Source organism: Parafrankia sp. EUN1f (genome assembly GCF_000177675.1).
GTDB lineage: Bacteria > Actinomycetota > Actinomycetes > Frankiales > Frankiaceae > Parafrankia.
The window spans coordinates 1-42,398 of sequence record NZ_ADGX01000074.1 but is presented as its reverse complement, the minus strand read 5'-3'; the positions used below and the strand labels follow the sequence as shown (position 1 = coordinate 42,398).

Genomic DNA, 42,398 nt, shown 5'->3' with positions numbered 1-42,398 from the left:
CCAAGTCCCCCCTCTCCCGCTACCACGCCCGGCCCGCCGGAGACGACCGGCCACTGGTCACCACCAGCATCGCGACCGTGACCACCGAGATCCACCCCCCAGCCACCCCCGCCACACCCGCGGCCAGCCACCGCAACCGGACACCACCCCGGCAAGCCACCCCGGCGCTCACCCGGCCCGCCGTGCCACCACCGGACACCGACCCGACAGCACCGGACCAGCCATCCCACCGCCCGGCACCCACCGCGACCGACGTCCTGGACCTCCTGCGCGGCGATCCTCACCGCGCCTGGCACAGCCGGGACATCGCCCGGATCCTCCACGTCACGAACATCAACAGCTTCCGCACCCGGATGTCGCAGTGGGCCCGCCAGGGGCTCCTCCACAAGACCGACCGAGCGACCTACACCCTGACCTCAACACCCTTGACAGCAACCGAGATCACTTAACTACGCGGCCTTGGATCTTGCCCCGGCAGCAACGACACGCCCGACCGCGCCTCGGAGCCAAGCCCCGAAGAGTCGGGGATATCAGTCGCTCCGATCTTGCGCGTCAGCAACAGCAGCCCGGTGGGGCCGGCGCCCGTAGCGGCGCGTGTCGGGCCCCGGATCGGGCTCCGACGTCCGACACACGCCGCGTCAGGCTCAGGCTGCCGGGTAAGGCAGGTTCTTGACCGTGTAGCAGTTGGTGTTCATATCACCACTTTGCGTCAACCAGCCGCCCTTGCCGCCGTTGGCGCTGTCCTGCCAACGGGCCACATTGAGGCAGTTCTTCGACTCGGCCGGCGGCTGCTGGTCCTTGACGAAGTCACGGGCGGTGAGCAGGCCGTTGCCCGTGTACGGCTCGTTGCGGTTCATGTACGTCTCGACACACTCGCGGGTCAGGTTCGCCCCGCACGACGCCATCGCGTCGGTCAGCCACTGCGCGGAGGCGTAGCCCTCGAGCATCCACTGGTTCATCGTCGCGGCGCGGTCCGGCTCGTACGTCGTGATGGCGTCCTGGAACGCCTTGACCGCCGGGATCGAGGCGTCCGAGAAGGTCGCCGACTGGGTCGTCGCGTAGACGAGGTTGCGGCACTGCGGCGCGCTCGAGTAGAGCGTGCCCACCGAGCTCGACATGCCCTGCGCGGTGGTCACCTTCGCCTTCAGCGGGACGCCCTGGCGCTCCATCGACTCGCAGAGCTTGGCGTTGCCGGTGTCCTCCATCGCGTCGAACACGATCTGGACGCCCTGCTGCTTCATGTGCTGCGCGACCGAGTCCCAGTTGGGCGCGGCGAGGTTGATCGGCTCCTCGACCACCTTGTAGCCTTCGGCCCGCAGCCCGTTGGCGATCTTCGTCGCGTACCGCTCGGACTGGGCGATGCTGTAGTAGACCACCGCCGCCGTGGTCGCGCCGAGCTTCTCCTTGTACCAGCGGTACTCCTCGGTGCCGCCGTACAGGTTGCCGTCGAAGCCGGGCCGGCGGCCGTCCCGCGGGTAGTCGCTGCCGTAGATCGAGTACAGGTGCGGGTACTGGTCGTACTGGACGCCCACCGGCTGGCCGCCGATGTCCGGCACGCCCTCGGAGTTGATGTACTGGCCGCCGGCGTAGTCGAAGGCCGTCACACCGGCGAGGGCGAACACCTTCTCGTCGTCGACCAGCTTGTGCGCGCAGGCGACGTTGTCGTCGCCGGTGCTCTTGTCGTCGCACGACACCAGGGTCACCTTGCGCCCGTTGACGCCGCCCTTGGCGTTGAGCGCCTTGAAATAGGCGCGTGCGCCGTAGAGGGAGGCCGAGAACGTCTCCGGCCCCAGACCACCGCTCATGCCGGTGATGTTGCCGATCTTGATCTCGGTGGGCGTCACACCGGTGTCGGACGCGGTGTTGGCCGAAGCAGCACCGGTCTGCGTACCTTCGCCGGACGGAGCCGAGTCACCCGCGCGGCTGCCGCAGGCGACGAGCGCCAGGGAGGACAGCACGACCCCGGCGACGAGCGCTCTCGCTCGCATGAATTGCACTCCTCTGATAGGTCGGCGGCGCTCACACGCCACCAGCTCTGCGCGGGCCTCGCCGGTCAGGCTACCGACAGCGACGACGCTGTCGGCAACAGGACCGCTACCTGCCGTCAGGCTCGTCCAGCGCCCCGCACGAACAACCGACGCCACCACGTACGACGAACCGGCGGAGCAGCCGGGCCACCGGCATCCTCCACACTCACGCCAGCGGCGAGAACCTCATCACTGATCGGGGGCTCCGCGACCACGACCGCGGGTTCCGCCACCGGTTCCCGATCGTCACCCGCACTCGTGCCCAGGGCCAGCTCACCGTCTACGGCATCGCCGTTACCCGTGTCACCGTCGGCATCAGCGGCCCCGCCCGATGACAGCGCGTCACCGAAGGGTTCGGTCGACGCGGGCGGCGGAACCGGCGCGGGGGCGGCCTCCGGGACGGGGGCGCCGCGGCCCGCGGCCGTGGTGGTGGCCGTGATCGCCGCGACCGTCTCGTCGATCGCCGCGATCACCTGCCCGAGTGCCAGAACCGCGTCCACACCCTGCGGTGTCTCCCCGCCGGTGGCCCCATCCCGGGCGAGCGCCGCCTGGGAGACCGCCTCGATGGAGGGCGCCACGGCCGCCTCGACTGCGGCGACGAGCGCGTTCGAGGCCGCCGCCGCCTCGCTGACCGGCACCTCGTCAACCGGCACCTCGTCAACCGGCACCTCGTCAACCGGCACCTCGTCAACCGGCACCTGATCGACCGGGACCGAGTCCTCGACGAGCGCGACGCTCTCGACGGGCACGACGTCCTCGGACGCCACCTCGTCGACCGGGACCACGTCCTCGACAGACACGGCCTCCTCGACCAGCGCCACGCTCTCGACCAGCGCCACCTCCTCAACAGGCGCCACGTCCTCAACAGGCGCCACGCTCTCGACCGGCTCGAGCACCTCGACGGGCTCCGCTGCCGCCTCGTCGGCGAGAGACTCCTCGGACACACGCGCGCTCGGGACGGTGACCTGCGGCGAGGCCGGCTCCGTGCCAGTCGCCGGCTCGGGTTGAGCCAAGGGCGGGTCACTGGCCTGCGCTGCTACCGGTAGCGCCTCGAAGGGCTCCGCCGACACCGCTGTCTGCGCCGCGCCCACCGACACGGGCGCGCTTACGGCCACCACGTCCGGCTCGGCCACCACAATGTCCGGCTCGGCCACGACGTCCGGCTCGGCCACCACGACGTCCGGCTCCGCGGTCGGCGTCACCAACAGCCGGTTGACGATCAGGCCGCCGGGACCGGGGCCCCGGTCCAGCTTGCCCTGCGCCGCCAGACGCCGGCATGCCTGGTTCACCGTTGCACGATTCGCGCTGATCGCCGCGGCCAGCGAGCCGTCATCCAGTCCGTCGGGAATCAGCGCGAGCTGCTCGAGAATCCGGTCAGCAACAGTAGCCACATTTGGGGACGCTATACGTTATCCCCGCTCCTTCCCGCATCGGGGGTGCGTAAGACCAGCGGTACTGCGTGGGTGGCCCGGTTAGCCCGGTCGGTCCCGGGAACGCCCATGGTCGGGACCGGCCAGCGCACCACGGGTCCGAAGCACCAGCGGTCTGGCCGTCTACAAGCGTTCACGCCGCATCAGCTCGGCCGTTCGCACCAACAGGAGGCAGCGATGACATGGCCCGCCTCGGACATCCAGCCAGACCTCGACGTCCTTGACCTGGACAGCAACTCACCGCTGGAACGCGCCGAGATCACCGACAGCGACGACCTCGGGTCGACCGACGCGGGTCTCGACCCGCTCGACGACAGCTGGGATCCGCCGGACACTCCGAGCGGACTGGTTCGCAATCCGATCACGCCGCGGGAAGAGCGTTCGTCGTCCTTTGATCGTCAGCTTGCCGCCGAGGTCCCCGACCCCGATCCGTACGCCGAGTCGGAAAGCGGCGATGCCGGCGGTGACGACAGCGATTTCTTCGCCGAAGGTTCGTCGAACATCGCGGCGTTCGACGACGCGAACTCGGACCAGGTTGTCGAGAGCAGTGACGGTGCCCACCGCCGCCACCGACCAGCCGATGACGAGGCGTGGCGGCGTACTGCCGAAGAGGAAGCACTTCACCTCGACCCGCGTTCCTGACCGTTCCTGAGTGTTCCCGGCCCGGCCCCGCGTTCCCGGCCCGTTCATAACCGCCCGCCCAACGGGAATCCATCCACAGCCGATCCGCGCGGCGCGGCCGAAGGGCCGGCCGAACCCGCCGACGACCGGGGTGAGACTGTCGTTTTCACCCGGTACGCACCAGGCTGGACCGGGCAGCTGGGGGTGGGCATGGCGGAGGGCGGCCGTCGCACCGGCCAGGTTGATCTGATCGGGCTGAGCCTGCGTTTCGGGGGCAGGACCGCGCTTGACGACGTCAGCCTGACGATCAACGCCGGTGAGTACTTCTGTCTTCAGGGGCCACCCGGCAGCGGCAAGACATCCGTGCTGCGACTGGTCACCGGGGCGGACCAGCCGTCGGCCGGCCGGGTCCTGCTCGACGGCGAGGATCTGACCTGCAGACCCACCTACCGACGCGCCGTCAGTGCGATCTTCGGCGGCTACACGCTGTTCCCTTTCCTGGATGTCGCCGCGAATGTCGCGTTCGGGCTGCGGCACGCCCACGGCCCGGCCGGTCCCGGCCGCGCCGAGACGTCAGCGCGGGTGCGCTCCGCGCTCGCGGCCGTCCAGATGTCGGAGTACGCGCGGCGACGCCCGCCGCAGCTTTCCGGGGAGCAGCAGCAGCGGGTGGCCTTGGCCCGTGCGCTGGTGGTCCGGCCGCGGATCCTGCTGCTCGACGACCCCCTCCAGGCCATGGACGAACGGTTGCGGCCAGCGCTCCGGGAGGACCTGCGGGCCGTGCAGCGCCAGGTCGGGCTGACCGTCGTGCACACCACCGTCGACCGTGACGAGGCACTGGCCCTCGCCGACCGGGTCGCCGTATTACGCGACGGACGGATCGTGCGGGTCGGTACGGCACCCGAGGTGCACGCGGAGCCCACGGCGGCCTGACCGGCCGCGGTTAGGCCGTACGGGCGGATAGGCCGTACGGGCGGATAGGCCGTACGGGCGGATAGGCCGTACGGGCGGATAGGCCGTACGGCGGATCAGCTGTGCGGCGGCCGGCCGGGCAGATCCACCGTTCCGCCGGCCTCGGACCTCCGCCGGTGCGCGAGCGCGGCGAAGATCTCCAGCGCGACCCGGTGCGCGCTGTTCACCGTCGTGTCCGCGTGGTCGTACGGCGGCGAGACCTCGACGATGTCCGCGGCGACGACAGGGGCGTCGAGCGCGATCTGCCGCACGGCCCGCAGCAGATCGGCCGGGGTCATGCCGCCCGGTTCGGGGGTTCCGGTGCCAGGCGCGAATCCCGGGTCGAGCACGTCGATGTCGACGGAGAGGTAGAGCGCGCGGCAGCCGTCGACCGCCTGCGCGATCGCCTCGGCGATGACCTCACGACTGCCGCGTTCCCAGATCTCGTGCATCAGATGCCAGCGCATCCCCTGCTCACGCATCCAGGCGAAGACGTCCGGGGGCGGCCAGTACCCGCGCAGCCCCACCTGGACGAAGTTCCGCCCGCGCACCGCACCGGACTCGATCAGCCGCCGCATCGGCGTCCCGTGCGAGGCCAGGTTCCCGTCGATGATGTCCGCGGTGTCGGCGTGCGCGTCGAAGTGCAGCAGCCCGACCTCGCCCCAGCCGACGGCCTCGGCCACCCCGCTCGCGGCGGGCCAGGTGATCGAATGGTCACCGCCGATGATCACCGGACGGATGCCGAGCCGGGCGATGTCACCGACCTTGGCCCGGATGTTGCGGTGTGAGGCCTCGGTCAGGCCGTGCGGGCAGTGCGCGTCACCGGCGTCGACGACGTCGAGCCAGTCGAAGATCTCGATCCCGAGATCGAGATGGTAGGTGCCCGGGTTGTAGGCCTGTGCGCGCAGCGCCCGCGGCCCGAACCGGGCACCGGGCCGGTGCGTCGTGGCGATGTCGAACGGCGCGCCGACGACCGCGACGTCGGGACGGCGCGCCCGCAGCTCGTCGAGGCCGGGCATCCAGGGTCGGTCCGCGAAGGTGGCGAGGCCGGCGTACCCCGGCGCGTCCGGCCCGGGGTCGTCCGCCGAAGCGCCCGCAGACGCGCCCGCACCCGCATAGGGCGGCACCGGCGACGGCGACGGTTCCGGGCCCTGCGTCATGAGTACCGCCCCATTCCCCGCCACTGTCCGCCATCAGAGCATCACTCAATACCAGTCTGCGCCTTCACCCGCCACGGCACGCGGCCGTCGGGTCACCCGGCGGGCGCGGAGGGTGCGGCCGGGCGGAGCCCGAGCACGTAACAGGCGATCGCGGCCGTCGCGGCGACGTTGAGGGAGTCGACACCGTGGGCCATCGGAATCCGCGCCCGACGGGTCGCCGTGGCCAGCACCTGGTCGGTGAGCCCGCTGCCCTCCGTCCCCAGCAGCACCGCGACCCGGTCGTCCGGTGCCGCCCAGGCCGCCGTCAGCTCCTGCGCGTCGGGGGCCGGCGTCAGCGCCACCACCTCGAAACCCGCCGTGCGCAGCAGGGACAACGCTGCGGGCCACGGTTCGAGGCGGGCATAGGGGACGGCGAAGACCTCGCCCATCGACACCCGCACCGACCGCCGGTACAGCGGATCGGCGCACCGCGGGCTCAGCAGGACGGCGTCCATGCCCAGGCCCGCGGCCGACCTGAAGATCGCGCCGAGGTTGGTGTGACTGACCAGGTCCTCGCAGACGAGCACCCGGCGCGCGGTGCTGAGCAGGTGCGCGGGATCGAGCGGCTCCCGGCGGCACATCGACGCCAGCGCCCCGCGATGGACCTCGAACCCGGTGATCGCCGCCAGCACCGCCGGCCCCGCCAAGTACACCGGCGGTGCCGGCCGGTCGGGGGACGGTCGGGCCCAGAAGCTCGCCGGGACGCCCGGCAGCCGCGCCGGTGACACCAGCGCCGAACGTGGCTGGTAGCCGGCGCGCAGCGCCCGCTCGATCACCCGCTCGCCCTCGGCGATGAACAGACCCTGCTCGGGTTCCCGGCGCCGGCGCAGCGCGACGTCGGTCAGCGCCACGTAGTCCGAAACGCGCGGGTCGGCCGGGTCGTCGATGACGACGATCTGCCCGTCACCCTCCGCCGTCATGAGTTCCTCATCCACCCGCCACCGCCCGACCGTCATGTCCGCGAAACCCCGGACCTGCAGAATCAGCGCTCATGAGCACACCCGGCCCCGCCAGCACGAGCCCCACCGACACCAGCGCCGCACCCGGGGACCGCCCCACGGCCGATCTTCTGGTGATCGGTGCGGAGCTCGTCGCGACGGTGGACGCCGAGCGGCGCGAGATCCACGGCGGCTGGGTGGCGATCACCGACGGGCTCGTCAGCGCGATCGGCGGACCCGAGCAGACACCGCCCGCCGCGGCCCGCACGCTGCGCGCCGACGGCTGCCTGGTGACGCCAGGCCTGGTGAACACACATCATCACATCTACCAGAACCTCACCCGCTCCTTCGCGCCAGCGCTCGGCGGCACCCTGTTCAACTGGTTGAAGACGCTCTATCCGCTGTGGTCCCGGCTGGATGAGGAGGCCGTCCACACGTCGGCGTACGTGGGGCTGACCGAGCTCGCGCTGGGCGGCTGCACGACGACGACCGACCACCTGTACGTCCACCCGCGCGGCGGCGGCGACCTCATCACGGCGGAGATCGCGGCCGCGCAGCAGCTGGGAATGCGCTTCCATCCGACCCGCGGGTCGATGTCGCTGTCGGTGAAGGACGGCGGGCTTCCGCCGGACTCGGTCGTCCAGGAGCCCGACGAGATCCTGGACGACTCCGCCCGGCTCGTCGCCAAGCACCACGACCCGTCGCACGGGGCGATGGTGCGGATCGCGCTCGCACCGTGCTCTCCCTTCTCGGTGAGCCCGGAGCTGATGACGGCGACCGCGGAGCTGGCCGAGAAGCTCGACGTCCGCCTGCACACCCATCTGGCCGAGGATCCCGAGGAGGACGACTACTGCCTGGCCGTCTTCGGGCGGCGGCCGATCGACCAGTTCGCCGAGGTCGGCTGGGGCAGTGACCGCGCCTGGGTCGCCCACTGCATCTGCCCGAACCCCGAGGAGATCGAGCGCCTCGGGGCCTGGGGCACCGGGGTGGCCCACTGCCCGAGCAGCAACATGATCCTCGGCGGCGGGCTCGCCCCGGTCGCCGAGATGCGCGCGGCCGGCGTCCCCGTCGGGCTGGGCTGTGACGGCTCGTCGTCGGCCGACTCGGCCTCGCTCTGGCTCGAGGCGCGCACAGCGATGCTGCTCGGCCGGCTGCGCCAGGGAGCCGGCGCGATGTCCGCCCGCGACGCCCTGGAGATGGCGACCCGGGGCGGGGCGGCCTGCCTCGGGCGCGCCGGGGAGATCGGCCTCCTCGCCGTCGGCTCGGTGGGCGATCTGGTCGTCTGGCCGCTGGACGGAATCGCCTACGCCGGAGCCCTTTCCGATCCGATCGACGCCTGGCTGCGCTGCGGGCCCACGGCTGCCCGGCACACGGTCGTGGCCGGGCGCACGGTGGTCGAGAACGGCCTGCCAGTGGACTCCGATCTGCCCGAGATGCTCAGCCGTCACCGCCGCATCGCAGAGGGCATTCAGGCGGCGTTCGAGAATGCAGGGTAGCCGTTACTCCGTACACAGCCCATCAGCACACCGATCCGGCCCCTGAACATGGCTGGTTGCACCCGCTTCGGCGCAGTATCCTGGCAGGGAGCTTGCACTTCCGGACCAACAGCTCGCGTTCGGCGCTCGGCCTGACTGTTAGGGCATCAATGCCGTCACGACCCTCGGCCGCGGCACGAATCGCGTTCCAGGCAGCCGCCGTCGGCGCCACCCGCCGAATCCCCCGATCGGCGCCGAACGCGCCGGCGGCGGCGTTGTTCACGCCGCGCGCTCCGGCCGCTCGGCCCCCAGGTCACTCGGCCACGCCAGGTCACCTCCGCACGCCGGGTCACCTCCGCACGCCAGGTCACTCGGCACGCCAGGTCGCTCGGCACGCCAGACTTCGGCCGACGCGGCACACCTGCCTCGCCGCGCGCCACGCCACGCAGCCGGCAGCCGGCAGCCGGCAGCCATCGACGAGCTAACGAGGTTTCCCACGGTGCAGGCCCGTCCCCAGATCCGACCCGACGGTGCGGCCGTGCCGACGCTGTCAGCCGACACCACCGCGGCGCTCACCGCGACGCTGGGCCGTCTCGACGCCGAGCTGGCGGCCCGCTACCCGGGCGATCCGGGCACCCGTCAGCCGGTGCACACCTGCTACGTCCCGGCCGACCGGGTTCATCCGGACATCGTCGGGGAATGGGGCCGCGTGGCCCGCGAAGCGCTCACCCGGCACGCACCGGATCCCGAAACGCTCGCGCTGGTCACCCTCGGCGGGTCCGCGGCGGCCATCGCCGCGGACGTGTACGCGCATGTCAGCCGCACCCTTGCAGCAGAACCGGTCCAGGACCTCAGAGTCGACCTGGAGGACGGCTACGGCATCCGCGCCGACAGCGCCGAGGACGCGGACGCCGTAGCCGCCGCCAGGGCGCTGCGGTCGGCGGCCGCCGCCGGCACGCTGCCCACCTGCTACGGCCTGCGCCCCAAATCGCTCGACGCGGCCGTACGGGCCCGGGGGCTGCGCAGCCTCGACCTCTTCCTCACCACCCTGGCCGGGGACGACGGACCGCCACCCGGCCTGGTGGTGACGTTGCCCAAGGTCAGCGCGCCGGAGCAGGTGGTGGTCTTCTGCGACGTCCTGACGTCCCTGGAACGCCAGCTCGGTATCGGGCCCGTCGCGCTGGAGATCCAGGTCGAGACGCCGGCCGCGGTGCTGAGCCTGCCCGCGCTGGTCGCCGCCGCACCCGGCCGGCTCACCGGGCTGCACGTGGGCACCTACGACTACTCCGCGGCGCTCGGCATCTCCGCGGCCGACCAGGCCAGCGATCATCCGGCCGTGGAGCTGGCCACCGCGCTGATGCAGCTCGCGGCGGCGGGCACCGGCGTCCGGGTCGCCGACGGCTCCTCCAACCTGCTGCCCGTCGGGGCGGCAGCGGACGTCCACGCCGGCTGGCGCCGCCACGGCGAGCTGGTCCGCCGGGCCTGGTCACGAGGTCTCTACCAGAGCTGGGACCTGCACCCGGCGCAGCTCGTCAGCCGGCACGCCGCGGTCGCGGGCTGCCTGCTGCGCGGGCTCCCCGACGCACTGCGCCGGCTCGCGGACTACGCCGCCGCACGCGCCTCGGGCTCCGTCGCCGACGAACCCGCGACGGCACGGGCCCTGGCCGGCCACGTGCTGCGCGCGCTCGACGCGAACCTGCTGGACGACACGCGGCTGCGCACAGCCGGCCTGGACCGCGCGACGGTCTCCCGGCTGGGCGGGCGACCGTCACCGGCCCAGCCAGGCTGATCCGCAGGCCCGGACCCGAGCCCGGGCCGCGCCGGCCCGGCCCGCGCCACGGGCTCACGAGCGCCCGCCACCCGAGCCCGCGAGCGCCGCGATCAGCTGCCGCGGTAGGTGGTGTATCCGAAGGGCGCGAGCAGCAGCGGGACATGGACGTGCTCGGCCGCGTCCTCGATGACGAACGCGATCGCGACCTCGGGGTGGAAGGCCGAGTGCCCGGCGGTGTCGAACAGCAGCCGCCAGGTGCCGGCGCCGTCCGCCGGCAGCTGCGCCACCCGCCCGTCGCCGTCCGTGACGGCCTGCGCGACCGGGCGCCAACCCTTCACCTCACCGTCGAGGGTCAGCACGGCCCGTTCGAGACGGACCGGAACCCCGGCGGCCGGTTTCCCGACGCCGGTGTCCAGCACATGGGTCGACAAGCTCACAGGCACCGCCTTCTCCGGCCGCCGCGAAGCTGGCGCTGGGCGGCGGCCATCTCGTCACGTCGCCCGAACCGGGCGACGGCGGTCACTCGCCGGTGATCAGGTGGCGCAGGCGCAGCGCCGTGATCTCGGCTTGCTGACCGGCCGCCACGCGAAGCTCGGCGTCGGGCTCGTTGGCCATCCTCTCGCGAAGCAGGTCCAGCATCTCCTGGGCGCCACGCCCGGCGGCCCGAACCAGGAAGACGAACCCGAACCGATCCTCGTAGGCGGCGTTGCCCTCCGCGAGCGCGCGGCGGACCTCGTCACTCGCCTGGTCGAGCGCGGCCTGCTCACGCCGGGGGGCGTCGATCGTGACGATGGTGGCCCGGGACGACGTGGGCGGCGTCGGCGCGGGTGCCGGGCGCTCCCCGATCCGGGGGTGCGCGGTGAACGCCTCGAGCCAGGCCGAGTCGGGCAGCGACCACCACTCCTGCTCGGCGGCGGGCAACAGCGCCGCGAGGGTGCCGAAGGGCCGGCGGGCCACCACGGCGTCCGCCCAGTCCTCGGAGCCGCAGCAGGCCAGGAGCTCCTCCCTGGCCGCCGCGGGTGCCAGCGAGTCGAACCAGCGCATGGCCAGCCCCTCGCGACCCGCCGCCGTCGGGTTGCCGAGCAGCCGCAGCCGCGCCAGCCCGCCGTCCGGGATCGCGTCGACCCGGATGTGGGTGGCCTCGGCCGGTACCTCGAGGTCGAAAAGGTGCCGGGTGTTCGGCTGGACCCTGGTCCGGGGCATCAGCGGGCGCCACTCGGGGACCGCCGCCAGGCCCGCCGCGGCCACCTCGCCGTCCCCCGCCTCCGGGGCGTTCGCCGCCCACAGGGCCACCGCGCGGGGCGCGTTGCCGCGGAAGTGCCGGGTGTCGACCTCGGCCCGCACCACCGTGCCCTCGGTGGCCAGCCGCACCACCGCCCAGTCGTGCCCCTCGCCGCGCCGGCGCCGGGTCTCCCAGCCCTCGCCCATGGCCCGGGCTTCGCCGGAGGCGTTCAGGTTGTGGCGGTCGCCGTAGTGCATGTCGCTGGCGGCGACCACGACACCGCCCAGGTAGGCGGCGGCGAGATCCGAGGTCACCCGGTCGAGCAGCCGCGGGTCGGGCACGACCACGCCGTGCACCCGCAGGCGGGCCACCCCACCGTCCGGGTGGATGGTCAGCCGCAGGTGGCTGATCCGGAACCGCGCCTCCTCCGGCACGGCCAGGACGTTGACCGCGTCGGCCGACACCGGCGTACGGCCCACGAGCGGCACCCAGGTGACCGAGTCCTCCGCGACCTCCTCGGCCGACGGGTAGCCGGCCAGCGTCGCGCCGTGCAGCTCGACCGCCTCCGGAGCGTTGCCGGTGAAGTGGGTCGTGTCGACGGTCACGGCGTGCACGATGCCCGGCGCGCCCAGCCGGACGATCGCCCAGTCCGAACCTGGCAGGTCGCGGCGGCGCCGGGTCTCCCAGCCATCGGTCCACTGACCCCGCTCGGTGAACACCCCCGGACGGACCACCGGGGCCTCCGGGAGGAGCATGCGTTCCGCGTGCGCGAAGAACTCGTCGTTCACCGCCACGACCGAGCCCCCGAAACGGGCCGCGGCCAGGTCGACGAGGTTCGTCAGATCAGGCGCATCAGACATTCGAGAACTCCTTCGACGGCTTCTCTGCTTCACCGAGCTTCACCGTGCGAGCAGCCGGCCTCGGACCGGCCGGTCACCATCGGCCCGGTGCCCCCGCAAATAGGTCGCGAGCACCGCTCCTTCGAGCGTTCGTCCAGCGTATGGCGTTAACGGATGGCGGTGACGCAGCAGCTGCGGGTCGACAACGAAGCTCGCCTCGGGGTCGAAGACGACCAGATCGGCGTCCGCTCCCACCGCGATGCGGCCCTTGGAACCGGCCAGCGCGCCGTCGCCACCGTCGCCACCGTCGCCGCCCGGGCCGGGCGTGCCCAGGCCCACGAGGTCGGCCGGGCCCGAGCACATCCAGCGGGCGACGTCGACCAGGCTGTGGCCCCGCCGGCGGGCCTGGGTCCACACCGCGGGCAGGCCGAGCTGGATGGAGGCGATGCCGCCCCAGGCGGTCCCGAAGTCCCCGGTCTCGACCGACTTCAGCGCGGGGGTCGCCGGCGAGTGGTCGGTGACCACCCCGGCGAACAGACCGGCCGCGAGACCGTCCCACAGCCGATCCAGGTTCGGGCGCTCACGAATGGGCGGAGCGCACTTGAAGATGGTGGCACCATCGGGGACCTCCTCGGCGACGAAGGTCAGATAGTGCGGGCAGGTCTCCACCGTCAGGGGCAGGCCGGCCTCAAGGGCGGCGAGGACGTCGTCGAGCGCCTCGGCGGCGGCCAGGTGGAGCACGTGCAGCCGTGCCTCGGTCGACGCGGCGAGGGCGGCCAGGGAGGCCACCGCGGCCTTCTCCGCGGCCGGTGGGCGGGACCGCAGCCAACTGCTGAAGGCCCGGCCCGCCGCGGCGGGCGCACTGGCCAGGACCGCCGGCGACTCCGCGTGGACAACCGTGAGGGCGCCCATCCGGGCGGTGTGCCGGGAGGCCGCGGCCAGCACGTCCATGCTCACATGCGGAAACTCCTCGACCCCGGACGGGGCCAGGAACGCCTTGAAGCCGAAGACGCCGGCGTCGTGCAGCTCGGCGAGGTCGTGCAGCCGGCGCGCGTCGGCGCCGATGATGCCGCCCCAGAATCCCACGTCGACCGCGATCTGCCCGGCCGCGGCGGCACGCTTGACCGTCAGGGCCTCCAGCGACGTGGTGGGTGGGATGGCGTTCAGCGGCATGTCGATGATCGTCGTCACGCCGCCCGCCGCCGCGGCCCGGGTGGCGGTGGCGAAGCCCTCCCACTCGGTGCGGCCCGGCTCGTTGACGTGCACATGCGTGTCCACGACCCCGGGCATGAGCACCAGGTCCCCGACGTCGGTGACCGCCGCGTCGGCGGGGACGTCCGCCGGCGCGGTGACGGCGGTGATCCGGCCGTCGGTGACGTGCACGGCCGCGGGGCGTTCGCCGCCCGGCAGCACGACCCGGCTCGAACGGACCACCTCGACCGTCTCGGGCAGCACCGCCCGGCCGGGCCCTGGCATACCGCTCATCGGTGTCCCTCCCTCAGCACGACCTCCGGCCGGTCCACCACGTCCGGCCGGTCCACCACGTCGGGCCGATCCACCACGTCGGGCCGATCCACCACGTCGGGCCGATCCGCGGCGTCGGGCCGATCCGCGGAGGCCGCCGGCGCCGCGTCCACCGGCTCGTCCCGGTCGTCCCAGTCGTCCCGGTCGGCCAGGTCCACCAGGTCGACCGGGCGCACCGGCACGCGGCGCAGGTCGCGGCCGACCGCATCCCGGATCGCCGCCACGATCGCGGCGGTGGCCGTGCAGGTCGGGGTCTCCCCCACCCCCTTCGCGCCGTACGGCGAGTCGGGGTGAGGGTAGGTCAGTGCGACGAAGTCCAGCGCCGGCACGTCCGCGGCGGTCGGGAGCAGGTAGTCATGCAGGGTCGGGTTGGTCACCACACCGCCCACGGTGACCAGTTCCTCCATGACCGCCAGCCCCAGCCCCTGGGCGGTGCCGCCCTCCACCTGGCCGCGCAGCGACAGCGGGTTGATCACCGTGCCGCAGTCCTGTGCCAGGGCCAGCGCGACGACCCGCACCAGGCCGAGGTCAGGGTCCACGTCGACCACCGCGCGGTGCGCCGCCGCGGCGAAGGCCACATGCGGATCGCCCTGGCCATGCTCGTCCAGCGCGGTCGTGCGCCGGTGGTGGAAGGTGTACTCGGCCTCGACCGGACCGGCCGCGAGCGCCTCGGTCAGGGCGAGCCTGGTCCCCGTCTCCGCGCCGATGATCTCTCCCTCGTCGATCACCAGCGCCCGTCGCGGCGACTCGACGACCTCCGCCGGCAGGCCCAGCGCCCGCGCGACCCGGGCAAGCAGCCGGTCGACCACGGCCACGCAGGCGCCGCGCACCGCACCGCCGCTCATCCAGGTCTGGCGGGACGCACTCGTCGACCCGGCGCTGCCGACCCGCGTGTCGGCGGGCAGCAGCTCGATCCGTTCCACCCCGAGCTCGGTGCGCGCGATCTGCCCGGCGATCGTGACGAACCCCTGCCCGACCTCGGAACACGCGCTGTGGACGGTGGCGAACGGCTGCCCGGCGTCGTCGAGGGCCAGCCTGATCCGCGCCGTGGACGAATCGTCCATCCCCTCGGAGAACAGCAGGTTCTTGTAGCCGAGCGCGTAGCCGACCCCGCGGCGGATCCGGCTGATCGGTGCCCCGGCGGCGCGACCGCCGGGGCGGGCCGTCCGGGGGGTGTCATCGGTCAGGCGGGGCGGCAGCGGGCGGGCCGCGACCGCCTCGATGGCCTCGCGCGCGGGCAGCGGCGGTCCGAGGACCTGTCCGGTCGGCAGCACATCACCGGGCACGAGCGCGTTGCGGACCCGTAGCGCGACCGGGTCCATGCCCAGCCGGTCGGCAAGTCGGTCCATCTGGGCTTCATGCCCGAAAGCGACCTGCGGCACGCCGAAACCACGCATCGCACCGCACGGCGGGTTGTTCGTCCGGACGACGAGGCCGTCGAGGCGCGCGTGCGGCACCCGGTACGGCCCGGCGGCGTGCGTGACGGCGTTGGCGAGCACGGCGGGCGACGAGGAGGCGTAGGCCCCACCGTCCATCACGACCCGTGCCTGGACGCTGACCAGGTCACCGGCCGGGGTGGCGGTGTGGCGGAACCACATCCGCGCGGGGTGGCGATGCGGATGCCCCAGGAACGACTCGACCCGGTCATAGGCGATCCGCACCGGCGAACCGGTGGCGAGCGCCAGCAACGCGCCGTGGATCTGCAGGGTCACGTCCTCGCGCCCCCCGAACGCACCCCCGATCCCTGCCAGCTCCAGCCGTACCAGTGCCTCGGGCAGCCCGAGGCAGGCGGCGATCTGCTCGCGGTCGGAATGCAGCCACTGGGTGGCGACCCACAGGTCGACCCCGCCGTCGGCGGCCGGGACGACGAGCGCCGCCTCCGGGGCCAGGAAGGCCTGGTCCTGCATTCCGACGACATAGCTGTCCTCGACGACCACGCTCCCTTCGACGGCGGGATCGCCGTGCCTCAGCGTGATCTTCCGGAAGACGTTGCCGTCCGGGTGGACGAGCTCCGCACCCGGTTCGAGGGCGCGTTCGGGGTCGACGAGCGGCGGCAGCGGCTCGTACTCGACCTCGATGGCGGCCAGGGCTCGCCGGGCGGTGGCCGCGTCCACCGCCGCCACCGCCGCCACCGGCTCACCGGCATAGCGGGTCTCGGCCGCCGCGAAGACCGGCTGGTCACTGACGATGAGCCCATACGTCGCCAGCCCAGGGACGTCGGCCGCGGTCACGACGGCGGCCACCCCGGGCAGAGCCGCCGCGGCGGCTGTGTCGAGCCTTCTGATCCGCGCCCGGGGGTGCGGCGAGCGCAGGGTGCGGGCATGCAGCATGCCGGGCACGCTCAGATCACCGACGTAGCTGAAGAGCCCCTCGACCTTGCTGACCCCGTCGGGCCGCGGCTCCGAGCGCCCGACGCCCCGGCAGCCGCCGGTCACACCGATCCGCCCGGTCATGCCCGCCTCGCCCGTCATGCGCCGTTCGCCCATCTCACGGTCCCCGTGGTCGTGGCGGCCTGCGCCCGGCTGGCCTGGACGTCCCGCACCGCCGCGATGATGCGGCCGTAGCCCGTGCACCGGCAGACGTTCCCGGCGAGCGCGTCGCGGATCTCGTCCTCGTCGGCACTCGGTCGGCGACCGAGCAGGTCCGTGACCGCCACGACCATGCCCGGCGTGCAGAACCCGCACTGGACGGCGCCATGCTCCAGAAACGCCGCCTGGATGTCGGCCGCGGGCCCGCCGGCGCCGAGACCGGCGACGGTGACCACGCGCGCGTCCACGGCGTCCGCGGCGAGAACGGTGCACGCGAGCACGAGCCGATCGTCGAGCAGGACGGAGCAGGAACCGCACCTGCCCTGCTCGCAGGCATCCTTCACCGCGGTGACGCCGAGCCGCTCCCGCAGGACGGTGAGCAGCGACTCCTCGATCCGGGCGTCGGCGACGGCACGCCGCACACCGTCGATGTTGAGGCGGTAGGAGAGCGAGAGCACACCCGCGCTCACTGCATCCGCATCGACACCCACACCCACACCCACACCCGCCCTCATGCCGGCCGCACCCGCGCCAGCGCCATCAGGGCCCACGCCACCGGTGCTCACGCGGCCTCCTCACGCCGTACCGGCCCGAGGCACCGGGCGAACGCCCGGGCGGCGAGCACACCGCCCGCGTGCGCCCGGTAGTCGGCCGGGTGGCGCGGGTCCTCGGGCAACGGTGGTGCCGCGCGCAGCACCTCGGCCGCCAGCTCACCGAAACGGCGGGCGACCGCGGGCGACGCGGTTCCCGTCGACCAGTCGACCTCCTCGCCGGCGAGGCGCTCCGCCTCGGTCACCCGCCAGGGCCCGACCGCCACGCCACTCACCGCACAGCACACCCGCTGGCGCACCCTGTCCACAAGGAACGCGCAGGACACGAGAGCGGGAAACGCCGCCTGCCGTCCGCCGATCTTGAGGTAGGTCTGCGGGCCGCTCGGGCGGGCGATCCGCACCGCCGTGACCAGCTCGCCGGGCTCCAGCCCGTCGCGTAGAAATGCGGCGATGCCGGTCGTGCGGGGCCCGCGCGCCGACGCGAGCAGGATCTCGGCCTCCGCGGCCGTGAAAAAGGTCAGCAGGTCACCGCGCGGGTTGGCGGAGCCGAGCGCCCCGCCTACAGTCGCGCAGTTACGGATCTGGACCGACCCGACCACCCGGGACGTCGTGGCCAGCCCGGGCGCGAGCGACCAGCCCGCCAGCTCGGCGTAGGTGACACCGGCGCCGACCGTGAGCGTGTCCGCACCGGCGCCGCGCGCCCGCAGCTCCAGCACGCGGCGCAGCGCGACGATCGCCGCGGGCTCGCGGCTGCCGGCACGCAGCGCGGGGACCAGGTCAGTACCGCCGGCCAACAGCCACACGCGCCGGCCCGCGCCCGCCTCGGCGGTGAGCGCTCCGACAGCCTCGCCGACGGTTCGCGGCCTGTGCATGACGGTCGACGGACCCCCAAGCGTCGTCATGTGGCCGACGATAGTGCCGCCACGTTACGGCGATGTTCAACCGACACAGTGCTGAGAATCCCTTGGTTTCGAGTCGAAAACACAGCGGTACGCCAGTTTGCGCAGGGCCTGTCACCGACCGGCGAAAATGTTGCGCTGTGCAGGTGAGCCTTTTCCGCCATCGAGGAAGACTCAGTACGGAGGTGTCCGGTGGACGGCAGGTCTGCCCCCCGGTACCGAGGCAACGCCGCGGATATCCGACACCGGAACCGCCCCGATCGGCCGGGTCCCCCGACTACGATGTGATCAGGCTGCGACGCCGGGCGACCAGACGCCGGGCGACCAGTGGTCGTGCGGGGCGCTCGGGGGCGGGCCGGCCGGGAAGGTGGTGCCTGGTGCAGGACAGCACCGATTCGTCAGGCGAGTCGATGAGCGACCCCGACGGAACCCTCCCCAGGCAGGACCTGCCGGGCGGGCGGCCCGGTCCCGGCTTCACCTGCGTGTTCTCCAACCCGCCGGTTCCGGCCGCGCAGAGCGCGTGGCAGAGCGCGCGAGCCACGCCGGGCCCGCCGCCGAATCCCGACTTCGCCGCCCGCCGCACGTCCGCGGGCTGGCACGATCTCGACCCGCGGGAGTTCGACCGGCTGCGCCGGCTCGTCGGGGCCGCCGGTGGCAAGGGTGATGGGGCGCTCGCGACCATGTCCGACGAGCAGATCGCCCGCTCGCTGGGAGTGGTCGTCACCGAGGGCGGCCGCACGCAGGTCCTCGCCGGCGCGGTGCTGCTGTTCGGGCGGCCGGAGGCCGTACGCCGCCATGTTCCGCAGCACGAGGCGGCCATCCAGGTCATCGGCCCGGAGACCGGTGAGCCTGGTGAGCCCGGGGCGCCCCGCACGCGGATGAACGACTTCTTCCGCTGGCCGCTGCTTCGCCTCACCGAGGAGCTGCTCGCGCGTTTCCGGGCTCGCAACCCCGGCCGGGAGATTCGCTACGAGCTGGTTCGCACCAGCGTGCCCGCCTATGCCGAGCAGGCGTTCCGCGAGCTGCTCGCCAACGCCTTCGTGCACCGCGACTACCGGGCCGTCGGCGCCGTCCACACGCAGTGGACCAGCGAGGGAATCGAGATCACCAGTCCCGGTGGCTTCGTGGACGCCGGCCGTGCGCCGCACACGTCCGCGCTGTCGGCACGGCCGCCCCGGCCGCGTAGCCCGCTGCTGGCGGACGCGTTCCGCCGGGCCGGCATCACCGAGCGGTCCGGGCGGGGCATCCGCCGCGCCTACGCGGCGCAGCTGGCCGGCGGGCTCGCCGGGCCGGACTTCCACCGCTCGACGGCGGACTGTGTGATCGCCGTGCTGCCGGCCCAGGAAGCGGATCTCCCCTTCGCGCACTTCGCGCTCGGCCGTTCATATGCCGGGAGCCCCCTGGAGCTGCCCGACCTGCTCGTCCTCACCACCGCCCTGCGCGACGGCCCGCTGCGCACCGCCGACGCCGCCGAGCTGCTCGGCACCGGCAAGGAACAGGCCCGCCGGCAGCTGACCGGCATGGTCGGCCGCGGCCTGCTGGCCATCGACGGCGACCGTGGCACCCGGGTCTGGGCGCCGTCCCCCGACGTGCGGCGCGCGCTGCGCGAGGCGGCGTCCCAGCTGCGGCCCCGCCCGGCCCCCGGGCCGCGCACGTCCTCCGTGCCCCACCCGACCTCCGTGCCCCACCCGACCTCCGTGCCCAACCCGGCATCCAAGCCCAACCCGGCATCCAAGCCCAGGCCGGCATCCGAGCCCAGGCCGGCATCCGGGGCACGAGCAGCCTCCGGGGCACAGGCGGCCCCCGGAATCTGAGCGCCTGGCCGGCTCAGGGGCGGATATACAGCTCCCGGCCGAGGCGGGCGATCGTGCGCAGCGGTGAGGCGAGGCGGCAGCCGAGCTCGCGGGCCTTGCTGTCGACCGCCGCGAGCTGACCGAGCACCGCCTCCCAGGGCGCGTCGCTCATCAGGCCCGCCACCGGCAGCGGGCAGGCGGCCAGCACCCAGCCACGGTCCACGACGACGAACCCGCCGCCCATCCCCTCGAGCGCCCGGGCCGCGGTCAGCATGTCCGCGTCGCCGGCCCCGACGATCACCAGGTCACCGGGAGCCGCCGCGGCGGACGCCCCCAGCGCCCCCCGGGTGAGCCCGATACCGCGCACCATGCCGACCCGAACCCGGTCGGCACGCCCCGTCCGGTCGAGAACCGCGGTCTTGAGCAGGTCCCGGGACGGATCCGCGACGACGACACCGTCGCGCAGGGTCGGTTCGATCCGGGCGACGCTCACCCGCGGCCGGTCCGCCTGCCCCCCGGACACGTCGATGACCACCGGGGATGACACCGGCGCCAGCAGCGCGGCGGACGTCGTGCCGCCGTCACCGGGCACGCTCACGTCGACGACGCCGAGGCTGGTGTCCCGGCGCCCACCCCAGTGCATGCAGGGCGAGGTGAAGGATCCGGTGTACAGCCCCGCCGGCAGCCGCACGGACGACTGGGCCCATTCCGGCGCGACATCGAGATTGTCGAAAAGCGCGCGACCGCGTTCGGCCGCGATCCGGCCCCCGGCGATGACCACGTCAGGCGGGACGCCGGCGGTCAGATCCCGCACGATCTGCAGGTCGGCGAGCCGGGCCGGTGCGATCAGGCCGAGCACGTGATCGAGACCGAAGGCGCGGGCCGGATCGAGGGTGGCGCCCAGGACCGCGCTGCCGACACCGCCGCCCGCCCGGATCTGGGCCCGGACCTGGTCGTCGAGGTGGGGGAACGCGGACGCGCCGGCCAGCGGAGGTGCCGGCATCTCCAGGCCCGGGAAGGCGGTGACCAGGTGCGGCGCGGGCGCGGTGAGTGGAACGGGCCGTTGCGGGGTGGCGGGAAGCCCACCGGCCAGGCCTTCGAGGGGGTTCACCTGCCGGGGAACAGCCTGGGAGATGAACCCGCTGTCCACACCGGCCCCGACACCGACGCTGACCCCAGCTCCAGCGGCACCCGAACCAGCGATGCCCGAACCAGCGATACCAGTACCAGCAGCGGCGACGACACCGGCACCGGCCTCCGTGGCCGAACCGGTCCAGGACTCGGCGGGATCAGCGCCCCGCGCCTCGACCGGCCCGCGGGGCAGCACCCGCATCGGTGTCCCGGTGCCCAGGACCAGCGCACGGCCCGACGCGCCGTACATCTGCTCGATCTGGGCGGGATCGGTCAGCACGGTCACCGTGCCGCGGGGCACGACGAGCCTGGCGAGTTCCCCGGGAGAGAGCAGGGTGCGCTCGACCGACGTCCGGGCGTCGACGTAGGCAGGCAGGACGAAACGGCCCGCCGCGTCGAGGCTTCGGCGTGCCTCCAACGCGCCGGGGCGGGTGACCGCGGCGATGTAGCGGCCCGCGATGATCACGTCACGCCGCACCAGGTCGCCGGTCTGGACGACCAGCACGACACCACCGCGGATGGCGAAGTCGGCCTCGGCCTGCCCCAGCGCGATGGCCCGCAGACGTTCGATCTCGGCCGGGGACGGCCCGAGGGACTCACCGGCCAGCGTGGCTGCCGGGGTCAGGTGTGGGCGCGGCGCGAGCACCGCGCCGCCGGTCGCGTTGACGTGGCCGGCGGTCCCGCCGTCGCGCGGTGCGGGACGGCGGCGGGCCGGTCCTCGCCGCGCGCCCGGTGCCGCCAGCGGCACCGCAAGGGGGGAAGGCCGGGGAGCGGGCCGACAACAGGGCGATCAGGCCCGGCTCCCGGCGCACCTGACACCGCCGGAGGGGAGATGGCCGCGGCGAGCGGGGTGGCCACCGGCACGGCCGTGGCCGCCTGCGCACCGCCGGGAGGCGCGCAGGGGTAGAAGGCGTCGACCACGGGGTCGACGTCCCGCTCAGCGGCCATGACGCCCTCCGGAGCTCACCGGCCGGCCCCGCCGGCTTCCCGGTAACGAATGCACGCGCTGAGACTTCGTTGGGACGGATCCCATCACGCGACCACCCAGGCACGTTCCGACGCACTGCTCTACACCCGCATTCTCGTACGAGACGGGGACTTCGCGTGGTCAGGTGGCCCAAAGCAAGTAGTGCAATATGCGCCACATCACAGCGGGTGACCAGAAACAGGCACGGACGGTCGCCGGGGGTAACCAGCGGCGGCTGCGTAACCATGGTGACCATCCCGCGTAACCGTGGCGACCCATCCCGCCGGGCGACCCAGCCCCATCCGGGACGACTCAGGCGCGCCGGGAGGGCGCCGGGCCGTAGCGGGCGAGGACGACCGCCTCCACGAACCCGACCAGCGCGTAGATCGCCACGCTCGCCACGGTGATCAGCACGGTCGCCGCCCACACCCCGCCGTAGTCGAACGTCTGCTGCGAACGTTGCATGAGGTAGCCCAGGCCCTTGCCGGTGGCCAGCCACTCCGCGAGCAGCGCGCCGATGACCGCGGACGGCACGGAGATCCGGGCCGAGACGAACAGCGCGGGCAGCGCACTGGGCAGCGACACCTTGCGCAGCACGGTGAACGGGCCGCCGCCATAGGCCAGCACGAGATCGGCCGCCGCGCTGGAGGCCGACCGCAGCCCGAAGACCAGGTTGACCAGGGACGGGAAGAACACGACGATCCCCGCGATCACGGAGACCGCCAGCAGGCCGCGGCCGAAGATCAGGGTGAGCAGCGGCGTCATCGCGACCAGCGGCACCGACCGCAGCATCATCGCCACCGGCATCAGGGCCTGTTCGACCGAACGGCTGAGCACGAACGCGATCGCGATGCCGAGGGCGGCGACCGTTCCCACCGCGTACCCGACCGCCGCGTCACCCAGGGTGTGCCACAGGCCATCCAGGATGACGTCGCGGTTCTCGGCGGCGTCCGGCACGGTGAACAGGTACTGCCAGACCGCCTGCGGGTCCTTGGCGACCAGCGGGTTGAGGTCGAAGACCTCGATGAACGCGTACCACAGACCGATGATCACCCCGGTGGAGGCGACCACGGACAGCAGCGTCCGCCCGATCCGGGTGGCGATCGCGCCCGCGACCGAGTGCCCCTGCCGGCCGCGGGCCACGGCCGCGGCCCCTGCTGCGGGCGACGGTGGCGGTGGCGGTGCGCCCGCGTCGACTGTGGCCGTGCTCATCGGGCACCTCCGGGATTGCCGCGGGGAGCCCACGGCATGAGCAGCCGGGCCAGCAGGGCCGTCACCGCGTAGCCGAGGCCGGCGATGGCGGACGCCACCATTGCCAGCGCCCAGGTACGGGGAACCTCCAGGGCCTGCTGCGAGTGGACCATCGCGATGCCCAGGCCGCGGTCGGCGCCGAGGAACTCGCCGATGATCGCGCCCAGGATCGCGGCCGGCGCCGCGATCTGCAACGCCGCGAACGTGCTCGGCAACGCGGCGCGCAGGCGGACGAAGCGCATCTGGTCGATGACCCCGCCACCGCTCGCGCGGATGACGTCCAGGCTGGCCTGGTCCGGGGCCCGCAGTCCGAGCAGCGCACCGACCAGCGTGGTGAAGAAGACCGAGATCCCGGCGAGCGCCTTCTGCGGGGTGCTGCCGTCGAACACGGTGGTCAGGATGGGCCCGATCGCGATGATCGGCAGGCAGTAGGAGGCAACACCGATCTGGAGCAGCACCCGCTCGACCACGGGGACACCGAAGAACAGGATCGCCAGCCCGATCGCCAGGCCGTTGCCGACCAGCCACCCCTGCGCGGCGATCGACACCGTCGCGGTGGCCGACCGCCAGAGCAGCCGCCGGTCCTCCCACAGCGCGCGGGCGACCTCCCACGGCGTCGGAACGACACCGCCACGATCAAGGACGGTGACCGCGAGCAGCCACCACAGCGCGACCAGACCGGCGACGCCGACCGCGCCGCCGATCCACGCCGGCGCCGCCGGCCGTGCCGCTGAAGGGCCACCCGCTCGCCTGGCCGACCCGGGGCCGCCTGCTCGCCCGGTCGCCCGGTCGCCTGCTCGTCCGGACGCCCGGTCGCTCGCTCGTCCGGACGCCTGGCCGACCGCACCTGTCGTGCCGGCCGCCGCGTCCGGTCCGGTGTCACCCGCGCGCGGGTCGGAGTCGGTGGTCGGCACCGAGACCGAGACCCAGGAGGCTGGCGAGGAGGCTGACGACGCGCTCAGAACCAGGTCGGGAACCTCGGGCGGCGCGCTCGGATCGCTCATCCAGAGGCCTGGGCGGGCTCACCGGGGCTCGCCCCGGAGAACAGGACGGTGGAGAGCAGGTCGTGCAGCTCGTGGAAACGCGCCGTACGCAGCATCTCCGGTGTCCGCGGGCGCGGCAGGTCGATGGTGACCCGGGCGGCGATCCGTCCGGGCCGGGCGCTCATCACGGCGACGGTGTCCGAGAGGATGACCGCCTCCGGGATGGAATGCGTCACCAGCACCGTGGTCGTCGCGCGTTCGCTCCAGATCCGCAGCAGCTCGAAGTTGAGGCGCTGGCGGGTCATGTCGTCGAGGGCGCCGAACGGCTCGTCGAGCAGCAGCACCTTGGGCTCGACGACGAGCGCGCGCGCGATCGCGACCCGCTGGCGCATACCGCCGGACAGCTGGGCCGGCCGGGCCCGCTCGAACCCGGTCAGGCCGACGAGCGAGATCAGGTCACTGATGACCAACCGGTCGGCCTTCATCCCGCTGACCTCCAGCGGGAGCCGGATGTTCGCCTCGACCGACCGCCAGGGCAGCAGGGCCGAGTCCTGGAACGCGATGCCCAGGTGATGTGCCCGGCGTGCCACCGCGGGTGCCTCGCCGTGCACGAGGACCCGGCCCTCGGTGGGCGCCTCCAGGTCCGCGAGGATGCGCAGCACGGTCGACTTGCCGCAGCCCGACGGCCCGATGAGGGTCAGGAAGGAGCCCGCCGCGGTCGACAGGTTGACGTCCTCGAGTGCGACGACCTGGCCGCGGCCCATGCGGAACTCCTTGCGGAGCCCGGCCACGCTCACCCCGGATCCGTCGGATGCGCCCGCCGGGTCCGGGGCCAGACCGGGAGCCGTTGCGGGCATGGCCGGGGCCATCAGATCAGGTCCGGTTTCGCTGCGTAGATCTCCTTGATGATCGACAAGTCGAACAGCTCCTCCGCGGTGATGGCCACGCCAGCGATCCCGAGGGTCCGGATGTTCTCCTCGACCAGCTCATCGGTGATCGTGAACAGGCCGTTGGCCTTGGTGTCATCTGTGAGGACCAGCTTGTTCTGGTCCTTGCTTTCCAGGACCTGCTCGTCCTCGTCCAGGCCGAGATCCTTACCGTAGACAGTCGCCGCCAGGTGCGCCCCGAGCGTCGGATCTGCCAACGAGTCCTTCCAGCCACGAATATCGGCGGACAGCACCGCCTTGATCTTGTCGCGCTCCTTCTCAATCGATTCCGTACGGACCATGTAGGTCTCGGAGACCAGCGGGTAGTTGTGGTCGGCGAGCAGGAACGAGGTGACCTCGAAACCCTTCACCCGCAGCAGGTTCGGCTCGTTCGTGACGAAGGAGAACCAGCCGTCGACCGTTCCGGTGGTGAGCGGCAGCGGGTCGAACTCGACCGGCACCTTCTCGACGGATGACGGATCGATCGAGTTGGCCTTCAGGAAGGACGACCAAACACTCTCATTGGTCGCCTGAACACCGATCTTCTTCCCGATCATGTCCTCGGGACCGGTGAGCGGCCTGTCGGCCATGGAGACGATCGCGAACGGGTTCTTCTGGTACTGCGCACCGATGATCCTGATGGGCGCGCCGTTGAGGATTGCGTTACCAGTGATATCCGGCGCGGAGATCCCGATGAAGGCCTTCCCGGTCGCCACGTCAGTGTCCTGCGGCGTCGCCGACGGGCCACCGGCCATCAGGTTGACCTTGGAGAAGCCCGCCTCCCGGTAGTAACCGCGCTGGTCAGCGATGTAGGCGCCGGCGAACTCGACGTTCTTGATCCAGGACAACCGCATGTCGAGCGTGCCGAAGCCGCCACCCCCGCGGCCGCACCATCGCTGTCGTCATCACCGCAGGCGGCCAGCAGGCTCCCGCCGCCGAGTGCGAGCAGCGCGGCCCCGGCCGACGCCCCCAGACCCGAGCGCAGGAAGCCGCGCCGATCCAGACCTCTGGTGCTCCTTGTTGCCACACTAGCCCCCATCGAAAAGCCCCCGTCGAACGCGCCCACGGCCCCCCGCCGTACCGTTCCCATCCGGCCGGCCCGGGCGGTCCCACGGAGGCTAGAAAGCACGCGTATCCGAGTTATCGCGGTCACGTGAATTGCCAGTAACCACCATGGGGACGCGACATGCCTTACCCATCCGGAAAACGCCGACCGAGCCGGAGAAAGCCGATCACGAGGTCGGCGATGTCACCAGACCGGCAACCGCCCGAAACCGATCCGAAATGAATTTATGGCTCGCGCGGATGTGATCGACACAGATCGTCTGATCTCGTTGTGGCCAGGTTCACCGTCAGTGGCGCGCCGGTATCGGCGCATGGCACACCGGTGCCGATGGTGGCACTGTGGTGCCGGTGTGCGGTGCGTGTAGGCTCCGCGATCGTGCTGCTGAGCCCGCATGAACAGGAACGTCTGCTCATCCATGTGGCCGCCGGCCTGGCCCGCGAGCGCCGCGCGCGCGGGCTGCGGCTGAACTACCCGGAGGCGACCGCGCTGATCACCTCCTATCTCCTGGAGGGCGCTCGGGACGGACGCACCGTCGCCGACCTCATGGCCGCCGGGCGGACCGTGCTCACCCGGGAGGACGTGATGGAAGGCGTCCCGGAGATGCTGGCCGAGGTCCAGGTCGAGGCGACCTTCCCGGACGGGACGAAGCTCGTCACAGTCCACGAGCCGATCCCTTGATCCCCGGCGAGATCGTCACCGCCGCCGACCCGGTACGACTCAACCCGGGCCGGCCGACCCGCACCCTCGTCGTGCGCAACACCGGCGACCGGCCGGTCCAGGTCGGCTCGCACTACCATTTCGCGGCCGCGAACCCGGCACTCGACTTCGACCGGGAGGCGGCCTGGGGGTTCCGGCTCGCCGTTCCCGCCGGTACCGCGGTGCGGTTCGAACCGGGCGCCGAGCGCGAGGTCGAGCTGGTCGCGCTGGTCGGCGCGCGCGTCGTGCCGGGACTGCGCCAGGAATGGGCCGGCCCGCTCGCCGACCGACGTCCCACCGATGCGCATCCCACCGAACCCGGAAAGGGGTGCGGATGAGCGAGCTGCCGCGGTCCCGGTACGCGACCCTGTTCGGCCCGACCGTCGGCGACCGGGTGCGCCTCGCGGACACCGACCTTTTCATCGAGGTGACCGAGGACCTCAGCCGCGGCCCGGACCACGCGGCCACCGGCGACGAGGCCGTGTTCGGCGGCGGCAAGGTCATCCGCGAGTCGATGGGCCAGGCCCGCGCCACCCGGGCCGAGGGCGCGCCCGACCTGGTGATCACCGGCGCGGTGGTGCTCGATCACTGGGGTGTCGTCAAGGCGGACGTCGGCGTCCGCGACGGGCGGATCGTCGCCCTCGGCAAGGCCGGCAACCCCGACATCATGGACGGCGTCCACCCGGATCTGGTCATCGGCCCCAGCACGGAGATCATCGCCGGGAACGGGAAGATCCTCACCGCCGGCGCGGTCGACACCCACGTGCACTTCATCTGCCCGCAGCAGGTCCCCGAGGCGCTCGGCGCCGGCATCACCACCCTCATCGGCGGCGGCACCGGGCCCGCGGAGGGCACCAAGGCGACCACGGTCACCGCGTCACCGTGGTACCTGCAGCGGATGCTGTCGTCGATGGACGGCTGGCCGGTCAACGTCGCCCTGCTCGGCAAGGGCAACACGGTCAGCGAAGAGTCGATGTGGGAGCAGCTCCGGGCCGGCGCCGCCGGCTTCAAGCTGCACGAGGACTGGGGCACCACCCCGGCGGCCATCGACGCCTGCCTGCGCGTCGCCGACGCCTCCGGGGTGCAGGTCGCGCTGCACTCCGACACCCTCAACGAGGCCGGGTTCGTCGAGGACACCCTCGGCGCCATCGCCGGCCGGGCCATCCACGCCTACCACACCGAAGGCGCCGGCGGCGGGCACGCGCCGGACATCATCACCGTCGCCTCGTACGGCAACATCCTGCCCTCGTCGACGAACCCGACCCGGCCGCACACCGTCAACACCCTCGACGAGCACCTCGACATGCTGATGGTCTGCCACCATCTGAACCCCACGGTGCCCGAGGACCTCGCGTTCGCCGAGAGCCGCATCCGGCCGTCCACCATCGCCGCCGAGGACATCCTGCACGACCTCGGCGCGATCTCGATGATCGGTTCGGACTCGCAGGCCATGGGACGGATCGGCGAGGTCGTGCTGCGCACCTGGCAGACCGCCCACGTCATGAAACGCCGCCGCGGGTCACTGCCCGGCGACGGCGCCGCCGACAACAACCGGGCCCGGCGCTACGTCGCCAAGTACACGATCTGCCCGGCCGTCGCGCACGGCCTGGACGCCGAGATCGGCTCGGTCGAGGTCGGCAAGCTCGCCGACCTGGTCCTCTACGAGCCGGCGTTCTTCGGGGTTCGGCCGTCGCTGGTCATCAAGGGCGGGTTCATCGCCTGGGCGGCGATGGGCGACGCGAACGCCTCCATCCCGACGCCGCAGCCGGTGCTGCCCCGGCCCATGTTCGGCGCGGCCCCGGGCCCGCCGCTGCCGGCTCGCTGATGTTCGTCGCGCCGGTGGCGCTGGAGGACGGTCTGGACGCCCGGCTGGGCCTGGCCACACCGATGGTCGCCACCGCGAACGTCCGCCGCCGCGGCAAGGCGGATCTGCCGGAGAACACCGCGACCCCGGACATCCGGGTCGACCCGGACACGTTCACCGTGCGCGTCGACGGCGAGGCCATCGAGCCCGAGCCGGCCACCGAGTTGCCGATGGCCCAGCGCTACTTCCTGTTCTGAGGCGCCCGTCCGGGCCAGCTCGCCGGTCCGGCGGCGCCGGGCCTGCACTGGGCTGGGGCTGGGCTCGGGCTGGGCTGGGGCTGGGTCCGACCGGTCATCGAGCGCCGCCGTGCTGCCGGTCCACTTCCGGCAGTGGTCCCGTCCCGGCGTGTCGCCCTTCGGCACCGCGTTCTGTCGGAAATCATGTGGACTGCCCGCCATGGCCCGGCACAAGAGAGGCACATCGATGGACGCGACCACGCCCCGAAAAGCCCGGGCGCGAGCCACCGTTCCCGCGATCGCCCCGACGACCTACGACGACTTCCGCCAGCCCGTCGACCGGCTGTGTGACGGCATCCCGATGCTGGTGGATCTCGATCACGGCGGCGAAACCCTGGAGCGCAGGTTCCTGGACTTCGCCGCCGGGGCCGTCTACGCACTGTCCGGGCACATCGAGCGGATCGCCCCGCACGCCTATCTGCTGATGCCACGCGGCGTCGAGCTGCCCCCCGAGGACGTCCACCACCTACGCGAACAGCACCTGGCCAGCCGGCACGCGCCGGCGCCCGGCATCAGCGTGCGGCGTTTTTGATGAACTGCCGCCGGTAGGCCGCCTGCTCACCCGCGAAGAACGAGCCGCGGACATGGCGGCGCCTGGTGTCGTCGTCGGTCGCCCGCGCCGCCGAATGCCACAGGTAGCCGTCATGCAGCAGGACGTCCCCCCGCTCGGCGTAGACGGCGATCTCCCCCAGCACCTTCTCGAAGCCCAACGGCATCTCGAACGGCGGGGCGGTGTCGGTGTATCCCCCGGTCGGGCGGGCGTCGGCGGGGACCGGCACCCCGTTGACGTTGCGGTAGGGGGCCGGTGTGGCCCACTGGTGGCTTCCGGGCACAACCCGCAGGAAGCCGTTGGCCGGGCTCGTCGCGTCGATGTGGATGGTGATGGCCAGACCAGGCCAGACGTCGAGGCTCGGCATCGCCTGCCAGTCGGAGTGCCAGCCGATGCGGGTGTAGCCGGACTCCCGCCCCGGCCGGGCGTCCTGGTAGACGACCCCGGTCTGCTCCGAGCCGCTGAGCCAGATCCGGGCGCCGATCAGCCGGCGGATCACCCCGGTCAGGACCGGGTCCTCGGCCGCCTCGCCCACGGCGGGCGCGAGCTCCTGGATGTGCTCGACGTAGTTGACAAACCGCTCGGCCTTCGCGGCATCGTCGAGGTACTGCGTGGAGCCGTAGCGGGCCGACAGGTCGCCGGCGAGCACCCCGGCCTGCGCGGCCTCGCACTCCTGCTCCATCCGGGCGATGAGCTTCTCCCCCAGCAGATCACGCAGGATCACAAAGCCGTGCTGCCGGTAGAACGCCTCGATCTCGTCCAGATCCAGGTCCGCGGCCCGATCCGCCGCCAGGTCCGCCGCCGGCGTCGGCTCCGGGCCCGGCCCACCGGCCAAGCCGGGAGCACCGGCCGGGCCGGCGGCACCGGCCCGGAAGACCCCGGGCTCGGCGAACGGTGTGAGTACGGACGATCCCATCCACTGCCTCCAGCGACGCCTCGGCACCCACACCCACCGGGCCAGGCACGGCCGTGGACGACGGGCAACCGCAGATCCAGGAACTGCCGGTCGGCCAGACCGCCCGACGGTTTGCCGCCCACTCTAGAAAGACACTGTTACGCCCGTGGCAATCCAGAGCTTCGGGCCGCCACTGCTGCCGGGCAGGATCTGAGGATCGTGGTCGACCACAAGAGGCACAAAAGTGGCGCAGAGCCACCTGGCAAACAGCAAAGAGTGAGGGTTTTGGTCGTTCCGGCAGCCAATATCCACAACACTTGCCCGCCAGCAACGCCAACCCGAAGCTCACGATTCCGCGGCTGGCTCCAGAACGACCGAAATCCTCAGATCTTCGAGCCGCGGCTTCGGACCGACGGTCAGCGCCGCTTCGACGATCGGTGCGAACCACCTGAGCCCGACGATTTCGACGAACTCGAGCCCGAGCTCTTGCGGTCGCACTCCCACTCGTGGTCGTCGTCGTCCCAGTCCGCCACATAGCCGGCCTTACAGGTCGGCTTCGGCGGACGATCCGAGCAGGCGGCCACTCCCGAGGACACCGCCAGTGCCCCTACCAGGGCCAACGCGACGCGCGCATGTCCACTGCGGCGCAGGCCCGGACGGTGTCTCTGCTGCATCGACATCGGCCGAGACTGGCATGGCCGGACGCCGAGCGTGGGCGATATGTCGCAGAAGCGACCTGACGCCGATCCGTCCACGCGGGCCGGGGGCGGGCCGAACGGCCCGAGCGTGGTGGACAAGGATAGGTGGCATGAATGCGGATCCGACCACGACAGGTCACGTAGAGGCACGGGCCGCCTTGCTGCTGCTGGCAGACGGTCGACTGCCCGCAGGCGGCCATGCGCATTCCGGCGGGGTGGAGGCCGCCGTGCTCGGTGGCGACATCACCGGGCTCGACGACCTCGCCGAGTTCCTCCGCGGCCGGCTCGCGACCGCAGGCCTGCTCGCCGCCTCCTTCGCGGCAGGGGTCTGCCGCGCGGTCCACGCCGCCGCCTCGGCCGCCTCGGCCGCCGCAGCCGCCTCTGCCAACCCCGCCAGCCCTGCCGGCCCCGCCAGCCCTGCCGAACCAGCCCACGCGGCCGGGACGAAGGGCGTCCCGCTGCTGGATGTCCTGGCGGCGTTCGATGACGAGGTCGACGCCCGCACCCCGTCGCCGGCGCAGCGTGCCGCCAGCCGGGCGCAGGGCCGGGCGCTGATGCGGGTGGCCCGGGCCGCCTGGCCGGTACCCATCCAGCCGAGCTCACCGCATCACTGTGTGGCGCTCGGCCTGGTCGCCGCCGCCGCCGGCCTCGAACCACGCGACGCGGCCCTCGCCGCCGCCCACGCCTCGGTCAACGGCCCGGCGACCGCGGCCGTCCGGCTCCTCGGCCTCGACCCACTGGCCGTCACCGGCCTGCTCGCGGAGATCGCCGCCTCGGTGGACAGCACCGCCTTCGAAGCCGACCAGGCGTCCCTCGGCTCCCCCGCCAACCTTCCCGCCGGCAGCGCACCGCACCTCGACCTGCTCTCCGAACGGCACCGGACGGCCCAGGTCCGCATGTTCACGTCCTGAGAGCCTGGCCTTCAGGTTGGCTGGGGCTGCTGGACGGTGCGCTCGCGGCGAAGGCGGCCGAGGTCAGCTCGCGGAAGCAACGCAGCGCGTCGTCGCCCGTCAGATGGCCCGAGATATCCAGGCTCACCGAGCCGTGCGCGGCGGCGTGCAGGAGCCGGCCGACGGCCTCGGGGTCGCCGGCGCGCAGCAGCCCGGTATCCATCGCGTCGCGCACCGCGTCGACGAGGACGACCATGCTCGACCATGCAGCGGCGAGCGACTCCGGGCCGGGCCGGTAGCCGGGCACGGCAGCCTCGAACATGACCGCGTAGAACGACCGGTCGGTGAGGGCGCTGCGGCGGTAGGCGTGGGCCAGCTCACGCAGCCGGACGGCCGGGTCCGGCAAATGTTATCGATCACGTGCTTCGGTCCTGCCCCAAAGGCACGCGAGTCGGTGCGGCGCCGGCGGGCGTTACGCTTCGCAAGCAGGATCGGACCAGGCAGACGGGCAAACGGGCAGGTAGGCAGGCAGGCCGGCTGGCTGGCTGGCTGGCCACGGAGCACACCGCGCGCGGAACACCGAGCACCAGCGGAACACCCGGCACAGGCAGGAACAGGAGCGACGACCGGTGCACCTTGATCACGATCGACGTGGCGCGGTAGGCGGCTCGCTGGTCGACGGGGCGGGCCGATCCTCGCCCAGCTCCGCGACCGAGTCGGGGCCACGCTGGCAGAGCCCGCCCGGCACGCCCGCCGGGCCGCCGCCGACGGACCGCGCGCTTCGCGTCGGAGTCGGCGGTCCGGTCGGGAGCGGCAAGACGGCGCTGGTGGCGGCGCTGTGCCGAGTGCTGGCGGGCCGGGTCCGCCTCGCGGTGGTGACGAACGACATCTACACCACCGAGGACGCCGACTTCCTGCGCGCCGCCGGGGTCCTCGACCCCGTCCGGATCCGAGCCGTCGAGACGGGCTGCTGTCCGCACACGGCGATCCGGGATGACATCACGGCCAACCTCGACGCGGTCGAGGACCTGGAGGCCGAGCTCGGCCGGCTCGACCTCATCCTGGTCGAGAGCGGCGGTGACAACCTCACCGCGACGTTCAGTTACGGCCTGATCGACCGGCAGATCTTCGTGATCGACGTCGCGGGCGGCGACAAGGTGCCCCGCAAGGGCGGGCCCGGTGTCGCCAACAGTGACCTGCTGGTCATCAACAAGACCGACCTCGCCCCGCTCGTCGGCGCCGACCTGGAGGTCATGGCCCGCGACGCGGCCGCCATGCGCGGCGAGCGCGCGGACCGCCCGGTGCTGTTCACCAACCTCCGCTCCGACACCGGGGCCGCGGACATCGCCGACTGGGTGCTCGCCCTGCTGCCGTCGCCCGCCCACCCCCGCTGAGCCCGCGCCGGTGACAGCAACGGCGGCAGCAGGGGCGACGGCGGCGGCGCCCGATCCCGCCCCGACGGCCAGGCTGCGGGACCCGTCCCGCACGGCCGTTCGGGCACGCGCGGCTTTGCGGGTCGAGCTGGACGCCGGCGGCACCGCCAGGATCGCCGAGCTGCGTTCCGCGGTGCCCGTGATCCTGCGGCGCACCGGCGGGTCGGGGCGAGTCGTGGTGATCCATCTCGTGGGTGGTGCCGGCGGCCCGCTCGCCGGCGACGACCTCGGCCTCGACATCACCGTGGGCGCGGGGGCGCACCTGGTCGTGCGGTCGGTGGCCGCGACCGTGGCGCTGCCCGGTCACGGCGCCGGGCCGTCGACGTTCGCGGTGCACGCGCAGGTCGGCCCGGCGGCGGCGCTGACCTGGCTCCCCGAGCCGACCGTGGTCGCCGCCGGCGCCCGGCACAGGATGACCACCGAGATCACCCTCACGCCGGACTCGTCGCTGCGCTACCGCGAGGAGATCCTGCTCGGCCGGTTCGGGGAGCCGGGCGGCAGCCTGACGACCTCACTGCGCGTGGACGTCGACGTCGACCGGGAAGCGCCCTCGGCACCCTCAGTGCACCCAGCGCCCCCGGCGCCGCGGCGGCGGCCGCTGCTGTGCCAGGAGCTGCGGCTGGGCCCGGACCTCCCCGGAACGGCCGGCCCGGCCGTGCTTGCCGGAGCGCGAGCCGTTGGTTCGGTCCTGGTCGCGGGCCCCGCTACCAGCTTCGAGGCGCTTGCCGACTCCGGGGCGGTGGCGGAGGGGGCCGCTGCGATGCGCCTGGTCGGCCCGGGTGCGCTCGTCAGCGCGCTGGCCGACGACGCGGTCACGCTGCGCCGCCGCCTCGACTCACTCGCCGGGCCGCTCACCGGCGCCCTGGCCGACACCCCGCCGACTCCGACCTGACCGGCCGGGTCAGGAGCCGAGAGGGAAAACCCACCCGCCGCACGGCGGCCCACCGGGGATCCCGTGCTGCCACCCAGCGCCAGCAATTCACACCAATAGCGACAAACAAGGCACGGAGTCCGTTGGCGATCCGCAAGAAGCGAGGATCTCGGTTGCTGCAGCAGCCAAAATCCGCACCTCTTGCTCACAAGCAGTGGCTTCCGGGTAGGACCGCGTCCTGGCCTTCACACGATCTCGGTGGTCTCGTCTGCGCGCTGGCGGACGACGTCCTCCGCCTGCGCCGCCGGCTCGGCCCGCTGGCCGGCCCGCTTTCCTTCGGGGGCCGCGTAGGTGCGCCCCTTCCACGCGGCGCCCCGGCCGGCCCGGTGCCGGCGGGCGGAGTCGATGGTCATGGCGAGGTAGAGGGCGGCGGTGAAGGGCAGCGCAAGTGCGCTGCGCGCCGGCTGGCCGTAGTACCGCAGCATCGGCGTGTAGGTCGTGATCATGATCGACCAGGCCAGCAGGCCGGCGGCGGCGACCGCGACGTCACCCGCGGCGATCCCGACGACGGTCGCGGCCACCGGCGCCACGAAGACCACGGCGAGCCCGAACACGGTGCCGACCAGCAGCAGCGGAGACCAGAAGAGCTGCGCGTAGGCGGTGCGCGCCACCATGTCCCACAGGTCCGCCAGGCGCGGGTACGGCCGGCGGCTGGACACGTGGTCCGCGAGCCCCAGCCAGGTTCGTCCGCGCTTGTTCTTGATCAGCCGAGCGAGCGTGACGTCGTCGATCACGGCGTCCCGGATCGCCTCGATGCCACCTGCCTCGATCAGCGCCCGCCGACGGACGAGGGAACATCCCCCGGCCGCGGCGGCGACCCGTGACCGCGGATTGTTCGACCACCGGAACGGATAGAGCATGGCGAAGAAATAAACGAAGGCCGGGACGATCAGCTTCTCCCAGCCGGTGCTGACCCGCAGCCTGGCCATCTGCGAGACGAGATCCAGCCGATGGTCGGTCGCGGCCCGGACCAGCGCGCGGACCGAGCCCGGCTCATGGCCGATGTCGGCGTCCGTGAGCAGCAGGAACTCCGCCGGGCCGGCCGCGGCGACGCCGTGCCGGAGCGCCCAGAGCTTGCCGGTCCAGCCGGCGGGCGGCTCGCTGGACCCGATGACGGTCAGTGTCACCGCGCCCCCCGAGCCGGCACCGTCCGCGCCGGCACCGTCCGCGCCGGCACGGTTCAGGACCACACCGTTCGGGACCGCAGCGTTCGGGCGGTCGGCCGCGGCCTGCGCGGCCAGCTTCTGGGCGATCTCGCCCGTCCCATCCGTACTGGCGTCGTCCACCAGGACGATGCTCAGCGGGCCGGGGTAATCCTGGGTCAGCAGCGAGGGCAGCGTGAGGGGCAGCACGTCGGCCTCGTCCCGGGCGGGAACCACCGCGACGACAGACGGCCAGTCGCCGGACGGTTCCGCCCCGTCGGCACGCGGCAGCCGCTGGTCCGTGCGCCAGAAGAACCCCCAGCCCAGCGCCAGAAAGACCCACGAAGCGAGCGAGATCAGCGCGATCACCAGCAGTGGAAGCACGCCAGGCAGGATGCCACACGGCCAGGACCCCCGGACTCGCCAGGACGGATCGATCCCGCACCGTCCCGGCTGGTGCCTCACGGCGCTGTTGCACCCCGCTTCCCCCGCTCCGCCCGGGCTCCGCACGGGGTTGCGCGAGCGCAAGCTCACACCCCGGAGGGCCCTGATTTTCCGCTTTGGGCTCGCTATCGACTCAGACAGATGCTTTACTAAATTTAGTTGTATGAACCAACCAAGGGAGGTTCGTCACGTCGACCTCGACGACTTCGCCCGACCTGCCGGGCGGCCGCGGATCCAGCGCGACGAAGCACGCACCGACGACCCGCAGGGACACACCGGAGGAGCTGCGCCAGCGAAGAGCCAGCCCGGCCGGGCTGACGCACAGGGAGACCATGCTGGCCCTCACCGGCCTGCTGCTCGCCCTGTTCGTCGCCATGATCTCGTCGACGGTCGTGACGAACGCCCTACCAAAGATCATCTCTGATCTGCACGGCAGCTCGACCAGCTACACCTGGGTGGTCACGGCGACGCTGCTCGCGATGACCGCCACCACACCGATCTGGGGCAAGCTGGCGGACCTGTTCAACCGCAAGCTCCTGGTCCAGACCGCGCTCGTGATCTTCGTCACGGGCTCGGCGCTCGCCGGAATCTCGACCTCCACCAGCATGCTCATCTCCTTCCGCGTGGTGCAGGGCATCGGCGTCGGCGGGCTGTCCGCACTGGTGCAGATCGCGATGGCCGGCATGATCGCTCCACGGGAGCGTGGCCGCTACAACGGCTACCTGGGCGCTACGTTCGCCGTTGCCACGGTCAGCGGCCCCCTGATCGGCGGGGTGATCGTCGACGTCCCCGGCCTGGGTTGGCGTGCCTGCTTCTACCTGGGCCTGCCCATCGCCGTGGTCGCGTTCGTGGTGCTCCAGCGCACGCTGCGGCTGCCGCCCGTGCGCCGCGAGGTCTCCATCGACTACCTCGGCGCGACGGTGATCGCCGCCGGCGTCAGCTGCCTGCTCATCTGGACGTCCCTCGCGGGGTCGAGCTTCGACTGGGTCTCGGGTGAGTCCGCGCTCCTGCTCGGTGGCGGCCTGGCCCTGCTCGCGGTCGCCGTGGCGGTCGAGGCGCGGGCGAAGGAGCCGATCGTCCCGCTGCGGCTCTTCCGTGACCGGACCATCGTGCTCACGATCATCGCCAGCGCCTGCGTCGGCACCGTGATGTACAGCGCCAACCTGCTGTTCAGCCAGTACTACCAGCTGGGCCGGGGCAAGAGCCCGACGCTGTCGGGCCTGCTCACCATCCCGATGGTCGGCGGCCTGGCGATCGCCTCCCTGATCGCGGGGCGCGTCATCAGCGAGACGGGCCGCTGGAAGCGCTTCCTGGTCCTGGGGACGATCCTCATCGGCGCGGGCCTGGGCCTGCTCGGCACCGTCAGCGACCACACGCCGCTGGTGACGGTGTCGCTGTTCGCCTGTCTCATGGGCGCGGGGCTCGGAATGGTGCAGCAGAACCTGGTGCTCGCCGCCCAGAACTCCGCCTCCGCGGCGGATCTGGGGTCCACGAGCTCGGCCGTGGCGTTCTTCCGCAGCCTCGGCGGCTCGGCCGGTGTAGCGGCCCTCGGCGCGGTGCTCAGCACCCACGTCAGCAACGCCACGATCTCCGGGCTGCGCGCAAACGGTCTGCCCGCCGACACTCTTGGGGACGGACGCTCCGTACCCGACCCGTCCAGGCTGCCCGACGCGGTGGCCTCGGTCGTGCACCACGCCTACGGCCTGGGCGTCGCGGACGTCTTCCTGATCTGCGTCCCGCTGGCTGTGTTGGCGCTGCTCACGGTCCTGTTCATCCCCGAGGTGCAGCTGAGGTCCGGCGCGGGGGTTGAGAAGGTCGAACGTGTAATGACGAAGCTGCCGGCCCGCGACCGCCACGACGACGGTCTCGATCCGGATGTGGAACTGGCCGCCTGGCGGCCGACGGCCGGTGCATCGCCAGAACCTGCACCATAATCAAGGGGTGACACGCAGCCGTCGGCCCGAACAGACGGGCGATACCCGTCAGGTACTGCTGGCTGCGGCCCGCCGCAGGTTCGCCGAACAGGGCTATGCCGCCACCGGCACCGAAGAGATAGTCGCGGACGCACGGGTCACCCGAGGAGCGCTGTACCACCACTTCCGAGACAAGGCCGACCTGTTCCGGACCGTGATGGAACAGGTCGCCATGGAGGTCGCCGAGCAGCTTGTCGCGGGTGAGCTCGCCCGCGGTGCCGAGCTGCCCAGCGACGCCTGGACGCAGCTGCGCACGGGCTTCCAGTCCCTGCTCGACATCTCGACCACGGACAGTGACTTCCAGCGCATCGTGCTCATCGACGGCCCGGCGGTCCTCGGTAACGACGCCTGGGACCAGTTGGTCGAGCAGCACGGCTACCGGCTGCTCTCCGAGTGGCTCGAGCGGGCGGCGGCCGAGGGCCGCATCGATCCGCTGCCGGTCGCTCCGCTGACCCGGCTGGTCGCGGCGCTGCTGTCCGAGGCGAGCCTCTACACCGCGCGGGCGGCGGATCCCGACCGGGCCCGGACCGAGGTCGGGATCGTGCTGGACCGCCTGCTGCGCGGTCTCGGTCGACGTGGTGGCGACCTGGCCGACCAGCCTGCGGTCAGCGCCGGCGCCCCACATGGCAGCGCCTGATGCCTTATGCCTGACGACTGACTCCCCACCGATGACTGACTCCCCACCCGGGCGGTTCACTCGGTCGGATGCCTCAGTCAGCCGAGCGGCTCAGTCGGGCAGGTTCAGCAGGCGGCAGGCGTAGCGGAAGACCTGTTCCCGCAGGATCTGCGGATCGACCGCGGCGAGGCCGGGCTGGCCGACGGCGGTGATGACCCCGACGAGTATCGCGGCGGGGATGCGCGAGTCGTTCTCACGCTCCTCGCCGCCCGCGCCGTCGTCACCGCCCGCGCCGGCGTCCTCGTTGACGAGCAGCGTGTAGATGCGCTCCGTCAGCCCGCGGAACGGCTCATGCTTCATGAGGATCCGCGTCATCACCGGGTCACCGCGCCATGCGCTGACCCCCGCGCGGTTTCGCACCGCGAAGTCGATCAGCTGCTGTAGCAGCTCCCGACGCGCCTCGACCCGGTCCTGCGCCGCCTCGGCCCGCTCGACGGCGGCCTCGAGCGGGACCGAATGGTGGTCGGCCGTGGCGATGACGATCTCTTCCTTGGTCCTGAACTGGTGGTAGATCGCCGCCTTCGTGACCCCCATCCGGTCGGCGATCATCTGCAGCGTGGTGCCGGCGACCCCGTTGTCGGCGAAGAGGTCGAGCGCGGCGGTGAGGACGCGGACCTGCGCCGCGCTGTAGCTGATCTCAGCCAGTCGGACGGCGGGCCGGGCCGTGGTCGTCGGGCGCATCGCCCCAGGCTAGTTGCCCGGCGAAACAGCTGGATAGCCGGTCAGCTAGTCGACCGCTCCAGGACCGGTGACCTGCATTTGTTTCCGGCCGCCCGGGCCGGGTAGCCGATCAGCTAGACAGCCGGATAGCCGATCGACTACTCTGCCGCCCCATGAGACCTGTGAACGGCGAGCGGATCATCTTGTGGACGCTGCCCGCAGCCGCGGTCCTGTGGGTCGCCGCGTTTTTCCTCTTCCCCGGATTCCTACCACCGATGTCGCCGCGCTCCTCGGCCGACGAAGTCGCGTCCTTCTACCGCGAAAACACCGCCCGCGTCCGCTACAGCATGATTGTTTTCAACTGGTTCTGCGTTGCGCTGATCCCGATCCTGATGCTGGTCGTGGAGCGGATGCGCGGTATGGCTCACCGCACCCCGGTCCTGCGCTACTGCATGATCGGCTGCGCCGGCGCCGCACCCATCGCGTTTCTCACCGCGAGCGTGTTCTGGCTCCTGGCGGCCTTCCGGCCGGAGCGCGCGCCGGAGCTCACCCAGCTCTACAACGACCTCGCCTGGATCACACTGACCTGCGGAGTTCCTTTTCTGGTCGCGCAGAGCCTTTTCCTCGCGGTCGCCATCCACCTGGATCGGCAGGAGACTCCCGTCTTCCGGACATGGATCGCGCATTTCAACGTCGCGGTCGCGGTCGCGCTTGTTCCCGCGGGTTTCGCTGGCCTGGCGCACAACGGCGTTTTCGCCTGGGACGGATTCCTGTCGTTCTGGGTCCGGAACAGCGCCATCGCACTCTGGATCATCGTGATGTCGGTCGTTCTGGCGCGGGCGTTACCGCGTGACGGCGCCGCGGCCGAGGCCACCGCATGAGACCCTTCGCCCGGGGCGAGAACCCGAAGCGTGAGCTCTGGCTCATGTGGTTCGCGGTCCTCGCGTTCTACCAGCTGTACACGGTCGTCTTCTTCGTGCTCACCCGCACCCAGCCACCCGGCAGCCCGTCGTACACCGCCGCCGAGGTCCCCGGATGGTTCGCGAGCCATCATGACGGGCTGCTTGTGGGGCTCGCGCTGATCTTCGTTCTCGGCGGCCTCTCGGCGACGTCCATCGCCCTGATCACCTACACGATCCGGCGGATGTCGGTCAGCCGCGCGTTCGCCTATTCCTACCTCATCCTCTACTCGGTGAGCGCGGTCCCCGGCTTCCTGTTCATCTGCGTGGCGCTGACCGCCGGAGCCATGCGTCCGGAACGCGACCCGCGGTTGCAGCAGTGGCTCTACGACCTCGGATTCCTGTCGTTCTCCGGCACCATGGGCGTCTTCCTCGTCGGCTCCCTGGTGTGGATGGCCGCGATCCTCCTCGACCGCAACCGGGTCTTCCCGAAGTGGTTCGGCTACCTGAATCTCTGCAACGCCGTCACCGAGGTCGTCGTCGCACCGGCCTGGATCTTCGACCGTGGCGTCTTCGCCTGGAACGGCCTGATCGCCTGGTGGATCAATGTGGTTGTCTTCGGGATCTACACCGGCGTCTTCATCAACCTGCTGCGAAATGTGATCATCCGCGAGGACTTCGGTACCGGCCCGCTGCCCGACCTCCCGCCCAGGCGGGCCCGTCGGCACACGGCGGCGGCGGAGGTGGCCTGATGACGACCACGCAGGCGCCGCCCACCGAGGCGGCGAAGGCGCGGCGGGTGCCCGGCCAGCCGGACATGTGGGTTCTCGTTCTCGTCGAGTCCCTCATCTTCACGTCCTACTTCGGCGTGTACCTCTTCTACCGTGCCCAGCACGAGGCGGCGTTTCTCCAGGAGCAGGCGCACCTCGACCTCTGGCTCGGCATCGTCGACACCATCGTCCTGCTGACGAGCTCGTGGTCGGTCGCCCGCTGCGTCCAGAACGCACGCGCGGGCCGTTACCCGGCGGCCGTGCGGGACGCCTGCGTCACCGCCGCACTGGGTCTGCTCTTCCTCGCCCTCAAGATCGCGGAGTGGGCCGGGCACATCACCGCGGGCCACACCCTGACCAGCGGCGAGTTCTTCACGCACTACTTCTTCCTCACCGTGATCCACGCCGTCCACCTGCTGATCGGACTCGTCGTCGTCGGCATCGTGGTCCGTCAGCTCGCCGATCCCCGGCGACGCGACCAGCAGGTGGTCGAGACCTGCGCCACCTACTGGCACACGGTCGACTTCCTCTGGGTCCTGATCTTCGCACTGCTCTACGTCGCGAGGTGATCCGTGCTCAGCGCATCGAACAAGAGGCTTTTCGCCGCCTGGATCGTCCTGTCGGCCATCACGGCCGCCTACCTTTGGATCGATCATTCCGCGGACGATCACGGCACCCCGGTCGCGAGCACCTCGGCCACGGTCGGCGCGATCGTCCTCGCCCTGGTCAAGGTTCGCATCATCATGCGTGAGTTCATGGAGGTCCGGCACGCGCCCCGCCTGCTGTGCCGGCTCACCGATCTGTGGGTGGTGCTCATGGCGGCCGGGATGCTCGGCATGTACTTCGCGGGCAAAGCCGTCGCCTAACTCCCGCGCCCCAAAAGAGCGATGCCGCCCCGGCCCTGGACGGGTCGAGGCGGCATCGTCATTTCACGGCCGGCGGTGCCCGGCGTCAGTACGCCGGTACTGACGCCGTTGCGCCGTTTCGTTCGGGGCTCAGGCGCCCATCCGCGCGGCGCGGATCGATTCCTTGAGCGAGCCCATGGTGGCCAGCACGGCTGAGGTCTCGTAGCCGCAGTGCGCCATGCAGTTGGCGCAACGCGGGTCCTTGCCCCGGCCGTAGGCCTCCCAGTCGGTCGTCTCGACGAGCTCCTTGTAGGAGCTCACGTAGCCGTCCGACATGAGGTAGCAGGGCTTCTGCCAGCCGAAGAGCGAGTAGCTCGGAATTCCCCACGCGGTGCAGGACAGTTCCTTCTTCCCCTCAAGGAAGTCCAGGAACACCGGTGAGTGGTTCAGACGCCACCGCTTGCGCCGGCCGTCACCGAAGACCTTGGAGAACATCTGGCGGGTCTCCTCGACCGCCAGGAAGTGCTCCTGGTCCGGCGCCTTCTCGTAGGCGTATCCCGGCGAGAGCTGGATCTGGTCGACCTTGAGCTCGTCGTTCAGGAAGTTGATGACGTCGATGACGTCCTGCGGGCTGTCGTTGTTGAAGAAGGTCGAGTTGCTGCCGACCTGGAAGCCGGCGGCCTTCGCGGCCTTGAAGGCCGCGACGC

37 protein-coding genes and 2 pseudogenes are annotated in these 42,398 nt (G+C 72.1%); 19 read left to right on the top strand and 20 right to left on the bottom strand.

Going from position 1 to position 42,398, the window contains the following annotated elements:
* Positions 1 to 449 (top strand): annotated as a pseudogene (locus FREUN1FDRAFT_RS21660) (hypothetical protein); the annotation flags it as partial.
* Positions 450 to 644: 195 nt separating this feature from the next.
* Here FREUN1FDRAFT_RS21660 and FREUN1FDRAFT_RS21655 read toward each other — a convergent pair.
* Entirely contained in the window at positions 645 to 1,988 is a 1,344-nt protein-coding gene (locus FREUN1FDRAFT_RS21655) for an ABC transporter substrate-binding protein (protein WP_006542325.1), read from the bottom strand.
* 116 nt (positions 1,989 to 2,104) lie between these two features.
* Positions 2,105 to 3,418: a hypothetical protein gene (locus FREUN1FDRAFT_RS21650; protein ID WP_006542324.1), complete on the bottom strand. Its 1,314-nt coding sequence runs from the start codon at positions 3,416 to 3,418 to the stop codon at positions 2,105 to 2,107.
* Positions 3,419 to 3,634: 216 nt separating this feature from the next.
* On the opposite strand from FREUN1FDRAFT_RS21650, the gene FREUN1FDRAFT_RS21645 reads away from it, so the two are divergent.
* The gene (locus tag FREUN1FDRAFT_RS21645; RefSeq protein WP_006542323.1) at positions 3,635 to 4,099 is read left to right on the top strand and encodes a hypothetical protein; all 465 of its coding nucleotides are present in this window, start codon (positions 3,635 to 3,637) and stop codon (positions 4,097 to 4,099) included.
* Between the two features lie 189 nt (positions 4,100 to 4,288).
* Entirely contained in the window at positions 4,289 to 5,008 is a 720-nt protein-coding gene (locus FREUN1FDRAFT_RS21640; protein ID WP_006542322.1) for an ABC transporter ATP-binding protein, read from the top strand.
* 95 nt (positions 5,009 to 5,103) lie between these two features.
* Here the strand turns inward: FREUN1FDRAFT_RS21640 and speB are convergent, their stop codons facing one another.
* Together speB and FREUN1FDRAFT_RS21630 are read right to left on the bottom strand one after the other, a co-directional pair.
* On the bottom strand, positions 5,104 to 6,186 hold the full coding sequence (gene speB, locus FREUN1FDRAFT_RS21635; RefSeq protein WP_006542321.1) for an agmatinase: 1,083 nt from the start codon (positions 6,184 to 6,186) through the stop codon (positions 5,104 to 5,106).
* 92 nt (positions 6,187 to 6,278) lie between these two features.
* The gene (locus FREUN1FDRAFT_RS21630; protein WP_232295327.1) at positions 6,279 to 7,181 is read right to left on the bottom strand and encodes an RNA methyltransferase; all 903 of its coding nucleotides are present in this window, start codon (positions 7,179 to 7,181) and stop codon (positions 6,279 to 6,281) included.
* 35 nt (positions 7,182 to 7,216) lie between these two features.
* Between FREUN1FDRAFT_RS21630 and FREUN1FDRAFT_RS21625 the strand changes: the two genes are divergently transcribed.
* Both FREUN1FDRAFT_RS21625 and FREUN1FDRAFT_RS21620 read left to right on the top strand, forming a co-directional pair.
* A complete protein-coding gene (locus FREUN1FDRAFT_RS21625) occupies positions 7,217 to 8,659 on the top strand; it encodes an 8-oxoguanine deaminase (RefSeq protein WP_006542319.1) in 1,443 nt (480 codons plus the stop codon).
* Between the two features lie 478 nt (positions 8,660 to 9,137).
* On the top strand, positions 9,138 to 10,427 hold the full coding sequence (locus tag FREUN1FDRAFT_RS21620) for an aldolase/citrate lyase family protein (protein ID WP_006542318.1): 1,290 nt from the start codon (positions 9,138 to 9,140) through the stop codon (positions 10,425 to 10,427).
* Between the two features lie 92 nt (positions 10,428 to 10,519).
* On the opposite strand, the gene uraH is transcribed toward FREUN1FDRAFT_RS21620, so the two are convergent.
* From uraH to FREUN1FDRAFT_RS21590, 6 genes are all read right to left on the bottom strand, one after another.
* A complete protein-coding gene (gene uraH / locus FREUN1FDRAFT_RS21615) occupies positions 10,520 to 10,846 on the bottom strand; it encodes a hydroxyisourate hydrolase (protein ID WP_035952865.1) in 327 nt (108 codons plus the stop codon).
* A gap of 82 nt (positions 10,847 to 10,928) precedes the next feature.
* Entirely contained in the window at positions 10,929 to 12,491 is a 1,563-nt protein-coding gene (locus FREUN1FDRAFT_RS21610; RefSeq protein ID WP_006542315.1) for an allantoicase, read from the bottom strand.
* A 39-nt stretch (positions 12,492 to 12,530) separates the two neighbouring features.
* A complete protein-coding gene (gene allB, locus FREUN1FDRAFT_RS21605) occupies positions 12,531 to 13,955 on the bottom strand; it encodes an allantoinase AllB (protein ID WP_006542314.1) in 1,425 nt (474 codons plus the stop codon).
* A complete protein-coding gene (gene pucD, locus FREUN1FDRAFT_RS21600) occupies positions 13,952 to 16,465 on the bottom strand; it encodes a xanthine dehydrogenase subunit D (protein WP_006542313.1) in 2,514 nt (837 codons plus the stop codon). The genes allB and pucD overlap by 4 nt, the downstream gene beginning before the upstream one ends.
* Positions 16,462 to 17,088 (bottom strand): (2Fe-2S)-binding protein, encoded by a 627-nt coding sequence (locus FREUN1FDRAFT_RS21595; RefSeq protein ID WP_006542312.1) that lies wholly within the window; start codon positions 17,086 to 17,088, stop codon positions 16,462 to 16,464. Before FREUN1FDRAFT_RS21595 ends, pucD begins: the two co-directional genes overlap by 4 nt.
* Complete coding sequence (locus FREUN1FDRAFT_RS21590; RefSeq protein ID WP_006542311.1) at positions 17,085 to 17,975, bottom strand: xanthine dehydrogenase family protein subunit M; 891 nt, start codon at positions 17,973 to 17,975, stop codon at positions 17,085 to 17,087. The genes FREUN1FDRAFT_RS21595 and FREUN1FDRAFT_RS21590 overlap by 4 nt, the downstream gene beginning before the upstream one ends.
* A gap of 374 nt (positions 17,976 to 18,349) precedes the next feature.
* Between FREUN1FDRAFT_RS21590 and FREUN1FDRAFT_RS21585 the strand changes: the two genes are divergently transcribed.
* Entirely contained in the window at positions 18,350 to 19,786 is a 1,437-nt protein-coding gene (locus FREUN1FDRAFT_RS21585; protein WP_006542310.1) for an ATP-binding protein, read from the top strand.
* Between the two features lie 13 nt (positions 19,787 to 19,799).
* Here FREUN1FDRAFT_RS21585 and FREUN1FDRAFT_RS48125 read toward each other — a convergent pair whose 3' ends face one another.
* The 5 genes from FREUN1FDRAFT_RS48125 to FREUN1FDRAFT_RS21560 all read right to left on the bottom strand — a co-directional run bounded on the left by FREUN1FDRAFT_RS48125 (position 19,800) and on the right by FREUN1FDRAFT_RS21560 (position 25,877).
* Positions 19,800 to 21,644, bottom strand: a complete 1,845-nt coding sequence (locus FREUN1FDRAFT_RS48125; protein ID WP_369809809.1) for an adenine deaminase C-terminal domain-containing protein — start codon at positions 21,642 to 21,644, stop codon at positions 19,800 to 19,802.
* A 531-nt stretch (positions 21,645 to 22,175) separates the two neighbouring features.
* A complete protein-coding gene (locus tag FREUN1FDRAFT_RS21575) occupies positions 22,176 to 23,075 on the bottom strand; it encodes an ABC transporter permease (protein ID WP_006542307.1) in 900 nt (299 codons plus the stop codon).
* Positions 23,072 to 23,818 carry an ABC transporter permease subunit gene (locus FREUN1FDRAFT_RS21570; protein ID WP_035952881.1) on the bottom strand — a complete coding sequence of 249 codons (747 nt, stop codon included), beginning with the start codon at positions 23,816 to 23,818 and terminating at the stop codon, positions 23,072 to 23,074. The genes FREUN1FDRAFT_RS21575 and FREUN1FDRAFT_RS21570 overlap by 4 nt, the downstream gene beginning before the upstream one ends.
* 296 nt (positions 23,819 to 24,114) lie before the next feature.
* Positions 24,115 to 24,966, bottom strand: coding sequence for an ABC transporter ATP-binding protein (locus tag FREUN1FDRAFT_RS21565; protein ID WP_006542305.1), 852 nt, complete (start codon positions 24,964 to 24,966; stop codon positions 24,115 to 24,117).
* A complete protein-coding gene (locus FREUN1FDRAFT_RS21560) occupies positions 24,966 to 25,877 on the bottom strand; it encodes an ABC transporter substrate-binding protein (protein WP_006542304.1) in 912 nt (303 codons plus the stop codon). The genes FREUN1FDRAFT_RS21565 and FREUN1FDRAFT_RS21560 overlap by 1 nt, the downstream gene beginning before the upstream one ends.
* Before the next feature lie 587 nt (positions 25,878 to 26,464).
* Here FREUN1FDRAFT_RS21560 and FREUN1FDRAFT_RS21555 point away from each other — a divergent pair.
* From FREUN1FDRAFT_RS21555 to FREUN1FDRAFT_RS21540, 4 genes and pseudogenes are all read left to right on the top strand, one after another.
* The gene (locus FREUN1FDRAFT_RS21555) at positions 26,465 to 26,767 is read left to right on the top strand and encodes an urease subunit gamma (protein ID WP_035952877.1); all 303 of its coding nucleotides are present in this window, start codon (positions 26,465 to 26,467) and stop codon (positions 26,765 to 26,767) included.
* Positions 26,764 to 27,123, top strand: coding sequence for an urease subunit beta (locus FREUN1FDRAFT_RS21550; RefSeq protein ID WP_006542302.1), 360 nt, complete (start codon positions 26,764 to 26,766; stop codon positions 27,121 to 27,123). The genes FREUN1FDRAFT_RS21555 and FREUN1FDRAFT_RS21550 overlap by 4 nt, the downstream gene beginning before the upstream one ends.
* Positions 27,120 to 28,846: pseudogene (locus tag FREUN1FDRAFT_RS21545) on the top strand (urease subunit alpha). Before FREUN1FDRAFT_RS21550 ends, FREUN1FDRAFT_RS21545 begins: the two are co-directional and overlap by 4 nt.
* Positions 28,847 to 29,072: 226 nt before the next feature.
* Positions 29,073 to 29,417: a cell division protein SepF gene (locus tag FREUN1FDRAFT_RS21540; RefSeq protein WP_006542299.1), complete on the top strand. Its 345-nt coding sequence runs from the start codon at positions 29,073 to 29,075 to the stop codon at positions 29,415 to 29,417.
* Here FREUN1FDRAFT_RS21540 and FREUN1FDRAFT_RS21535 read toward each other — a convergent pair.
* Positions 29,398 to 30,351, bottom strand: a complete 954-nt coding sequence (locus FREUN1FDRAFT_RS21535) for a phytanoyl-CoA dioxygenase family protein (protein ID WP_006542298.1) — start codon at positions 30,349 to 30,351, stop codon at positions 29,398 to 29,400. The genes FREUN1FDRAFT_RS21540 and FREUN1FDRAFT_RS21535 overlap by 20 nt on opposite strands.
* Before the next feature lie 787 nt (positions 30,352 to 31,138).
* Between FREUN1FDRAFT_RS21535 and FREUN1FDRAFT_RS21530 the strand changes: the two genes are divergently transcribed.
* Positions 31,139 to 31,939, top strand: coding sequence for an urease accessory protein UreF (locus FREUN1FDRAFT_RS21530; protein WP_006542297.1), 801 nt, complete (start codon positions 31,139 to 31,141; stop codon positions 31,937 to 31,939).
* On the opposite strand, the gene FREUN1FDRAFT_RS21525 is transcribed toward FREUN1FDRAFT_RS21530, so the two are convergent.
* A complete protein-coding gene (locus FREUN1FDRAFT_RS21525) occupies positions 31,929 to 32,324 on the bottom strand; it encodes a TetR-like C-terminal domain-containing protein (RefSeq protein WP_006542296.1) in 396 nt (131 codons plus the stop codon). The genes FREUN1FDRAFT_RS21530 and FREUN1FDRAFT_RS21525 overlap by 11 nt on opposite strands.
* A 223-nt stretch (positions 32,325 to 32,547) precedes the next feature.
* Here FREUN1FDRAFT_RS21525 and ureG point away from each other — a divergent pair, with 223 nt between their 5' ends.
* Positions 32,548 to 33,312, top strand: a complete 765-nt coding sequence (gene ureG, locus FREUN1FDRAFT_RS21520; protein ID WP_006542295.1) for an urease accessory protein UreG — start codon at positions 32,548 to 32,550, stop codon at positions 33,310 to 33,312.
* A 10-nt stretch (positions 33,313 to 33,322) separates the two neighbouring features.
* Complete coding sequence (locus FREUN1FDRAFT_RS21515; RefSeq protein ID WP_006542294.1) at positions 33,323 to 34,243, top strand: urease accessory protein UreD; 921 nt, start codon at positions 33,323 to 33,325, stop codon at positions 34,241 to 34,243.
* Between the two features lie 224 nt (positions 34,244 to 34,467).
* On the opposite strand, the gene FREUN1FDRAFT_RS21510 is transcribed toward FREUN1FDRAFT_RS21515, so the two are convergent.
* Complete coding sequence (locus FREUN1FDRAFT_RS21510; RefSeq protein ID WP_006542293.1) at positions 34,468 to 35,808, bottom strand: glycosyltransferase; 1,341 nt, start codon at positions 35,806 to 35,808, stop codon at positions 34,468 to 34,470.
* Positions 35,809 to 36,200: 392 nt separating this feature from the next.
* Between FREUN1FDRAFT_RS21510 and FREUN1FDRAFT_RS21505 the strand changes: the two genes are divergently transcribed.
* Together FREUN1FDRAFT_RS21505 and FREUN1FDRAFT_RS21500 are read left to right on the top strand one after the other, a co-directional pair.
* On the top strand, positions 36,201 to 37,802 hold the full coding sequence (locus tag FREUN1FDRAFT_RS21505; protein WP_006542292.1) for an MDR family MFS transporter: 1,602 nt from the start codon (positions 36,201 to 36,203) through the stop codon (positions 37,800 to 37,802).
* A 7-nt stretch (positions 37,803 to 37,809) separates the two neighbouring features.
* Positions 37,810 to 38,478: a TetR/AcrR family transcriptional regulator gene (locus FREUN1FDRAFT_RS21500; RefSeq protein ID WP_035952862.1), complete on the top strand. Its 669-nt coding sequence runs from the start codon at positions 37,810 to 37,812 to the stop codon at positions 38,476 to 38,478.
* 90 nt (positions 38,479 to 38,568) lie between these two features.
* Here the strand turns inward: FREUN1FDRAFT_RS21500 and FREUN1FDRAFT_RS21495 are convergent, their stop codons facing one another.
* Complete coding sequence (locus tag FREUN1FDRAFT_RS21495; RefSeq protein ID WP_006542290.1) at positions 38,569 to 39,198, bottom strand: TetR/AcrR family transcriptional regulator; 630 nt, start codon at positions 39,196 to 39,198, stop codon at positions 38,569 to 38,571.
* Between the two features lie 152 nt (positions 39,199 to 39,350).
* On the opposite strand from FREUN1FDRAFT_RS21495, the gene FREUN1FDRAFT_RS21490 reads away from it, so the two are divergent.
* From FREUN1FDRAFT_RS21490 to FREUN1FDRAFT_RS21475, 4 genes are read left to right on the top strand one after another with little or no spacing between them, the layout of a single operon-like run.
* On the top strand, positions 39,351 to 40,058 hold the full coding sequence (locus tag FREUN1FDRAFT_RS21490; protein WP_006542289.1) for a hypothetical protein: 708 nt from the start codon (positions 39,351 to 39,353) through the stop codon (positions 40,056 to 40,058).
* The gene (locus FREUN1FDRAFT_RS21485; RefSeq protein WP_006542288.1) at positions 40,055 to 40,828 is read left to right on the top strand and encodes a hypothetical protein; all 774 of its coding nucleotides are present in this window, start codon (positions 40,055 to 40,057) and stop codon (positions 40,826 to 40,828) included. Before FREUN1FDRAFT_RS21490 ends, FREUN1FDRAFT_RS21485 begins: the two co-directional genes overlap by 4 nt.
* A complete protein-coding gene (locus tag FREUN1FDRAFT_RS21480; protein ID WP_006542287.1) occupies positions 40,828 to 41,415 on the top strand; it encodes a cytochrome c oxidase subunit 3 in 588 nt (195 codons plus the stop codon). The genes FREUN1FDRAFT_RS21485 and FREUN1FDRAFT_RS21480 overlap by 1 nt, the downstream gene beginning before the upstream one ends.
* Before the next feature lie 3 nt (positions 41,416 to 41,418).
* Positions 41,419 to 41,712, top strand: a complete 294-nt coding sequence (locus tag FREUN1FDRAFT_RS21475) for a cytochrome C oxidase subunit IV family protein (RefSeq protein ID WP_006542286.1) — start codon at positions 41,419 to 41,421, stop codon at positions 41,710 to 41,712.
* A 129-nt stretch (positions 41,713 to 41,841) separates the two neighbouring features.
* Here the strand turns inward: FREUN1FDRAFT_RS21475 and hpnH are convergent.
* Positions 41,842 to 42,398 (bottom strand): adenosyl-hopene transferase HpnH (hpnH, locus tag FREUN1FDRAFT_RS21470; protein ID WP_006542285.1); only part of this gene is annotated, 557 nt, incomplete at its 5' end.

Excerpts from the sequence above, each read along its gene's own strand:
- FREUN1FDRAFT_RS21655 (WP_006542325.1), bottom strand. The coding sequence starts at position 1,988 with ATGCGAGCGAGAGCGCTCGTCGCCGGGGTCGTGCTGTCCTCCCTGGCG.
- FREUN1FDRAFT_RS21645 (WP_006542323.1), top strand. The coding sequence starts at position 3,635 with ATGACATGGCCCGCCTCGGACATCCAGCCAGACCTCGACGTCCTTGAC.
- FREUN1FDRAFT_RS21640 (WP_006542322.1), top strand. The coding sequence starts at position 4,289 with ATGGCGGAGGGCGGCCGTCGCACCGGCCAGGTTGATCTGATCGGGCTG.
- speB (WP_006542321.1), bottom strand. The coding sequence starts at position 6,186 with ATGACGCAGGGCCCGGAACCGTCGCCGTCGCCGGTGCCGCCCTATGCG.
- FREUN1FDRAFT_RS21630 (WP_232295327.1), bottom strand. The coding sequence starts at position 7,181 with ATGACGGTCGGGCGGTGGCGGGTGGATGAGGAACTCATGACGGCGGAG.
- FREUN1FDRAFT_RS21625 (WP_006542319.1), top strand. The coding sequence starts at position 7,217 with ATGAGCACACCCGGCCCCGCCAGCACGAGCCCCACCGACACCAGCGCC.
- FREUN1FDRAFT_RS21610 (WP_006542315.1), bottom strand. The coding sequence starts at position 12,491 with ATGTCTGATGCGCCTGATCTGACGAACCTCGTCGACCTGGCCGCGGCC.
- allB (WP_006542314.1), bottom strand. The coding sequence starts at position 13,955 with ATGAGCGGTATGCCAGGGCCCGGCCGGGCGGTGCTGCCCGAGACGGTC.
- pucD (WP_006542313.1), bottom strand. The coding sequence starts at position 16,465 with ATGACGGGCGAGGCGGGCATGACCGGGCGGATCGGTGTGACCGGCGGC.
- FREUN1FDRAFT_RS21590 (WP_006542311.1), bottom strand. The coding sequence starts at position 17,975 with ATGACGACGCTTGGGGGTCCGTCGACCGTCATGCACAGGCCGCGAACC.
- FREUN1FDRAFT_RS21575 (WP_006542307.1), bottom strand. The coding sequence starts at position 23,075 with ATGAGCACGGCCACAGTCGACGCGGGCGCACCGCCACCGCCACCGTCG.
- FREUN1FDRAFT_RS21565 (WP_006542305.1), bottom strand. The coding sequence starts at position 24,966 with ATGGCCCCGGCCATGCCCGCAACGGCTCCCGGTCTGGCCCCGGACCCG.
- FREUN1FDRAFT_RS21560 (WP_006542304.1), bottom strand. The coding sequence starts at position 25,877 with ATGCGGTTGTCCTGGATCAAGAACGTCGAGTTCGCCGGCGCCTACATC.
- FREUN1FDRAFT_RS21540 (WP_006542299.1), top strand. The coding sequence starts at position 29,073 with ATGGACGCGACCACGCCCCGAAAAGCCCGGGCGCGAGCCACCGTTCCC.
- FREUN1FDRAFT_RS21535 (WP_006542298.1), bottom strand. The coding sequence starts at position 30,351 with ATGGGATCGTCCGTACTCACACCGTTCGCCGAGCCCGGGGTCTTCCGG.
- FREUN1FDRAFT_RS21530 (WP_006542297.1), top strand. The coding sequence starts at position 31,139 with ATGAATGCGGATCCGACCACGACAGGTCACGTAGAGGCACGGGCCGCC.
- FREUN1FDRAFT_RS21505 (WP_006542292.1), top strand. The coding sequence starts at position 36,201 with ATGCTGGCCCTCACCGGCCTGCTGCTCGCCCTGTTCGTCGCCATGATC.
- FREUN1FDRAFT_RS21495 (WP_006542290.1), bottom strand. The coding sequence starts at position 39,198 with ATGCGCCCGACGACCACGGCCCGGCCCGCCGTCCGACTGGCTGAGATC.
- FREUN1FDRAFT_RS21490 (WP_006542289.1), top strand. The coding sequence starts at position 39,351 with ATGAGACCTGTGAACGGCGAGCGGATCATCTTGTGGACGCTGCCCGCA.
- FREUN1FDRAFT_RS21485 (WP_006542288.1), top strand. The coding sequence starts at position 40,055 with ATGAGACCCTTCGCCCGGGGCGAGAACCCGAAGCGTGAGCTCTGGCTC.
- FREUN1FDRAFT_RS21480 (WP_006542287.1), top strand. The coding sequence starts at position 40,828 with ATGACGACCACGCAGGCGCCGCCCACCGAGGCGGCGAAGGCGCGGCGG.